A 52,960-nucleotide genomic window follows, 5' to 3' on the forward strand; every position below is an offset into this window, starting at 1 on the left:
AACCAATCCATATTATCCCGCCAAACATTAGTTGCCTGAAATGGAACGGCTATCAAATTAGTATTGGGGGATTTTTCAGTGATAGTTACTTCATGGGAATAAGTCCACTCAGCAATCTTAGCCACGCTCCAGTTGTAGGCGTCCCCCAGATTGCTGATGTTGGACATTGACACCTCACTCTGTCAGGTGAAAACTGATATTTTTATTTATTATCAGATAGATATAACACATTGAGGTGACAACTCATTTTAAAAATTGTCACCTCAATGTCGATATTTACAAATTAAATCAATCGGTTAACTCACCTGCTGCTGACAGCATGAAAAATTGAAAATGAGCCGTTTCCCGCGAGCGCGCCGCCCCGTGGAAAGGGTGCCCCCTCGGGAGTACCTTTTGAATTCCTCACAGAATTAATAATCACAATAAAACAATAATTTCAATTAATTAGCCTTAAATTCGTATAACTAAACTGCACCTTCCATAAAGTTGCATTTTAAATACTTTTTATTATTTAAAAAATATTTTAATATGATAATTCAAATATGAATTTATACACAGGAGATAGCATATGGACCGGATTATCATCCCGACAAACTATATCCATATACGTAGCACACCACTCTGGACAAAAGAAACTGCACCTAAGTCTATCTGGGATAGACACTTAGACAAAGGTACTCGCCAAGGCGTATACCCTAAACTCTCGGTCATGCAAGGAACTATTATTTATTATTCTTATGCCGATGAAATTAGCCCCCTACCAACCGATACAATGACCATCAAAGCTGGTCAATTTGGTGTTTTCCCCCCAGAAACTTGGCATCGAATTGAAGCAGTAACTGATGATACTGTTTTTAATGTCGACTTTTATGTTGCTCCAGAAATTTTAACTGAGGAATAGCGTACAATGAACGAAGACAACAAAGGCTATTTATTAGAAATAAGTAATGATAGTAATGGCCAAAAGGTAGAAAAAATATTCCTTAACCCCAAAAAATTATACATTCCTGATATTGCAGTTGAAGAGATAACATTCTTAATCAAAGAGTTAGAAAGTATTGATGTTATTGGTAATTCATCACTAACTGTCTCGATGACTAACAATAATAATGGCGTCTCCGTCGATAAAAATATAAGCTCTGTAAGCGAACTTTCTGAACCGCTAAACCTTGCGCAAATTATTAAAGATTTAATTAATATCATTCGTGGATATGATATAGATGAAGAGTCTAACGTCTGCGGATGGTAGATAAAACGTAATTTGTTATAAAGCGATTATCTATCTATTTAGAAAGTCGCTTTTTTGTACAATTTCCCGCACTGCTTTCTGTACATACGCTACAAGCTGAGTTTTGGCTTGATATGTTTTGCATGCATCCTTAAATAAGAGCCATTTTTAACGAACTCAATAGCCGCTTAAGCTGCCGATAGTTCACTGTCAACTAATTGGAGTAATCCAACTGCACTTAATTCTGTAATGTAATCGTAATCATTTAATTATCTTATCTGTATATGCCACTTAATTCCCCCCCCCCAATTGTAGACTTCTTGTTCATTTAATCTGCTATCAATTTAAAATACTTAGAAATAATTTTGCATAATTTGAAATATCTACTATGTTTTAAAGTGATATTCAATTGTATGAAGCAACATCTATTCGCCTACCGCTGTGTAGGCTTTTTTTTATTAAAAAGGCCCAGTAATCCAAGGACAGTCGTTCTTTATTACTCTTTGTTACAATAACTCATCATTTTCATCTGTATCATTCGTCATTGTTAACCTAAGTATGTTATTAAAAATTATTTATCCTTTAGCCTACTCGCAAAGTAGGCTTTTTTAACACTTTTTGACTCAGTTTTTCTTATTTTTCTTGATTTTTCATAACTTTCTACATAAATAAAATGTCATCAGTGTTGGCTGATGGCTATGTATATTTTATTAAACTATACTTATATTGCTTCGCAATAAATTTCTTTACTTACTTTTTTCTAATTAATTAAGGGTATCAAAATGCAAAGAAAAATAATTGTTGCTGCATTCGTGGCATTGGTTGCTCCAGTGATTGCAAACGCTTCATGTGATAGTGTTGTGGAAGAAATCACCCAAAAAATCATTAATAATGGTGTGCCTGAAGAGAGCTTTACCATTACTGTCGTTTCAAATGAAGAAGCCGCCTCGCAGCAGGGTGCTGTTGTTGGTAATTGTTCAAACGAAACACAGAAAATTATTTATACAAAAAAATAATTTTAATGAGAGTGGGTTAAAATAAGGCCCACTTTCTTATTCATTTTGTTTATCCTAATAATATATTGAACGTCACTAACTAAGTAAATACATCCAAGATAAAACACTTACCACTTAATTGGTGTTTAAAAATCGATCAAATCGCATTAATATATTTGACTTAAGTAGCACAAAGACACTTTAAAGTATTACGTTTAATAATTTCATCGAGTGAATAAGTAAAATGAATTCTCAACAACAAATTAGTATAATAGACATTCTCGTTAAGCTAACTAATGGCTCAAACAATGAGGTAAAAATAACCGCAATATCAGCACTCGGTGATTACAAGGCAACAATTCACTACGATATCGCTTTAAATAGGCTTATCGATTTATGCAACGAGCCGAATAAAGATGTCGTTACTGCAGCGATAAAATCGCTAAGTAAGCTATCGCCACATTTTCGCTAATTTGAACTCAAGCATTCTGCTCTAACATAACCTTGCAAGCCTAATACCATTTGTGTTAATTCTGCAATTCGGTTTCTGAGTAACCAATAATTTCTGACAGCGGTGTCAGTAGGTCTGGCGGAACCTCCATCATCCAAGCTGGAGGTGGAATTGGTTTCGCCTTTCGGACAACTGGCTCTGATGTACACCCGCTCAGGATTGCGCTCAGCAGCAATGCGCAAATTATCAATTTCACTCTTTGCATTTGCTAGTTCCTGAATATGTTTAGTATCGAGTTTATGAAGGGATTGGATGCGTTCTTGGTAATCTTCATTGATTTTAGCTTGCTCTGTCAGCTCAATGAACAACTCGGCATTTCTGGTATTTAACTCGCCTATCTTCTCGTGTTGTTTCCACATTCCCCATATGGCACCCCATACAGCGATAAATAACAATACCCTTACTGTATTCATAGTTATTACCATACAGATAATTAAAAGTTAACTTGTCTACCTTTGTAGTGTTCAATAGCTTTTTGACCACGTTTTTCTAGACTTATCTTATCAACACTACAGGTATCGTCTCGGAGTACATATACGCCAGCTGCCAAGTAGATGGTGAATCCGATAAAGAATAAGAATAAGCTGAGCCGAACTTTCCAAGGCAAACTGCATTTTCTATCTCTCTGCGTGTTATCAGGCCTTTCCACTCTTTACCCCCCGCATAAGTCCAGCGTTTCAATTCATTGCAAGCACCAGCGATATCACCTGCATTCAGTTTATTCAGCATCGTAGATCGCGCAAAAGCACCCGTACCCACGTTGTAAGCAAAGGAATAAATAGCAGCTCGGGTGTTATCATCAATATCGACTTTGATTAGAGGGTCTACGCCCTTTCTGACTTTGCTGAGGTCTTTTTCAAGCAAAGCTAAACATTCTGATTCTGTATAGGTTTTGGAGGGGATAATGTCAGTGCCCGTATGCCCAAAACAAACCGTGGTGACATTCACGACATCTTTATAAGGCTTAGTTCCCATGCCTTCAAAATAAGCAATCATGCTTACAGTCAATGCAATTAAGCCACCAGCTGCGCCCGTTTTTATTTTATTTGGTATCTTTGCCACTGTTAGCCTCTCTTAACTTGAATTCTTTCCGTTTGTAGTACCAATTCACCAAGAAGGTAGCGACTGTGCATATAATCCCGATGAGTACCGCCCACTGGTCTAGTGATAACGCCCCTGCCGCTGTAGTGATTACTCCTAATGCATAAGAAAAGGGGCTTGAGTATTTTTCGTGCATACGCATATCCACCCCCTGCGGAGTGTTCCGATGTTTAGTTAATAGAAAGCCACCAGCAATAGCAGCCAGATTTAGATTAATGGATTTAATCAGTATTTGAGATAAGTTAGAGATTCAGCCCTATGTGACTTACCGAAGGGATGGCTAATTAACTTCGGTGTGAGAAAATTCAATGGGTGATGAATACGATATTAAAAAAGTTCTAGGTGAAGCACTTAATACTGACCAAAAAATTCTTAAGGGGGATCTTACTAGCCTTGTTATTTTACAAGAAGTTATCAAAATTTTAGACACGATAACGAAAAAAGAAGGGAATGATAAAGTCGCTTCTAATCATATCATTGAGCAGCTTCAACTAAGGCTTGAAGCCCTTCCTGCAATTGGTGCTGGTCATGACCTATCAACAGTTGGGGCGTATGATTCAGCAGTCAGTATAGTTAAATCAACACAGAAAACTAAAGCTTAACTGAAACTGCATCGTTCATTTTAGTCATGTGCTCCAAGATAAATCCCATATGATCCCCATTACAGCTCATTGCCGCTTGCATGTCAGTGAGCTGTTTTTCTAATGCTGTTACTCGTTCTTCTAAACCACGGTCAGCCTTTACCTTAGAAATACGGGGAATTCGTGCTTTTTTGATGTTTCGACTCATAACTACCTATCTTAAATAGGTAGCCGACCGCAACATCATGGCAGTAATTAAACATATTTAGTTTGAATTGTGGCGGCTATATACGAAAAAGGCCACGCATTGCGTGGCCCTTCTATAATTGATAGCTTAATTAAACATTATATCTATTAGGCTCATTATTTTATAAATAAACTATTCTGCGTCCTTTTCTTTTGTTAAGCAGTACCGTAGGTTTTGCCTAATTGCTTCGATGGACCAAATCCAAAATGCTGTACCTACAAACTCAGATATCAGTGCTTGGTAACCAGCAGTCCAGAGCCAGCCAGACAATCCTAATAATGGCACAACTAAACCATGAGCAAAAACAGAAACACCGATACCAAAACATATACCGTGTAATAATTTCACCTTAGGTAAGTATTCAGCGATAACACAATATATAACTGCTATAACTATCGAAAATAATATATGAACACCATTTCCTCCCCAGTTAATACTATATCCCATCCAATGATAAGTCATAGTATCTATATTGATGCCTAGTTTCTCTAATAAAACTACTGGTGGAGGGGTTGTTTCTAGCGTTCTCGGTGGAATCAAGCCTTCAAAGCCGGATTTAACTAAAGCGGAAAATATACCCGCAATAATACCAACATATATCGCTACACAAATATGCCTAGAGTTTTTCTTTGTCAATTTAAATAGATCAATCATTATACATACACGCCTTATGAATAGATATTATGAGTATAGTAGAGAAAAGGGCGATTGTTTATTATTAGTATAATTATTATTTTTAATGTGTTGAGATGCTTGAAGAATAATAACAAAAGACGGTTCATTAAATATAAATAAAAAATCAACGAGAATAAAAAATTTCAATCTACACCCCTGTAATGGACAAGCTCAGGTCCTTGAGTAATTGCCATAGGGTTTAGTCAATCAGCCTTGACATTCTCCATAATGAAAAGACAACTTCCAATTTTGCGGATGGATATCAGGAACGACAACCCTTCCACTCAAAACTATTTTGTCATTGCAGAAAATAAAAAAGCCGCACTTGGCGACTTGTCTTTTGCTTGTAACTTAATGCCTTACACTACTGTTAACGCAACACGGGCATGTTTTCACAATCGTATAACCTGAGTTTTTAGCTGCCTGAATAGCTTGTATAACATTAATAAAGTTACCAAGGTAAAGTCTATTCAAAGCCATAGGCATACTTTTACATCCAACTTTATGTATTTTGTAATCTTCCCGTAGCTTCATTATCGTCTGAATATAATAATTCATATGTCTCCATTACATTTTACAAAGGATTAGTAACTAGCATGAACTGCAATCTAAGCATCTGAGCTCGAAATTTAATTTTGCTGAGATTAATTACTCGTCCAATTAAGACAATGACTGAATAAATTTACATCCAGTAAACCAATGCAACTGTCACCAAAAGCAAGCCTGTAATGGTTAAGGCATTTTGTGCAAACGATAAAATTCGCTGAAAAAGTGTAGGTAGGTTCATAGGTGATCCCTTAGGAAATAACTTCCTTTGGATACCGCATCTATTTTTTAGATAAAATCTAGCGGGTGCAAGATCTGCTATTATTGCAATGAGGTATATGCGAATCCCATCATAACACACAATACAGAACAAATACGTTCCATTAGCTTCAAGTATGACAAAACCCCGCATTGCGAGGTTTTAAGTAATAACCTAATTGGCTATTAACATGCCTGTGCTTTCATCACACTTTTGCAAAAAATACATTTTGCACCATGTGGATTGCTGACCGATATATCAAACTGTGAAGTTCTATATTGGGAACCGCTACAGCAAGGGCATTTAAAATAGAGATAGATTTTTATAATGTTTTTAAAGCGCCACCACGTTGCCAGCAGCAGGACCTTTCATTCCATTCTCAATTGTGAATGAAACTTGTTGTCCTTCAATTAAAGATTTGAAGCTATCGCTCTGAATCGCAGAAAAATGAACAAAGACATCTTTACTGCCATCTGCTGGAGTGATAAATCCGAAACCTTTATTATCGTTAAACCATTTTACTGAACCAGTCATTGTATTAGACATAGAATTTCCTTTAATTTTTTTGATTGCCATAAGGCATAAATGAGGTTTGTTTTTTATTTTTACTTATGGGAATTAATTAGAAGGAATTCGCAATGAAGAGGTATCTGAGATAACGCTAAATGGTGAAAATCTTTAAACTTACTAGCATAAATAGGCCTGTACTTCCAAACCGATGAGCTGATTAAGCCACATAAACTCTAAGATAGCAAATTTTATTTTAAATAATAGCATAAAGCACACGCAACAATACCGATTCATGTATTGTTTATCATCGAACTTGTTACCCAGTGCGATACCATCTGGTAAACGTGACCACGTAACATAGAAACTATGAGGACACATTATCTCAGTAGGCGCATAGTAAGTTCTGGTAAAACAATCCTCTTCATCGACCTGAATGTAGCCTATATGCAAGCCTCACACGGGTTAAGTACAATGACTTCTCTAGCAACTAAATCTTCGGTTGGTAATTCACTAGCAGGTCTGAACAACTAATTCAGCAAATATTTGCATTATTGGGCCTCAGAAAACAAAAAGCCGCACTAGGCGACCTCTTAAAAAATATGCAATTTAATCACCCTGCACTGGTGACACCGTGTATGGGGTACTATTCATCTATATGAAAATATTATTTGAGGTTAATGTTATGCCAAGTTTTCCACAAACAAGACCAGCAATGAAACGACAAAAATCACCACTAAATATTGCATTCCAACCATAAAATCTAAAAAACGATTAACTGCTTTCACAAATCCCGACTCATAAACAAGGTTCCATAAGGTAAATTGTAACTAAAGCAGCATCAAATATCCACATAAAGATAATGTATACATCTAATGTAGCCAACTAGCTCTAATTGTAGAATATTCACCTTATCCAGTGTGGAATAGCGACAAATAGAAGAACTAATACCAGTGCAGCTACCGCTACCTGTAATACATTAAAGATCCCCATAAATACAATCCCTTTATGACTAACAATTGTTTACTACTTGGTTGTTATATAAAGGTAGCAACATTTTACGCATAGTAAAGAATTGTACATATCAAAAGCAAAAAACCCGACATTACTGACGGGTCTATAGCACAATCACGATTAAGGGGGCTATGGAACATTTCCACTTCGGGTAGGCATTCTTTTCAGGACTCACCAAGTAGTATTAATTCAATTTGTACCCATACTCTGCACATTGCTCAATAACACTGCGATACTTATATTCATTATCACCAACCAGAACAACTCGTCGTAAGTCAATGTTACCTATAGGCTCAGGCATTGATGTGATGAAAGGGATTGATTCTTTATTTGATTTAGCGACTGAACCACAGTATGCATCAAACGGATTAGCAATCATTTTACCGAGTTTAAACTTTGCAGATGCTGGTAATTTCAGGTGGTTTTTTATTAAGTTAGTAACCTTAACCTCTTCATCCTTAGTTAGGCTTCTTTCCGCTGCAAAAGTACTGCTCGATATAACCATAATCGAGATAGCCAGTAATACTGAAAATGATTTACTCATTTAATTATCCTCCATTAAATATAAACATCAGATATCTATTTAATTTAGGAGGCTAATATTAATAAAGACTAAATAATGAGGCAATCAAAAACCCCGTATTGCGAGGTTTCATTCTATAAGTTCGGTTACAACGTATTCACTCTTATCACATTAGCACCCAAAATTCGTAACGAAAAGCATTTAGCTATCAATTACTGTTTTATTTGCCCATTCATCCATTTCTAAGACTGCGCCAGCCATAATTAAACAGGCATCAATAAAGGTTTCAGCAATCATGAGCTTTTGTCTAATCTTGCCTTCTGAGCACTTCATTTCCCTTGCTATTGCTGATTTTGATATGTCTTTAATGTAGTGTTTTTCTATCAGGTAATATTCATCTTTTTTACCGGCTTTAATTAACTGCCCAACAGCTGAGTCGATAAGTATTCCATCATCATCACAACAAGAAAGCCGCTCACCGTTAATGTTAGGGAGCAATCCTTTAAACCCTGCTGCAATTGGTGAATAACCAACACGACTTTTACCTTCGGCAGCCCAGCCACCCCAGCGCTCTAAAACCAACTGAATATCTCTCATGCAAAAAGTCTCCTGCGTTCCGCACAACGCATTAACCGAAAACACCTAGTGCCGCTGAACGGTCTAGGAATCGAATTAAAAAAATTAATTGGCTACCGTGCTCCCTTTCCCATCCGTTTGGATCCTTATGCAACTCGCTGTGGTGAATGCGACATAATGGGATAGTGAACAAATCATGAGCCTTAGTGCCCATTCCACCCTGACTATAACCGATTAGGTGATGTGCATCGTGCGCGATAGAGTTACAAACACAACATGGCTGTGATTTAACCCACTGCAGGTAGTTATCATTAATCCAGCGCTGTAATTTAGGCTTCAACATCAAGCTAGCTGGTGGTTCGGGATCGACGGTTAAATTTAACACAGGTTTTGATACCCGCTCACCACTCGCTATGTCGCTGAGGTATTGGTCAGAAAGAGTGATAAGGCCCGATGCTTTGTGCTTTAGCTCTTGTGGCAAAGTCATCAGTAGCATTCTGCCGTTGAATGTATGCATATGTGCACCAGGCTTAAATATTATGGCTCCGATTTCTGGTACCAGTATTGGTGTTAATATCCATTGGTAACTCATTCTATTCCCCCACATTTACGCAACCGTACTTGCGCTTTCATGCATACTGATTGTTATTTCAAAGCGCCCCCCCTTGACTACTTCACACCATTCCATTTCAACTCGCTTAACTTGGTCGTCATCCTTCCAAATGTTGGCATGCGTTAATGCGTCGAATGGTGCTTTTAAATAGTTATCTATGTCCCGCTTGTGGTTTGTTGGCGGGTACATTTTTACTTTTACTGTAACGGGCTCTGTTATCGCTATCGGTTTACGCCTTAATTGCTCATAAATGGCGACAATCGCACTGCCACGAAATTTACGGCCTTTCTCGCTAATTAGCGTTTTGCCATTCACATTACGCCAACATGCATTAACACTTGGTGGAAATGGCAATACAAGTGATATGCTCATGCTCTTACCCCTACCAATAATGCATCAAACTGTCGAACTAAAGCGGACAAAGCTGTCTCAGCAACAATCCCATTTGAACTCGCTGAAGTATCATGAGAACGAAACTTTCCATCCCTTAGCATTTTTTCACAATCATCAGATACGTGATAAAGACCATCTTTGCCTTGATACACTAAGCCATAGTTGATTAAAGATTTGATGATGGTTGTCGCTCCTGAGTGCTTTTTCATATGGAACTCGTTGAACAAACCATCACGACTAAACGGTCTGCCTTTGAAGTGCGTTGTAAACTCGATATACCGACGTTTCTGTGAAGAAATCATACTGTCATCTCCTTTGCTGCTTGTTCTGCTGCTTGCTGCCAAATGCCTGCCCATGCTTTGCGACCAACAAAATCAGTCATACGACGAACACCCAATTTACCTGCCAACTCACTTGCGATTTCCTCGATACGATTTAGAGGTTTTGAGCGAGAACCGATAATTCTGGTGAATGCCTCGTCACGTTCCACAGGGTCAACACTCACCTTCAGCTCACCCGATAAACGCAGTGTCAAATCATCCCATTGGTTGCGAAGTGTTCTTGGGCACTGAACATTTTTCTTCCAGAATTCATCCTGGCTAATGCGTTTGTAGAATTGGCAAATTTCCTTGTGGCTATGTCCATCAACACCGACCATCAAGCGAACTTCGTTTGCCCAGTCAGTAAGATTTGGGGCTTTGGGTTCTTTCAGGCCAAGTTCTTTGAATACCTCACAGCGACGGTCAAATAACCACTCTGCGCATTTGAGGTCATTGGCTGAGCCCCATTTTTGGAAGTTAGCGCTGTATGTGACAGCCTCTGGATAACGATTTAAAAAATCAATTTTTGACTGGTCGCTGGATTCGTTAGAATTCTGCGACGAAGAGTTAGTTATTGATGGATCTTGTTTTGAAGTTACTAACGGATCGCCCCCAGATTCTGGCGGGTCAAAACGGTTATTTTTGCTCGATTCTGACGGGACAGATTTTGATGCGACAGATTCTGACACATCAGGTTTTGAGGGAACAGATTTTGACGGGACAGATTTTGATGCGACAGATTCTGACACATCAGGTTTTGAGGGAACAGATTTTGACGGGTCAGAATCTGCGGGTTGAGGACATGCAATACGTGCTGCTGAAGCTAGCTTTTCAACATTCAGTTGATAGATGTTACTTGCGTTACGGTTGCCTTTACGACGCTTCTCTCTGGATAACCATCCATCGTTTTCTAAGTCTTTAATTGCTGTACGCACAGTACTTTCACCTGCGCCAATTTGACGGGCTATTGTTGGAACTGAAGGCCAACAAACACCTTCATCATTAGAAAAGTCTGCGAGGCGTGCCATGATAGCAACTGAGGTTATCTTCAAACCTGCACTCGCACAGCCATCCCATACATAACTTGATAGTTTTACGCTCATGCTGTTACCTATTCGACTCGTGTATATTCAGCTTTAAATCTGTACAAAGGGGCGAAGCATTCATGTTCATAACCGTCACGCATGAAAATGACCCACTGCTTGACTCGGTCATAACGTATGACACGAACACGAATACCGCGCTTATCCAGATAAATGCGATTGAGATTGTTGGCATCTTCATTGGACATGATCCCCTCTCCCGCAATTGGCATTAAATTCATCTACCAACCACTGCATAAATGGGTAGTTGGTTTCTTGGTAACCATTTGGTAATTTAATCTCATAGACGAAACGGTTATCGCGGATTGAAGCGCGTACTTGTGTTCTACCCCGTAAATTCGTTACACTGCTCATGCTAGTTACTCCACACAAGTTGTTATTAGCACCCGACGCCTCGGACCGCATATCTGGGGCGTCAACCTTTCTTATGTAATTTAATGAGCGCATTGATAGCCCCTCTAGTGCTTGCGATTGCCCTATCCAACATGGTCAGAATTTGTTTTTCTTCATGCTTATCAACAACACCGTCTTCCAATGCTTTACCAATAAATACAACTAACTCACCGCGAGTTGTTGATGCACGAGTTTGTAATTTGAATAATTCGGGTTCGTCTAAATCCTCTGGGCTTATCTTTTCCACCAGCAGCAAATTTCTTCTGTTTGCGTAATACCCAGCAAGAAATGAGGTGTTAGATAAATCCTCCATTGCCTCAAGCTCTTCGCGCTCAAAAAAACGACACCCGTTTTTTTCATACAAGTTGTTATTGAACGTGGTTTCTGTCATACCCAATGCGCCAGCCATCGCTGAACGTCCACCGGGGTACGACTTACACATCTCTTTCACGACTTCTTTTAATGTTTGTTTGCACATATCTACAATTCCGTTGTTTTGTTGGTAGTTAACTCAGCTGCTTTCCTCTGATAAATTCCATAACAACTTTTAATTGTTATGGATATAAATCAGGACGTAATTTGCTTCTAGAAACCCCTGATGCCTGTTCAACAACAAGGACTTTGTCTGCTGGAACCCTTTTGTTTCTATTTAGCCAGTTCCAGATTTGTTGCTGCCTGACAGGCTTATTCAGAAGCTCGCTAATACGTTTTGCTAGCTGTGTTTGCCCACCAGCCGCAACAATTGCTGTTTGTAATCCAGCAACGCATAATTCATTGGTTACATGCCCCATAACTCCCCCGAAGTTGTAAATAACAACTTTATATTAATCCACGCCAACAACTTTGACAACTTTTAGATGTTGGAAATATCAACACTTAAAGTTGTAAAATACAATTTCGAGGGAGGGAAAGGTATGTCGATAGCTAAACGGTTGTTAGAGGCAAGGGTAAAAGCAGGTATGAGCCAAGCTGATCTTGCTGAAAAGGTTGGTGTTAGCCAGCAATCAATACAAAAAATAGAGTCAGGGCAAACCAGTGCTCCTAGAAGAGTTGCTGACATAGCCAAGGCAGTAAATGTTTCAGCCCATTGGCTACAATTTGGCGCCCAGGACGAAAACGGCAAAAAAACCGAATTTGAAGTGAAAGAATGGGAAGATATCCCTGTCTATAATGATACAGACTTTGTGGATATTCCTGTGCTTGATATTGAATTAGCTGCTGGTTGCGGATCGAATGCTGAAGTTATTGAATCAGAAGAGTACACATACCCATTCCGCAGGGATGAACTGCGTAAATATGGTGTCAGTGCAAGCAATGCTAAAATTGTTAAAATAGTTGGTAATAGCCTATTCCCTGTATTGAATGGAGGGGATCTGGTTGCTATTGATGTCAGCAATAAAAAGATAAAAGATGGTGACCTTTACGCGATAAGAGATGGTGTTTTGTTGCGCGTTAAGATTTTGATTTATCGACCTGACGGTGGGCTGATAATACGAAGCTTTAATAGGGATGAGTACCCTGATGAACAGCTGCCAAGAAGCGAAGCAGTCACCAGAGTTCATGTGATTGGCCGAGTCTTTTGGTCATCAAGAAGCTGGTAAAAATTTCATTAAAATATCTTCTGTTGTTATTTTAATACTAGACTTACCACTATCTCTGTCTTCAATCGCCTTCTCTATTTTTCTTCCGTGGCTGGAGTATCTCCAATCACGGGAGGATAGAGCTCCAATAACAAGGTAATCAGCTGACTGAGTTACTCTATCTATAACCTTACCACCAGCGTCCTCTATCATTTTTGAAACTAATGACCTTTTTCCTGTCACAAAATTACCAGTCAAACAGACGCTAACCCCAGATATATCAAAATTATCAATATCATCGCACGGTAAATGACATGACAGCCCATCAACTACACCACTATCCAGATCTGTTCCGGAAAAATCGACCAGCGCCTTATAGAGCATTTCACTTTCATTTTTATCTATAATGCCATCCTCTTTGATGGTTTTGATTAGCTCATACAAGTGTTTACCAGGATAATTCCTTTTTAGCATTCCATTTTGAGTGAGCCACCAATCAAGATAATTAATCTCATCAAAGCCTAGTTGCCTATCTGCAATAATTCCCTTACATAGGCCGTTAAGTAGATTGATATCTGACTCTTTTGAATACAAATCAATATTTGGCATATCCATTATGGAGCGCTGAACTTCTAGTAAAGTATTTTTTAGTTCTTCTCGCTCATCTGCTGTAATCATCCCGTCTTCCAGCACTCTTGCGATCCTTTCTTGTAAAAGCACCACAAACGGATTATCTGAAATTTGTTCTGAGTCCGAAAGCCATGTGGTTATGTAAATAATCTCAGAATCTGATAGTTCATTATCAGATAGAACGCCATCAATAATGGAAATTAGGTTTGCGAATAGCTTATCTCTGTTCTGCTTATAGTTAAAAGCTGGGTTGATTTTCATAGTCTCTCCTATTTTATCTATCCTTAAATTTTCTTTAACTTAAATCAAACAACATAAAGTTGTTGACAGAGGTGTTTTATACAACTAAATTACAACTTAAGGATGTTCACTGAACAGGTTTTGATAACAACTTTCACAACTAAGGGTTAAACAATGCAAACTAATTCAAATGAACCAATCGTTACTTTTAGCATTTCTATGTCGCAAGAAGATGCTGCGGCATGGATTATGGAAAAAGCCGCTGAACTTCAAAAGCTGGCGGCACTTAAAGCTAAGCAAGTCGACCTGCAGCGGCAACTAGAAAAGCTCGATGAGCAAATTTTCGATCAATCTGAACGCTGCCAAGTCATTATTAATGCTTAATTGGGCTTAATGTTTGGAGTGATGGCTATGGATAATGAATGTAAGTGCCAAGAAATTAAACAAGCATTACTTGCTAGAATTGAGCGTTTAGAAAGCTCTGCAAATAGAGGAAAGCAATTTGCTGGGCTGGCAATTGTGCTTTCCGCAAAAGGTAGGTTTATTTCGCAAGAGCACCACGAGATGATGCTAAAAAATTATGCCTCTTTTAGGCTAATTATCCACGAGTGTTTTGGATCATACGAATAGATTGTAATTCAGACATACCAGTACCTTGAACAATTACTGAAACACTTTCACCGGTAGTTTCATTGTAAAAAGTTTCATCACCTTCTATGTCTAAATTGCCGCGGATAATATGGCCTTTTTCTACATCATATCCGCCTTGTAATTCAGCAACAGTATATTCGCCGTCTGAGTTCTGAATAACGATAAATCCTATTCGATGTTCATGGTGGACAACAACGCCCTTAGTTGAATTGCACATATAAAAGATTCTCTTGGTTGTGTAGGGCTTCCAAGAATACCACAGCCGCCTGATGTGGATAAGTTAGTTCAGGCAACCTTATAAACTGTGTGGAGTGCTTAGTATGGGAATGCTTTTTCTTACTCGAAAACCAACCAAAGTTGTGGTTATTGGTGATGATATTAAAGTTACAATTTAGGAGTAAAGGGTAACCAAGTGCGGATTGGTATTGATACCCCAAAAGATATTAGTGTCCATCGTGAAGAAATTTATAAATTAATTTTTGCTAATAATAATAAGTCCGAGTGATAGTTATTTATTGTATTTAAATTAAAGCCAATTCAATAAATAAAAAAATACCGCCAATAAATTCAGCGGTAAATAATTAACACACAGGGATCAGTTCATTCTATAGGAATATAAGTAACTGTAGAATTACTTAAGCTTAGTCCAAAAATATAAAGAAACAAGAAATTAGCAAAAAAAAACCGACATATAATATGCCGGCAAATAATAGCAAGTATCGCGTGTTGCTTAATAAGTATAGTCATAAATTAAAAATCTGTATGCGGCAGAATGTGGAGGTAATTATGCAAATGCTAACTTTGGAGGAATGGGCGAGCGAACGTTATAGAAGTCGCCCTCCTCGCCTGGGAACATTACAACGCTATGCTAGGAATGGCTTGTTCTATCCACCAGCACAAAAAGAAGGTGGTATTTGGCGCGTGAGAGAAGATGCCGACTTAGTCGGTAATTTGACATCACCGGTTATTAATAAGAATGATAACCCAAAATTACAAAGGATTTTAAACGATGGCTGCCCGACCACGTAAAAATAACGTCAACATTCCTAATCTCTACCCGCTATATAGCAGAAAAGCTAATAAGGTTTATTGGCGTTATCGACACCCTATAACTGGAAAATATCACGCTCTCGGTGATAACGAAGCTGAAGCGCGTGAAATTGCTATTGAAGCTAATAATCGACTAGCTGAGCAACGCAGCCGACAAGTTATGGCGATCAGCGATAGAGTAGCAAGAATTAAAGGAAAAGAGATCACCGTAAATACTTGGCTAGATCGCTACTGGGTAATACAAGGGGAACGCCTTGCTGACGGTGATATAAAACAAAATACATATAAGCAAAAAAGAAAACCTGTGGACCTAATGCGCCACTCTCTCGCAATGAAGCCTTTACCCGCTGTTGATGCGAGAGATATCGCATCAATACTTGATGAGTATAAATCTAATGGCCAACATCGTATGGCTCAGGTTATTCGCTCAGTATTAATTGATGTGTTCAAAGAAGCTCAGCATGCTGGTGAAGTTCCACCAGGATATAACCCTGCACTCGCAACTAAACAGCCAAAAAGACGAATTACCCGCCAGCGACTTAATTTAGAGGAGTGGCAAAAAATATTTGAAGTAGCAGATAAGCAACATAAGTATTTAGGCAATGCTATGTTATTAGCTGTGATAACTGGGCAACGGCTTGGTGATATTTCAGCAATGAAATTTAGTGATATTTGGGATGACCATTTGCATGTAACACAAGAAAAAACAGGAAGTAAACTGGCTATTCCACTAGCATTAAGATCTGATGCGTTAAACATGTCGCTAAGGGATGTTGTTTCTAGATGTCGTGACCGTGTTCTCAGTCCGTATCTAGTCCATTACTTTCGCACGACTTCTCAAGCAAATCGTGGTGACCAAGTCACTGCAAATACAATAACAACAAATTTTAAGAAAGCGCGAAATAAAACTGATATTGATTGGGGTGAAGGAACGCCAGCTTCATTTCATGAACAGCGTTCTTTGTCTGAAAGGCTGTATCGCGAGCAAGGGATAAATACTAAAGATTTACTGGGCCATAAATCACAAAAAATGACAGACAAATATAATGATGACCGGGGTAAAGATTGGCTAGTTGTAAACATTAATCATCCTTAACTAGCCAACCTTTATCAAATGATGCTTTTTCAAACTTTTTCATATGGCGAATAATATTAATCATGCATTCCTCAACTGTGTATTCATTAGCAATGATAGCATCCATATAAAATATAATTCTAAGCCATGATTTGAAATTTTGATCATCAAGAGTAGCAACTACAGGAGTTAAACATCTGACAGTTGCTATTTCTCTTTCACAAAAATTTTTTAGCTTATTTTCATCGCTTTTTGATAATTGATTTCCCTTAAAATATTTAATTAATAAATCTAAATATTTTTGATTTCTTTCATAATGTACCCCATATAAAAATTCATCTTTATTGTTTGAATTTTTAGGATATTTTTTATTTATTTTAAGATCTTCTGGTAGATATATATCAATATGCCTTAGAAAAAAAATCAAAATCTCTCTTAGTCTTTTTTCTGAAACAATCTTTCTATTCATGTCCTCTTTTTTTTGTATGTAATCAATAAAATACAATATAACAATAAATTCAAGACATACGCCCATAAGTTCAGGAAGAAGGCCATCAGAGAAAAATGGAAAAAAACTGTCATTAGATATTACATATGAATAAAAATAAAAAAACAGCAGCACAAAAAAAATCACAACAAAACTAGATTTCATCTTATTTTTAGTAAAAATCTTCACGGATTCGCCTATATTTTGATAATTCGTTTTGATAACTTTTTGATAACCGTTTCAAATGTGACAATAAAAAACGGGAACTATTAAGTCCCCGTTCTTAATCACACCACGTAATAAATTACATATGTGCGATCATTGCATCGCCGAATTCGCTACATTTCAGTAATTTAGCGCCTTCTAACTGACGTTCGAAATCGTAAGTTACAGTTTTAGCCGCGATTGCGCCTTCCATACCTTTAACGATTAAGTCAGCTGCTTCAGTCCAACCCATATGGCGTAACAGTATATTCCCAATTAAGCATTATCACATTGATTTTAAAAATATTTCATTTCCATTTTTGATGAATTTAAGCGTTTCAATTATACATATAACTTGTTGATTTATATTGTAGTGATAAATAGTTTTGGGGAATGATTTTTGTCTCAATTAAGATTTGCAATTTGATAATTTACTGTATATAAATACACTGTATAAATTAACAGTTAAATAGGAGGTTACATTATGCCTCGTATTGAAATTCTCTTTGATAAAGAAAATAGTAATAAGCCATCTGAAAAAGTACGCAACGCTCTACGAGAACAAGTGATACACAAGATTGGCGACAAGTACGGCCCGCTAAACGTCAGAGTGGCTTTAAGTTCGTCAACATCATTAGTGGTCACTGGAGCTAAAAGCGAAGATGCGACCAAAGAAATAAATGAAATTATCGAAAATATATGGCTTGATGATTCGTGGGTACCGGCATGAAAATAGACTACAGAGAAAGCAACGTTGATATTGTTCCTAGAATTACAGAGGTGAAGGTAGGTATTAATAGCCCTTATGAGGTTTTAGTGTTGGAAATTACCTTTGCCGATGGTTCGATCAACAAAGAAACGCATAAATGGGAAGATATTGATAGACCCGCACAACGTACCTATTTATCTCGTGATATTGCAGAACATATGTACGCTAAGATCGGAGAGTATTTAGAAAAAACGGATGATGATTATCCAGAACCAATTAAAAAATATTTGATATAAAAACGAGCCGCAGATATTGCGGCTTTGATTTGATAACAACTATATATTCATATTGTCATCTGTTGACGCTTGAGTAAAATCTTCATCTAGCTGTTCAAAAAATTCTCTAACATCAACATTTAATACTTTTAATGCTAGTATCAGTGTGTCTATATCAATTTTATTTATCCCTCTCTCATAGCGGTACAATTGTTGCTCGCTCTTGCAACCTATGAGTTGAGCAAATTGAAAAAGCTTATAACCAGATCCTAGTCTTAACTCTTTAATTTTTTTCCCAACTAATACCGTATATGTATTTTTAGCAATCATTCATGCGACTCCATTCAAATAATGCTCTTGCTGTAAGCAAGATTGGTTTAATGCCCCTTTAATAAGTATATTAAAAGGAGGTTTTTTATTCACTATAGAATGATGCCGTTTTGATATTTGATTTAAGCCGATACTATCTTTTTAACTCCATTGTCAGGTGCTATATAATCAAATGTTGTATTGCTAATTTTACACAGTTTCCCGCCCTATCGTTTATGTCTCCTCTGCAGTACGTTTAGCTTCTTCTTGCACTAATACCATAACCTAAATATCGACATAAACTGGAGCACTCAAGATAATCTGTCTATTGATGGTCTTGGGAAGAATGAGAAGAAAACTTACATTGAAGAAACGCTAGAAGAAATATTTAATGAAGGTGATTGGCTTCCTGAAACCCAAGAAGCCGAAGTGGAATATTTTGATAAGTGATCTAGATACGCCAACTACTCGAGCTCGCGCATTAGTTTTTATTACTGCTCTGTCTATAAATTACTTGCTTAGTCTTGTTTCGTTTGAAGCCTGTATGATTTTTTGTAAAATACCCTCTCACCCTAACTAACTTACTCTGTAACTGGACTGATTGAGAGGGATATGGGAAATAAAGCAATCGGCAGCCTTATAAAAAATAAGCGGTTAGCCAAAAATATTTCAACCAGAGAAATAGCAAAAGGCTTAATAGCCTCTGAAGAAAAATATATACAATATGAAAGTGGTGAGTTATCAATATACATCGATGACTTATTCGTGATAGCCAACATTCTTGATGTTAGTATTCAAGAGCTACTGAATGCGTATAGTAAGTGAAGCCGCAATATGCGGCTTTTTTGTCCTAATTACAGCAATGCGTCATTGTCACCAAGGCCATATTGTTTACGTTCCACAGCCTCCTACTCCGCCCTTTCCACTTCCTCTGCTGCACGTTTAGCTTCTTCTTGCGCTAATCGCTCTGCTTCTATCTTAGCGAGTCTCTCTGCTTCAGCTTGCTTTTGATTGTAGATAGAGTTTGATGGCATGTTTACACGAACATCAACCCAGTGGCCCACAGGAATATCACAAGGCTCACCCGGTGTTAATTCTACCTTTTCCCCGTCGACTTCTTTTAAGAACTCAGGGTAAAGCTTGAATCGCTCATATTGAATGTTCTGAGGTAAATCATGCTTACGATAGGTCGTGTATAGAACGATGTCGCCATCTTCATCAGGTTCAACGATACGGCCATCGAATGGATGTTGTTTACCCTTTTCAAGCACATCATAAAGCGCATACACAAGTGGAAGCTGATTAATACCACATGGAATTGTGATACCACCGTTAATACCGCCCCAGCTCGCATCAGAGTGCAGGCCAAGAACACCATGTAATTGGTAAATACCCGTATGCAGTTTTTTGAGTGTGACGCCTTCCGCTTCTTCATTTGGATCGACATGGTCAGCAAATACTCGAATAATCGGTGATGCTGCTTTTAAGTTACCGTTTGAGTCTTTCGTTGTGTTTGCCTCAGAATATACTTTAGCAATTTTCAACGCCCCAGCATTAGTGTCATCTCTTGATGTATATGTATATAATTCATTGCTTGTTAATTTAACAAAATACCCACATCTTATTGTTGTGCTGTATGCTATAGCAGCCCCAGCGCCATGACTAGTAAAAGCATCATTACCTGCCCCACCACCTTGCCTAAAAAAAGTATTAGTGGTTGTTTTAGTTAGTGCTGTGTTATCTATTACTGGACTAATACTACCCAAGCCAAAATCACCAGACTTTATTATTTCAGCACTTCCAATCAACGCTTTTCCATCCGCGGTCAATTTAAATGTGATGCCAGAGCGCGTATTACTAATAGCAAAATCATCAGTTGTGTTTCCGTAGCCAACAAGCCCTCTTCGATATCCAGAAGCATCTAAGAAACCAATATAGTTTGCTTGGCTTTCTCCTGCCACCTTAATTGCTAGAGCTTGGTCATTTTTTGTTATTTGACCACCAGCTTTATCAAGCTTCCCATCTAGCTGCTTATCCATTTCTGCAACCGTACGAAGCTTAATTTTCTGCCCAGTTGGCAATTCAACATCAATGGTGCCCTGAGCCGTCATCCACTGATTTAAAATTTCTGTGTAGACTTCACTTGCAATAACCTGAGCTGTCGCTTTGTTAACACCATCAGAAATGGAGTCAATCATTGTTGTTAGAATGATATATTTCGCATTAGTCAGCTTTGCTGAAACAGGAAAAGCCAACGTTAAGGCTGTGTTGCTTTCAATGGAATAAATGCTATTGATGAGTAAATTGGAACCATTTTCAATCAGCACAATTTGTCCGACTGAGACAAGTGTGGTGTTATCTTTCCAGCGTGTGCCTGTCCCTGTGATTTTTGGACTATTTGCTGTAGTGGTAACGGTACCGATATTATACATAGGATTGATTCTCCGAAATTTGGACGTAAAAAAACCGCAATTAAGCGGCCTAGTTGTAATTTAATAACTTTTTAGAAATTAAAAGTAATCATCTCGATTTAAAACGATGGTGTCGCACTCAGAATAAAACTCATTGCCTGCCCCTGTTTTGTGCGTTCCACTCAAAAAGTAAGTTCCTCTAGCAATGCTCACTCGACCACCTTGCATTTTTAGCCCGCCATGCCAACATCGAGCATTACCCGTTGACCCTGTGAAAAATACACCATACCGCGCCAGTGGCACTAGTGGCCTTTCGTACACTTTAGATTCATTTCTTCCTATATGAATAGTACCAGGCGCTTTGATTGGTGGGTAATGATTCGTGATGACGGGCTGCCCGAGTTTATTAAATAAAAACAATCCTTTATCACCATTTTTTAAAGGTGGAGTAAACCCGCTCTGAATAATGATAATGTCCATTTGAACAGCATTACCATTTGTTGTCACTCGATTTGTAACATGGTCATACTCAACTACCGCGCTGGAATGATCCCAATACGCAAGAACTAATTGAGAATTACGGTTAGGTAAGTTGCTGGGCAATGTTAGCGCGTTTGTTACCATCCCGCTAAATGACCAGACAATAAACCCGAGCTGGGTATTGCTAGTTATTGCAGTAAAATCAGTTGCCCCCCTAATATAAACTCCCCAGCCTGAATGAGCCCCCTCATTATGCGTTTCAAATACATGCAATCTAGCCGCTGGATCTGTATAACCTCGATAATCATTCTTATAAAAATACGATGTTCTTAAGCCGATATTGACTTTATTATCTGCCACTCGTATGTTTTCAATAACAATATGATTAAACCAATCCATATTATCCCGCCAAACATTAGTTGCCTGAAATGGAACGGCTATCAGATTGGTATTGGGGGATTTTTCAGTGATAGTTACTTCATGGGAATAAGTCCATTCCCCTAGAGGGGCTCTTGGCACATCAATAGTTCTTAGATAATTGAAGCTACGTGTACCCGAAAGCCCATAGGGATTTTTCAAACCAATTTTATTAAACATATAAACGTCATACGCCAAAATTCCCCCCTTTCCAGTTACCAATGAACAATTCCAAATTGCCATCTTTGTCATACATCGAAATTTCATTATTTTTTTGAATCATAGAGCCCTCACCATCTGATCCATATACTTCTGAAATTCCATTGGTTAAATCTATACGTGAACCTGTTCGCTTTACTGGGTCATAGTTTTTAGAGCGCATATCACTTCCAATAACAATTTGTTGAATTGTTGCCTTATTAATAAGCGCATCACTCATTACAACTTGCCCGTTAACCACAACAAATGCAGGCTCTAACTTGCCGTTCGATGGATTGAAAATAACGAATGTATCGGCACTGAAACCTATTTGCGTAACAACTTTTCCATTTTTGACCGTCGCACCCATCATCATTTGTGCTTCATAGTACTGACCATTGAGCATAACCGCTGATTTGATGCTAAATACCGATGATGCATTTCCCTTATGATCAACTGAGGTCTCCGCCCGTTTTTCAATTTCCGCTTTAGTGTCCTTGATTTCGGAATGAATTAGCTCATTAGCGGCTGCTTGAGCCTTTTCATTGTCTGAAATCGCTTTTTCAATTTGAGTCACACGAGCATCGCTTTGTTCATACTGTGCATTCAACTGGGTAAACTTTTCAGCGTGGGCTTTTTCATTAGTCGCAATAAGTTTGTTGGTTTCAATGATGCTAGCCTTAATTACCCTTGCATCATTGCCTTGCTTCATATTTTGCACAGCAAGCTGTAAGAGCGTTTCCGCTTGGGAAGACTCTTTGTCTGTTTCTGTTTTTTGCATATGAGCAATATCAGCTTCATTCCCCTCAAAGCGACTGCTTGTTTTCTCCTCGTTTTCTGCAATGGTTTTATTAGTGTCAGCTATCGCATTAGTGTTTTTAGTTACCGCTGAACTGACGTTAGAAAGATCTTTACCTTGCTTATCAATGACCTTTCCTTGTTCATCGATTTGCTGGCCTTTCTCATCAATGTTTTTCTGTAACTGCGCACGAGTTTGCTCAGTGTGCTGGGTTTGGGCCTTATCTTTCTCAGCTATTGACTCAGTAACACGAACAAATGCGGCTTCCGTTTCTTCATTTAAAGCAGAAACTTTTTCGGATAACTTCGCTTGGGCTTTATCCAGTGTGGCTGTTGCTTCTTCCGTACGCTCAACTTGTGCCTTGATTTTGCGATTATCGTTACGGACTTTACTCACTTCCGCTGTAGTTTGAGATGTCGACTCAGCCTGTGATAATGCCTGATCTGCCTGCGTTTTACGTACCTGTGCAAAGTTAGCATGCATTTCTTCATAGATACTTTGCTGATTTTCTTTCGTTTCTGTTGTCGTTTCTTCCAAATTAGCAATAGCCGTTTTTTGAGAATCAACAACACTACTCACATCCGACAGTTCGCGCCCCTGTTTATCAATATCCTCCTTCAGTTGGTCATCACCCGCTTTAATATCCGCAGTGAGCTGCTCTCGGGTTTGAGCGAGTGCTTTATCTTGTTCAACTTGAACCTTTTTGATTTCAGTGATATTTGCCGCAGTATCATCAATATGCGCTTTAAGCTGAACACCCGTTTCTGCTATTGCTTTGTCAGCCGTCGCTATCGCTTTTTCATTCCGTAAAATGCTGGCTTCAGAGGTTCGCAGACGGTCAGTCATCTTGCTAAAGCTAGCAATGGTCTGCATAGCCGTTTCGGCTTGGGCTATTTCCTTGTTTGTGTTCGCAATTTCCATGCGAGTAATTGCGCCGTAGATGTCACCAAACTCTGCAATTGTTGACTGCTTGAACTCGGCTTGTGCTTTTTCCAGTGTTGCAGTGGTTTTCTCAACCGTTGTGATACGCCCTTTGGCTGCGTCAACTTCCGCTGTTACTTGGTTGATTTTCTCCGCTGTGGCTTCTTCAAGCGTGACTTGGGCATGTTCAACGCGAAGAATCGCAGAAGTGTTGTGATCCACTCTAGCACTGATTTGCTCTTGAAAACGCGCTGCTGCAGCATCTTGCTGTGCATTAACTTCTTCAAGTCGGAATATTTTCCCTTCGGTTCTGACTGTCTCACGCTTGAATTCATATCGTAAGTTCGTTGCATAAATTTGATTTTGCAATGTTGTTTCATTAACGATTGCTAAATCGGTATTAAGGCTTAATACCTTGTTATCGATCTCAATTGTTTTGCTATCGATATCGATAATCTCATGCTTAATTTCAAGCTGTTCGAGTGCAATATCTTCAATTTGAGATTCCATTCGTTTACCAGCTTCAGTACTGAGAAACTTATCGCCAACCGCTTCAAGAATCCCCTCAACATCAGTTGATGATTCACCTAAAACAAGGCTTGTCCATGCTGATTGATTACCGCTTTTATCCACCAGCCTTGCACGGAAATAGAAACGTACGCCCGCTTTAAGACCAGACATGCGATAAGATTTCAGAGGATAAGGTACATCCGCCAGTAACTGCATAGAATCAGCGGTGTTTTCGGGGGAATACTGTAGCTCTGTTTTCAGAGAATCGCTGGTATTTACATCAAAGCCCCAGTCCAATGTGATACCCCAAACCTCTGATGTCGCCCGCAAGTTAAGTGGCGCTGGTGGATTGCCTTCTTTACCGTTGAGTTGGGCTTCTTCCGCACTGGTCCACACGCTGGAAATTTCTGACGCATTAATTGCCCGCACGCGGACCTGATAACGCCCCGCATAAATGCCATTGACTTCAAAACCCAGTGTCGATGTACGTGGGGCATTTATCCAGTTACCGTTATCTCGACGCCATTCGGCTTCATACGCAATCGCACTCTCAGCGGCTTCCCAATCAACACGCAATGTGGTGAATGCAATACCTTGGTCTACTTGAGAATAGGAAGAAATACGCACGTTTATAGGTGCTGGCTGCACATTGGGTGGAATAACCGTAATTGGCCGTTCATCAATACGCGCCCCTGAATCAATGTGGTCATAATTGTCAGGGTTATGAATGGTACCGTTAATAGTGTAAGTATTGTCAGCATTGTCACTGATATTAATCACTCTATACAGTTGTACGGCTAAATCGTCAGAATCCACTACCCAAACGGCTTCTTTTTGTGGTACCTGCGAATATTCAACAGAAACCGTCACCACTTTTTTATTCACCGTCGTGACCGTCCGCCCCTCAGAACCGCCATGGGGTAAATTAACAATTAAACGGTCACCCGCTTTAATTGAGGTCGTTCTGTCGAGGGTAATTTTACGGCCTTCGACTGTTGAAATACGACCACCCGTATTGCGCCCTGCAAGTGATGAATCAGCAACAGCGATGATATGACCAGGAGAAGGTATTGCTCCCTCTAACCCCGTCGCAAAGGAAATCATGCGGTCATTGGCATTGGTTAATAATGCCCAGCGTCCACGGCGATTGGCTTCGCTTCGACGGGTACACCCAATAGCGGATAACTCCACCTTACGCACAGTCTTGTAACGTCGCTGAAGCTTTAAATCGACTACGGGCTCAATATCATCATTGCTGTGGTTATTAATATCCGTAAAAGAAACCAGTGCTTGTGTATAGCGATTCTGAGTACTGCCGCCTGAATAAGAGGGTTTACCGCCCACAATATTCGCATTGGTAAAAGTACGGAAAATACTGGCTGGCATATCAGCAACCGCTTTGACTTTATTGTCCGCCCAGAACGTCATACCACGGAAAATTGCGGCGATATCACGCAGGACGGTATAAGCAGACTCTTGCGATTGAATATACACATCACACAAGAAACGGGGCTCTTTACCGTCACCACCATGTCCATCTGGGACTAATTCGTCACAATATTGTGCAATTTTATACAAATCCCATTTATCAATTTGTGACGCCTTGATACGGTCACCACAGCCGTAACGGTTATTGAGTACCAAGTCATAAAATACCCATGCTGGGTTATTCGTTGCAGCCAGTTTAAACGTTCCATCCCACACACCCGAATAGGTCCGATTAATGGGGTCATAATTTGTTGGTACCTTAATCAACAAGCCCCCTTGTGGGCGCACACTGACTTTAGGAATACGGTTATTAAATTGACGGGCATTAAAGGTAATGAATAACAGAGCCGTATTTGGATACCGCAATTTGGCGTCTATCACTTCCGCAATCGCGGCGATATTAATCCGATCCGCAATGCGTGCATTATTCTGGTTTTTCGTTAAACGGCGAACACGAACTTGCCAACCTGTAGAAGCCTTGGGTAAATCAATACGATGCGTTCTTGGGTACTCGCTGGTGGTCTTACCGTCAAAGGCGGATTTAACCACGTCTTTATAGCCAGCACCATCCGTGGAAAGCTCAATGACATAATCGACACGGTAACCTGTGGTGTCGCCGTTATCGTGCTGTTGGAGAAATTGAGGCGCAGACAAACGAATGCGGATCGCCGATAACTGGGTATTATTAACCGTTCTTACATATGGCTGGTCGTCTTTTAACTCCATCCCCACCGCAATTTCATTATCAACGGAAGGGATACCTTGAATATATTCCTGATGTTCACTACCAGAACGAAATTCCCACGTCACACCGTCAAAGTTTTTAGAGCCATCCGCATTACCGATTGGGGTATCATCAAGAAAAATACACGTATCATCTAACCCACCAGCAATTTCCCCTTCAGAAATAGCAAGCAGTAACTTTGCCGTTGATTCTGCTAATAGACTATCTTTTTGCTCTACGGGTGTCCGAGGTTTGGAACTCCCACCTTTCGCGCCTTGAATTCTCATATTTCACCCATAAAAAAACCACCCGTAGGTGGTTAAGTTGAATTACTGTTGTGTTATTCCCAGTGCTCATCGCCCGCAACTAAATTAAGTGCATAGAATATCGTTTTCTTTTGTTCATCCGTGAATGTGTGCCACATTTGCTGCAATTCAAGTGGTGCATAGTTTCGCCAACAGTGAACTTTTTCTCGCTTATCCCAGTGTGGCTTTTCCCAGTCACAACCTTCAGCAGCGAAATCGACTCGACTGCGAACAATGAATGTCATTGCTGATCCTCCGTGTATATCCCCGCAGAGATAATTGCGCCGCCGATTTCACGGCGACCGAGCCCGTAAAGTAGTGGTACGGGATTGCCTTGGGCTGTGGTATTGACTGCGCCACCAAAAGCATACGATGGTTTATTATCCGCATCTTGACGCATTGATATTCCGCTTGGCTGAGGTGACAACATTTGCATTACGCCACCAATCGCCGTTGCCGCCCCAGCCAGAGCGAGTGCGCCCCCCGCAAAACCGCCAGCACCAAATGCTGCCCAACCAACAGGCCCCATCATCATAGCGGCACCAATCATGGCCACACCTAAAATAGTCTGAAAAAAGCCACCTCGCTTGCTGCCTTTAATTACTGGTGCGATGCGAATATCTTCGCAAGTATCAAGATGTAGCTCATCTTCAGCAATATTGCGCTTACCTTTAAATACGGCAAACTCCAGCCCTTTAAGATGTGCGTTCGCAAGAAATTGCTCAAATCCATCATAAAGTACGGATAATGCTTTTATGGCTTCACGAGGGGAATCAATCGCTAATTTGTGTTCTCGCCCAAACTGGGTACCGAGTTGGCCATAAAGGCGTATCGTTTTAAGTTCAGTCATGCTAGCTCTTTCCTCCGAACAATTTTTACCGTCCGATCCCGCCAATAATCGCTGTAGGGAACACGTCGACTCAGTTGACCATATAGATGATGAAATAACATACCGTCAACTATCACCCCTGCATGGTTGGGAACATCGGCTTGCACTTGCATAATCACCATGTCACCTTCTTTAGGCTCACCAGTGGCGTCGACAAAACCCGCTTTCTGGTAATTATCCATATACAAGTTTTCACCTTCTTCCCACCAGTGCCTATCGACGCTGTAGTTATGCAGCTCAATGCCGTGAGCCTGTCGGTAGTAGTCCATAATTAAAGACCAACAATCCGCATGACCCAGCACAAAGGGACGTCCTTCTAGCTCACGCTCTGCTCGAGGCTGAATGAGTCGAATATCACCTTCTGGCCATGATGCGATAATCCACGGTAACCCCATGGCATCACACTGTAGCTTATCGATTTCAGAGGGTTGAGTCGTCACACCATCACCACAGTGACTATGCACAATCGCTATCAAATCGCCCCAATCTTCGGCAGTGGCATAATCTTCAGGGGAAAGTTCAAAATGTTCGTTAGGGTTATCGGAAAGGTTACTGCAGGGGAAGTATTTTTTGACTCGGCTTTTTTGGCAAATAACACCACAGGCCTCTTTGGGATATTCCGCTTGTACATGCTGAAATATCGCCTCGGTTAATTTCTTTGTGATCATCGTATTAATCCTGCTGCAGGGAACCCTCCAAAGTCCAAAGGCTCATTCTCACCAAAACGTTTTTTACAATCACTGATAAGCCCACCACATTTATCTAACGATGGATCATCGACAGGCTCACCCCGTTCATTGAAGTACTTATTGCCCGTATAGTTACACCCTCGACCGCTCCGATAATCGCCTTTCATACACCAGTAACACAGGTTATGTATCTGGCGAACGGGTATCATCATCCCTTGCAAATCGAATGGGCTCGATAGTTCAAACCCAACGGATCCACCAGCAACTTCACTAATTTTTTGGTCAATGTAATAAACTTGAGAAAAGAACTCATCAGCATTAGCCATGGCGTTCCCGTCTGGAAAGTTTTTAGCATCAAGGTAATGCGAAAAAGTTTCATAAATAGTGACTTTCGCTTGTGCCATATCGTCAAAACGCAAACACAGAGATGAAATTAATCCATCAATATTAGACACTCTCAGTGTTGGTCTTGCGGGGCTTCCATCACTATTTTTTGCCATCCCATCTAATTCATAAGGCCATGCACCATATTCGTTACCTTGCCACCAAATTGGCTTGGGTTTTATGTTATCCCCAGCGGCATCAATTTCTTCTGGTGTATGAGGGATATTGTAGGCATGAAAGCGAAGAATAGGTGCATCAAATTCACTACCATCAACTTCTATTAATTGGACTTTATTACCTGGCTCTAGTTTTTGAATGTCTGAGGTTATATTCATGCGCTAAATGCCTGTTCAAATGTTGCAGTGATAGTGATCATGCTGCCACCAATAGGTTTCAATGTGATGGAGTCGGCCTTTACTCGATACAGCCCTTTTTCCCCGAAAGGGGGCGTCCATATAAATGATTTTGTCGCGTGCTGCCGAATAAAAGCAAAAATGGGCATAACTTCTGTTTTTTGCCCCGTATAAGTAAATGGCCATAACTGAGACTCAGTGTTAATGCCATCGCCAGAAACCTGTTTGTAACCATCACCAAACTCAACTTCTTTTACTCGGTGGCGAAACTCGCCTGTTGGCGTCTCCTGTATTTGAGTGCGCCATTTAAATACTTCAGCCATGGTTTTACCTATAAAAAAGCCACCTGCTGGTGGCTGTTATTTACCGTTTATCTTTCGAGATAAATTTGATGCGGGATTGCGAAGCAGTTTATTAACACCCGTTTCTACCATTTGTTCGAATTCGCGCGCCACGGCACCATTACTAATTTGGCTTGATGAGGCTTGCTGCTGAGAGTTACCAAAATTAAAGTCCCCCATACTAATATGGACTTGAGGTCCGCCAGCAGGTTGCATTCCATACATACGCTGAACAGGTACATTCGCCATAGGATGATTGTTTCCAACGTACCCACCAGAAGCATAACCCTTTTCGGCACTTTTCATTAATGACATTAGCGAGGTAATACCTAAACGACTTGTGGCTTCTTTTGTGAAAACAAACTCACCTTTATGGACAACGCCTGCTGGTTCGTGCTTGTCACCTGACCCCGTAAAACCGCCACGCGCAAAGCCTGGCTTAATACCTAAGAAGTTACCAAAGCTAGTGCCGCCAAATGCAGCTGTCATCGCCTTTAGTGCTGCAGCCTTTATCAGCATATCGGTAACCATCCGAGCAAACGAACGCCCAAAATCACCAAAATTAGCCTTGCCTGTCATAACCCAATCTGTAAGAGAATTAGTCATCCCAACAAAAGCAAACTGCGAGGCTTGAGCGACTTTTCCATAAGTGTTGGTTGCGTCTTCTTCAAACTCCGCAAAACCCTTCTTGATACCGTCACGCCAGTTTCCCCGAAGTTCATCTTCCTCACGGTAAAACTCTTCTAACTTGGCTTTTTGCTCAGGTGAATCCGCCTTTTCTAATGCGATATTACGCTGGTATTGTCTATCGGTTAATCCTGCACTGCCTTTTAAAGCCTGAATACGATTTTCAATCTCTTTAATACGTTTAGCTCTTTCCTCAAGCAGCTTGTTTTCACGGTTTTGCTTTTCTAAAGCATCACCTTTAACTGCAAGTTCTCGCTGGCCAGACAAAATAGACTCACGTCGCATTAGCAGTGATTTTTCATCAGCCGTTAATTGACGCTCACCTTTTTTAACAATCCTATCCAAGATAGTGAATTGTGCCTCAGTAAGCATAAGTTGCTTACGTTCATTACTCACAATGCGGTCACCTGTTTGTGAGAAATCACGAGCCACTTTTGTTTGCGCCTCAAGTGCTAAAAGCTGCTTTTGGAGATCTTCATCGTGGCGGGTGCCATAATCAGGGCGGTATTCCTTACCTTTTGGAACACGCTTATCCTTGAATTGTTCCTCAATACCCTTTCTTGCGGTATCAATATCACTTTGCTTCCAGAGTGTTGCAACACCTTCTTTAGCTAGTTGTTTATTCTGCTGTATTAATTTATTAAGCTCTTTCTCTACTTTAGCTCGCTTTTCTGCTGGGGTTAATCCACTTTCGACAAGCTTATTAAAAGTCTCTTGATTTTTAATAGCTCGTTCTTGATCTGCTTTAGATAACCGCTCTCGCTCAGCTTTGAGTCCTTCTGCAGCCACCGCTTTATCTACAAGCTCGTAGGCTTGTTTTTTGAGTTCAACTTCACGCTCAGCTTCTTTTAAACGCTCTGCATCTCTCCTTATGCTCGGATTATCTCCTTTGTATCCTTCGCTATAGCTTAAATTTTGAGCTCGCCTTTTGTACTCTTTTTGCGCTTCCTGTAATTCAGTAAAAGCGGTCTGCCTTTCGAGTGCAAGACCAGGGTTTCTACCCACACCTAGCATAGCATCCCAGCCTTTAGTCGCTGCGTTCTCAATCCAATTCCACGCACGCTCTAAAGTACCAAGGTTATCCACGATAGACATTGAGCGCTGATTCATTGCCTCGGCATAGGCTTTAGTTGCAAGTTCAGCCGCTTTTTCCGTGCGGCCTTGCGCTTCTGCTGCCGCAATTTGCTCATACTGCTTAGCGGTTAAAAAATGCAACGAGTTATTTAACTCTGTTACCGCTTTAACTGGATCATCTTTAAGACGTTTAAAGTGCTCAATCGTTTTATCGATATCCTGCCCGACTGCTTTTTCCATCTTTGCAGAAATATCAGCAACAATACCGACTTGATTGCCTGAGAATGCACCAGAACCCACCACTTTCGCTAACGCATCGGCCATACGATATTGCGTAATGCCATTACCAGAAAGCTGCTTAGCCAATGAATCAAGTTGCGAAGCTGTTTTTCCTGCATAGCTCCCCGTTAAAATAAGTTGCTTATTGTACTCAGTGAATTCTTGGGATCCTTTATAGGTAGCTATCGCCAGTGCGCCTGCTGTGCCCACCAGCCCAAACATCGCAATGCGCATTGGTGTAATTAATGACAACACCGCTTTGAATGAATTTCCAACGCCACCAAAGGAATCTTTTATTTGCCCACCTTGCTGAACCATGACCAACCAAATAGGCATGCCTGAAGCCAAAGAGGTCACAATATCAGTCATTTGCATTGGCAATTGACGCATAGCATTACGATACTGCCCTAATGTAATAGCACCATTGCGGTAGGCCTGATCTTGCTGCTTTAACTTCGCTAAATACGGTTCTGCCTGTTGGCTCACACCTAATTGAGCCGCTTTCATTTGCAGCAATTCAGATTTTGTTTTACCTATTGCGTCCGCTTCATTTTTTAACGCTTGAATAAAGCTTTCTTTGGCTTGAGCCTCCCTCGCTTCTGTGGCCGCTGCTATTTGTTGCTCTCTGGCTAACTCTCTTGCCGCTTGAGCTGCTTGTTTTTGCTCGGAAGCCAGCCTTGCCGTGCGTTCTTCCTGCTTTTTCATCTGGGTAATGATGGGAGCAGCTTCTTTTGAAATCCCCATCTGAGCAGCTTTGTACGACAACATTTCTGTTTTACTGGCACCATACAGAAAAACTTGCTCATGCATTTTTCGTAGAAAGGAATCCTTTAAAACAGAAAGCTCTTTTTCAGCGACAGATAATCCACTGGTACGATTGGTGATATCTTCAAGTAATGCCTGATACCGCTCGGTATCAATATTGCCTTTTTGGTATACTTGGGTCAGATTCTCTCTGATTGCGGTCAGTTTTGCTGTTGAACCCGATACTTTTTCAATACTTTCAATTTGCCTCGCGAACGAGTCAGCAACTTTTGTATTACCTGATTCCGTCTCTCTTACCGCTTTTTTAATCTGATTTTCCAGTATGGAAAAATGTACGCCGCTAATTCTTCCACTTTCATACTGGCTATTCAGTTTTTTCAGGATTTCTGCAAATTGATTGCTCGCATCACCCGCTTTCTTTATGGATAGAATTTGGTCTCGCAGTGATGAGGCATTTTCCTTGAACTTCGCATTCATGTTATCAACAGAGATAACCGTTTCTCTTTGTATTTTGGTTAACTCAGAAATAGAATGGGCTGCTGCCTTGTGTGCTGGTTCAGACTGTTTAAACGTGCTATTTAACTCATCAACGGATTGATCTGTCCTGCTGGCAGCTTGTTGTAAATCATTTAGCGCTTTAGAACCTTTTTCGAGTTCGCTAGTGCTGACCTTAAATGAAATACTGGCTATTTCTTGTGTCATAACTTTCCTCGGGTACAAAAAAACCACCCGAAGGTGGTTATGTGTGACTGTGGATGATTGTTACATCAACCATTTTAGTTTATTGGGTTCGTACTTAAATTGCATCATGCCTTTGCCAAATACAGGGACTTCTATGTAGATAGTTCGTGAATCGGCTAAATCATTTGCAAATTTAAAAGCGCCAATTATTGAAGCCTCAGATTGTCGAACTTTATCAACTTCGACAAGCAGCTCTTTGATTTTATGATTATTAATCTTTATAAGTCCTGAACACAGCTTACCCAATTTGCAATCAAAGTCACCACCTTCTAGTTCAAAATGGAAATCATACACCTCTTGATTATTTTGGCTTTCAGCTTTAATTATTAACTTCACACCTTCGTTTTCTTTTTCAGGTGCTAAACTTGCAAAGTATTGAGTAGTTCCTCGCATTTCATCAACTTTCTCAGAATACTTCCAGTCAGCAGCAGCCCCAAATCCAACAGAGCAAAGTAAAAGTCCTAATAATAGTTTTCTCATCTATCCATCCCACCTGTTAGTTTCAGTAATGTTAGCTTAGCGAGGATGCAAATTGAAGCAAACAAAAAAACCTGCCGTAGCAGGTTGGATACATTAATAAATTGTTCAGAGTAAATACCTATACCATCAATGGATACTCATCCTCAATCTTCTCGGCTAAACTTTCTTCTTTGTCATTCTTTTTATTATTCACCATTGATAATAGACTTTGTGTTTCTCTGTATTCTTTTGCAATGGCGAATTCGTCAAAACTAGCATCAAACCCTAATTCTCTGACTTTCTTCTCTATTGATGATAACGGAACATTAAAGAATTCTTTTCTATTATTCACCATGTTAACGCGATGATTTATAAACTCTTGGTGTAAGCTAGTTTCTAATGCTGGCGCATCATCAGAGTATATTAACGCATGTATATCGAATTTAAATGGAACTGAAGCCGACCCTAACTCATTTACCCTTTCTTCAGGTTCCAATCTACGAGTTAAGCCAATTTTATAGATATTCTCACCGAAAGCACCAATATTAGATATAACATAAACGTGCCCACTCCTAGTAAGTTGAGCTTGTGATTTTGCTCTTTCTGATAACGCTTGAGCTTCAGCTAACTTACTTTCTAATTCTGCTATTTTAGACTCGATTCTCTCTTTTTCTTCAGCATTAGCTTTTTCGAGTTCTTTTCTCGCTTTCTCCATTGCCTTTTGGAAATCTTTTTCTGCTTTTTGTTCTTCTTTTATAGCTTTTTCATATTCGCGCTGAGCCTTTTCCTCTTCTCGCTGAAGCTCTCTCTCCTCACGTAAAATATCTTTTTCATCTTGAATTTTTTGTTCTTTTTCATGAGTTAACAGAATTTCTTCAAGTCTGACAGCCAGGTATTCACCAGTGATTCTAATTCCAACTGTTTGCCCAAATTTGTTTAATGACTCAAATGCATTTTCAACGCGCTTAATTAATTGCTCAACATTGCCAGCCCTAACCTTTGCCAGCGCTGCATCACATTCACTATTGAAAGCCCTAACTAACAATTTTACATATTGCTTAGTCATTCTCTTACCTTCAGACTCACTTCCATTAACAGTCCAACCAGAAGGCGTGTAGCATGCATCATTACTTCTAATTAATCCTTTTTGTTGTTCTTTATTTATTAATATTGCTTCTTGATAAGCTATAGAGTCATGGTAATCAAAACGAGGCTTATAGATTCCAAAGTCAAGCATTTCAGCACTATCATTAACCAAAGCTAGCTTTTCGGTTAGTGCAATCAATTGCTTACGCTTTTCATTGTAGTTTTCCTTCAAAATCAGTAGTTCTTGTTTTTGGTTATCAATTTCTACTTGTGATTTATGCTCCCTACTTTCTATTTCGTTAATTTTTTCTTTGATCTCTTCATCAATAGCTCTTCTTTTTTCTGCCACCTCAGCATTAATTTCATCTCTAGCTATCAGTTCATCAGTTTTAATTTTTTCTAGCCTTTCTTTTTCTTCTTTTAAGGCAGTGTCTAAAATCTTCCTAGCCTCTTCCTCGGCATCATCTATTGGCTTAAAACGCAATAATTTTAATTCATAATTTCTCTTTTCTTTGTGTTTAAGTGCAATAACAATAATAAGTGCAATAAACAAAAGCACTGCAATACCTATTGGTACTAAATTCATTAGCGCATCCTCCATAATTAGTTATCTACATTTAACCATTTGTTTTAGGGAAGGCGTTACTGATCTTATTTACAGCAAGGAGGGATATAACAACTCAGAGGGTTCATGTGTTCTAAATTGTAACTCGTTACAACCCACCAGCTGGTGGAAAATAAAATTAGAGCAATAAAAAACCCACCGAAGTGGGCTAATCTGATTTAAATCTGAATATCGAACAGTATTCAATGCCTACTCGCTCTTTGCAGAGTTGCCTTGAATCAAAATCTCTTGACCAATTACACAACCAACTGTCCAATTCATCAAGCGAATATTCTTTGGTTGCTAATCCGCGAGCCATTTCTACCACTTCATCCTCTGGGGCTGTTAGCTCATAGCCATTAAGCAATAAAAAAACGTATCCCGCCATCATGGCAGTTCGTTTGTTAGCATTGGCAAAAGGATGATTTTGTATCAGACTTTCAATTAATACCGCAGTAAGAACAAACATGTCATCTGTCTGTTCATAATATTTCACTTGGCTGGGTCTTGATTGGGATGAGCTAAGGTTATTGAAGTTCAATACTTCGATTGGCTCATTGGGAGTTTGCAGCTCTATCAATATTCTATTGATGTTTATTAGATCATCAGTAGATAGATAGTTAATTCCTTCAACAAACTCCCCTGTGATATTTATCACTCACTATACCTTAGCTAATTTTTCCATGGCTTTTTCATAGCGAGTGAAACCAAAGTCAAAAGCATTCTTGACTTGATTATCATGATTTCCTTGCTCGCTCATGGCAGCTCTTGGTGCTGCAATTTTACTTTTGTCACGAGCAGGTATATTTAAGCGATTAGGCTTTTGCAGTGCGTGACCCATATTAACCTCGTTATAAACCAATGAGTTATAAATTGCATCTAGGTATACGATCCGTATTACCTGTGGTTATAATGTAAGTTAAGTTACATTAAGTCAATAGCGTTGCTTGTATTTTACATTGTCATACGTATAATTCGCGCCCCGCGAGATTGCCACGTTCCACTTTGTGCTGCAATAGAAAGCTATTGTTCAATGCAAATCTAAACGTTAAATATCGCTGCACAAACAACTGTATAAATAAACAGATTTGATTATTTAGGGCATTGTAAGCCCTATTTTTTATGGAGCAATTCTAACGCTTTTGATTCCATCAGTTGAATATCTTTAATCACGGTTGCCAGATCACAAATACCGTAAGCACTGGCCAGCATGGGGATAACGTTATAATCAATCCCAGTAGGACCGTCCATACTGACCCGCCATTGTGTTGATAGCGCTTGGAATAGCGTGACTGAAGCTTCAATATCTGGGGTAACCTCAACATCATTGTCATCAAGATCCCCCAGCAAATCTAATTCAATCGCTGACAGTGGCTTACTGTAAAGTGCCTGCGCAACCGCTAGGAGTTTTTTTCCCGAATACCTAAGAGCGCTTGGCGATAGGACGTAAAAATTTCGAAAGCTGCCCCTGGGTAGTTATCGAAAAATTCTGCCACGTTATCTTGGTTAAACTCGCGATCTTTGAATCCCCACCCTTTCGCAATTTGAAGCAAAAATCCTGTATCGGTTAGATCGTCCGCTTTCCCCATCTCATCCAGTTCACTCATTTTTTTGTGAACGAATACAAACGGTAAATCACCTTGCTTACCGTCAGGTGTTGTGATTTTGACGGTATGTTCAAATGTCGGTGTTGGGTTATAGGTTAACTTAGCCATTATTCGCCTTTTCATTAATTGTAATAACTGAATTGACTGTCACACCGTCAACAGTGGCAGTGATAGTCACTTTGCCCGCGGCTTTCAGTGTGACTTTACCTGCGGTATTCACAGTCGCTTTTGCGGTATCAGAGCTTTTCCATGTCGCATTCTGATTAGATGCATTAGCAGGTGTTAAGGTGAGGTTGAGTAAAATCGCCTCTCCCACAACACCTGTGGCAATCGGTTTATCAATTGTGAGCTCAGATACCGGGATTACTTTGCGTGGGCGTAGACAGACTGTTTAGAACGCAAAGAGAAGCGAACGGTCGTTGTTTCAATTTCGTTCACCGCCGTATCAGGGATTTCTTTATACGAGGTCGATGCCAAATAATAGCGATCTTGCTCAGCACGTTTATTATAAAAACGCACAGCCACCAGCGATTTACTCTCATCATAACCCAGTAATAAAGCATGATGTTTAGCATCGGCGTTATAGGCTAATGTGTAAGTAATGATGTACGGGTTCTTAAAGGTGTCAATGCTGATTGCCTGATCATCTTCAAGAAACTGAATGCTGGTGGACTGCTGATCGCCCCCTTCAATACCCACCGTCGTCACACGCTTGATTTGCGTCCAACCCGTGACCTTCTTGATAGTGCCTATTGCTTCTTCTGCTGGATATTTAGATTTATCCGTACTGTCAAAGCCTTCAATGGTGATATTGCTAGCTGCAACCGTTTTAACCCGTTTAGGGCCATTTAAATTACTCCAACTGTCACTGATGATCACAATATCACCCGCTTTAATATCGCCCGCGCTTGCAACAGTAAGAACAACCTCACTGGCATTCGATGCGGCAGTAATCGCGATTGCTTCACCATATCCACTGGAAACCGAAACAGTAGAACCATTAGGAATGCTATATTCCGCCATAATGAACCTCTTTATTTATGCATAAAAAAACCGCCAGCTGGCGGTGTTATCGAACTGAATCACATCGATAGGATGTGCGTATGGGAATGGTGTAGTGAGTATCCCCCACGAGAGGGGGTAATTGATTTGGCTCACTGTTGAGATAAAGGGTTTTGGTCAATGTGAGTCCATTTTCCAGCTGAGTTTTAATGTTATCCGCAATCAGGCTTAAGTGTTCGTCACCGCTCCCCACCTTACCCACAATATTAATTTGAATGACCCCTTTTAAAATCGGCATATCGAGCGCTAGCCCCATATTCTCCGTTGCCGCTGGCAAAATATGCATTTGCAGATAAGGGGAGTTAATCTCATCAAAAGCCATATTAGGCCATGCCACCTTTAACCCCACTTGCTTCGCAATTTGAGCCACCAGCGCACGTATTGACTGATTAATTTCGGATTGCTTCATGATTTCACCTCAGCCATAGCCTCTCTAAAGAACTGACTCACATTCTGTGCAGTGATAGCCACCATGCCATTCGGGGCTTGCTTTGAATGGCCCATTTCTAACGGGTAAGCATAGGGCACATTATTGGTAAAGTAGATAGCACTCATTCCTACCTTGAAGTGCTTAATGACGTAATTTCCCATAGAGACGGTCATTCGGCCTGATTTATCAATTCGTCCTGTCTCACCGTCTGCAGGTGTATCAAACGTCACTTGCCAGTTACCCCGAAACCGCCCACCGGTATAACCCGGAGGGGCTTTGATATCCATGGAATCATTGACACGAACGCGTTTTTTTAGCTGACGTTTCTTCGGGGTAAGGTTATTAGGGTCTTTCCTAAGTTCTTCATTGTGTTCAAATACTGCTTGGTTATAACTGACTGCCGTCTGGTTGACTTCCCAGAGTTCAGGATTACCGACAGGTGACATTTGAACCAGCTGAGCCAAAATTTTAAACCCTGTTTTCTTAACGACCGCTTCCATATCTGCTTGGGCACTATCAACAAACAGGTTAATTGAACGCATAAATGATTGTGACATGTCACGCCCTCAATTGAGATTGATAGCAAATCACGAGTTCAGCAGGTTGAATCGGGTTAGGCTCTTGAACACGTAACCACACGCCGTCAACGAATACCCGATCCCCTTTCTGAATAACCGAGGCGGGTGAAAAGATCATTTTGATATCCGTCGCCAGAATAAGCGTCCCGTCAATATCATGGGGTTTGTATTGCACCTTAACTCCTGTGGCAAGAAACTCGGTTTCAGCCTCGTGGTGCTCTTTTCCCGTCTCATCATCAACCCAATGCTTGCCATCCCGTTTAACTGGGTATGAAGCACCGTATTTCTTCAGCATTCGCAATGCTGTGTGGTGACCACGCTGATAGATATTCATAGCTACCTCATTGCAAACGTATTAATGGCGAACCCCTCAGAGATATCAATCAAGCCCGATAACAAACCTTTCAACCAAGCGAAATTCGGTGCGCCGGTATTGGTGCCTTCCGCGTATTTCAAATCAATTGCACCCTCAATACGTTCCGCAATGATTTCCCCGCCTAAAGTGGGTTGCAGGTCGTTTTCTTGAGATTCAATCGCTAAGCGGCATTGGGCTTGGATAACTTGCTGAGGGATAACCTCACTTGAAACCGCAATACCATCGCGAATTAATCCCGTACGTGGAAAAGAGAGCAGCTGATGAACATCGGTTCGTTTACCTAACCACTTTTGGGATTCGAGATAGTCCATGGCCACAATGAGCAATCCTTCTAATCCCTCATTAGGTAGCGTTAACTGCCTTGCTGAAGCATAGGCTTTTAAATCCGCTACGCTAGCATAGCTGTTAAAGGTCAGGGAGGTTTTATCTGAATCAATCATAAGTCCCTCAAAATAAGAAAGGGGCATTACACCCCTTTAAGTTATTCACCACTTTCAGGTGGCTTAGCCATAAATGTAATTTCATCCGTTGACTGAGTCACTCCATCGACTGTTGCCGTGACAATGAATTGACCTTCGGTATCCGAGGTCAATTTGACTGTCGTGCCACCCGCTTTGCCCGTCTTAGAGGATGTTACGCTCAAATTACCCCCCGTTGTTGACCAATTAACGGTAGCTCCCTCAACTGGCGAGCCCCCCTTGGTGTAATTGAGTGTAACGGTCACAACATCAGCACTGTCAGCGATAGCGGACGTTTTATCCGCTGACAGAGTTACTTTCCCGCTTCGGTGGTCAGTTTGATCATCACCCCAGCCGTCATCTTGTCGCTCTTAAAATGCTTCTTCCAGTTGCCTTCTGTACCGAGTTTGGTTAAATCAGGGTTCTCACCCTTAGTTTCATCCCAGCTATAGCCTAGAACACCCACATTTACTGTGCCCTCACCACGATAGCCAATTTCCAAGTTTTCCTTATCATTAATGTTAAATGAGCGGAAAGTTGGCTCTTGAGATTCGGTGATAGTCACCGCACCAGGAACAAGACCAAAAATAGCATCCACTGGCGCGGTATCTGTCACGAGAACAGGTTTCCCCAGCGTGCCGGGCTGACCACCATAGATAACCACACCCGCTTCTTCATACACTTTGTTATCAATAGCCTGATCAACAATGTCAAAATAGGTCGTTGAGTGCATGACAAACAAATTAACACGGTTGAATTTATCACCGTATTTACGTAACCCTTTGGTCAGTGTTTTCTTACCGTCGGTGGCAATATCTGCCGTGACAACCATTGCTTTATTATTCCCGATAGCTGCTGCCAATGCCGCCAGCGAGTATTTAATGTAACCCTCTAAGGAAGCATCTGCCGCATCGGTACCCACCAGCTCTGAGAACTCAGAGACATCGCGACCACGGCGTTTAAATGCCTCTTCGGTTGTTGCGTAAGGACCGTATTTCCACGGCGCTTTAACATCAACCGATTCACCCGCACCGATCTTTTTACTATCCACTTTTTCCGTAGAGTTAACATCACGGTGCTCAATGGAGCCGCCGATTTGATAGAAAGCACGTTTACGAAAATCACCTTCAATAAACAGGTTATCCAGTACAATGGCCCCATTCGATGCTTGGTTGAATACCGCTAAATTATCTTGGCGACGCTCTAAGAACGCAGTTTGTGCCAAATCGTTATAAATCACTAAATCACTATTCACTGTTGCTGTCATTGCTGCCTTTCCTTACTCTTTTGGAAGTCTTAAATAAGTGTCACGACCATAGCGGCGAATATATTCAGCCTTTTCGCTGGCGGACATTTGAGAACGTTTAAGGTGTGCACCACCTTGCTTATGTTTCCCTGCGTCTGTACCTGATGCGGCTGGGAATAAGTGCGGTGCGCTTTCTTTCAGGGATTCAATCCATTCAATAGGGGATAGCTGTGTTCGGCCATCTTTGCCCATGATTGGATTCCCATCTTCATCAACCGCGACGGCCTGACCTTCGTCATTGATTTGAAAAATGCCTTTGGCACGTAGAATTAAATCTTCTTGCGCACTGCTTAATGCGCCAGCTTTACCCGCCGCTGAACGAATTTCATCGCCCAACACACGTGCGCGGAATTTATTGGCAAAAGCTTCTGCTTTTTCCACGCGGGCATTAGCCTCTTTTAACTGCTTATCTGTATCGCCACGCATACGCTCGGTACGCTTATTGATGACCTCATCAATTTTGCCATCTGCAATGAGTTTGGCTTCTTCGTCATTTTCAAAGCGTTTAAGCATCCCTTTCACCGTGTCGGGATCAATACCATCAAAGCGCTTCAGGTTATCGCCTTGCTCTTTGATTTTGCCGAGTAACTCGGTGTTCTTGGCTTTTAGTCCAGACACTTGCTGGTCGATAAGGGTTTGAATTTCAGGTGTGATTTCGGGTGCGCCACCAGCACCGCCCCCTTTATCCTCTCCACCAGCCTGTGAATAGTATTTGCGTTCGATATTCATAAATAACATGTGATTCCCCTTGGGATTGAATGCGCCTAGCGCGTTGAGTTAGTTCAGCCCTCAGCTGAATTTAGGTATTAAAAAAGGCCACCGAAGTGACCTTTTGTTTTTATGCTACGCAGTTTTAAATCAGCTTGAGTAAAACAACGGGATCCACCGCCATTTCATTGCCTAGCAACTTTGGTTGATGGATATCAATATCACTAAATTGAAGGCCTGTTGATTTATACAGTTCTCTTAATTCCCTACCTATTGCCTCACTTATACGCCTTTCAGCTTCAATTTTCAGTGCTTTTGCATTAGTCATAACCCGCCTCTTTAAATGCGCGTTCATCCAGCGCTTTTAATTCAGATAACAGAATAAACTCGCCTTTATCGGTATAAAACTCAGAAGGAGCCATGCCCCCCTCTTTCATCAACCTAAACCGCACTTCACCAAACACTTGGCGCTGTCGCCATTCGGGTTGCCTTTGGATCCACTCTAAATACGTCGTTTTTGCGGGAACTTGCCCATCCATTGACGCACGAGTCCCATCGTCCATTTCATCCGCATCAATGCCTAAATCACGCCACGATTTAAGAATGAGTGTTTCCGTTGAACGGCATCCCCAATGGATTTTGCCGGGGCCGCGTTTATAGGGAACCTTATGGCCAATCGGATGACCGTTTAAAGTATATTTCAGCCTGTCACGCACAATACAATCATGAGAGGTTTTGTTATCCAGCGTTGAGAGCCACTGTTTGCAATCAATGATGTCTTTATTGGCGTCCACTAAATGTTCACGTGCAGTGACTTGCACATGGTTAATAGCCGTTTTGGCTAGCGTGGTGACATTTGCACGACTCATCTGTAATGCGCCGTCTTTATAATTCTGCTTCACATGACCACGAATTTTTCGCCCGATTTGAACGGCGCTATCCCCATTGAGATAACCATTACGCACGGTATTGCTGATGCGGGTCATACGGTCTTTTTCTAGCCCTGATGCCCACTCAGACAATAACTTCCCTTGGAAAGGTCGAGACATCGCTGAGGCGTATAACATTTCCTCGCTGATCCCCATAAAGGGATAATGGCGTAATATCGCATCAGGCAACAGTGCATTGAACAAGGAAGGATAAAAACTGACTTCATGAAAAGCATACGCCTTCATTTCATCCGATAAAAACGCAAATGCCCGCTCTATTGCTTGACCATTAATCCGTTCGACGCTGGACAATAATGACTCCAACCGCCTAACCGTAAAGCTATTGATATCAATGTCAGCATCATCCAGTACAGTAATTAATGTTGCCGTGAGCTCAGCATCGAACTCATTCAATACCTTGACCATACGTTTAGCGACGCTGGTGGAATATCGACCTGAAAAGAGTGAATGAGCAATTAACTCATCCATTAACTGCGTATTCACGGATATCACGTTTCACCTACCATCGTGGGCTGCTGAGTATTCAGTTCATCCACCACCACTTCAATATCATCTGCAGGATCGATAACATCGTATTTTTGCAAACTACGGACTAAATCAGATTTACGTGTCGCCCCCGATTGCCATGCTGAAACTATTTCGCGGATCATCGCACTGTCTGCGATGTGGTTAACAAGGTCTTTGTTAATCTCAAACGAAATGTCCGTCGTATCTAAACCTAAATATTCAGCACACCACATTAGCGCTTTACTAAATGCATCAGAAACGTTTGAACAGCAAATACTCAAAATGGAAGTTTGGGCATTCTGTTCACCGACAGATTGAATAACCGTTTTGACCTTACTATCCGCAGAAACCAATTGAGCGCCCAACGCAACCATGTAATCACGCTTACTGTCCATCGCCTCTTTGGCTAGCATGTTAGGTTGTGCTTGAGCGTACCCAAAAAAGCCGTCTTTAGGCAGCATAACAGGTGAACGAGAGCCCACAATAACCCCAGTTTTCTCTAAATGATCTCGCCACGTGGTATCTAACCCACCAAGGTATGGCTGAACTTGGCCACAAAAGAAAACAGAGTCCTCATAATCAGCCGAATTTCGATAATGCCCTAGGTTAATCTTTGCCAGCCCCAATAAGGGAGCCTCGTCTATCGTGTGGTCATTATTCTGCGCCCCAATAAACGTAAACGGGATTTCATCCCATGCGCCATTGCCTGCACGCTCAGGCATGTACTCAGAATCGATTTGAAATACGCTTTGCCCTGCTGCCTTGCGATAAACACGGCAAATGAAATGACCGTCTTCAATGGCTAATACACGGTATTGAATCGCATCCTTAAAGCCAAATCCGTCCTCTTCTTCTACCATTTCACGCAATACCACCAGCGTTAACATCGTGCGCCCATTGATGCGCGCGGTACGCCAGTTAATAATGTCTTCAGCACGATATTGAAATATGTACGGGAGTTTCGAATCGCTGTTGTAATCAACGTACAGACCATGCCGACCGACTTCTAATACTGACTCAAGTGAAGACTGAGCCAATTGATAGATACTTGAACCTGCCCCGTCAGCATCGTCTTTTAAACACGACAGCTTTTCGATAACGGCAACTAAGGGGTCTTTTTTAAACGCCATGCCTATCATACCGTTTCGAGTATTGCCCGTTATGGGGTAAAACACGGCCCTGTCTTGATAGTCTTTGTTACGTTTCTTTTTACGGGCATCATCCTGCTCGACAAGTTCTGGCAAATAAGTGTTTATATCCTCGCCACCTCGACATACATCACGGACTAACTTCCATTGAGGCGCAGCCGCTTTGTATTCAGGGCGAGTAAAATCAACGTTGTTTGTACTCATTAGAAGGTTGTTCCTAAATTAATGCCAAAGGCTGGGCGAATCGGTTTATGGAGAACACGATAGCGTGTACTATCCCAGTCATGATCTTCTTGCTCGGTATCTACATCATCAGGGTTTTTAGAGTCTCGAACTAAAACAGGAACTCGACTGATCCAGCCTCGGCAATAGTCAAAGACATAAAATGCCGCTTTTTCTGGTATGCCTGACTCTGTTTTCTTACCTTCAATCACCGCCTCGAGCATATCGGCAAAAAGTGATGCTCCGTTAATACGGGAACCAGGGTTTTTATTCGCTTTCATCCATTCGACACCTTGAGCCTCCATTTTTTGTGCAATGGAGTCCTCGTCATCGTTAGGAGTATAGATAGAATTATCTGCAGGACCTTTAATCACCTTTTTACAGATATTGGGCATAATATTCATTTGCCCCTGTGTAATACCGTCTTGAACTATTTCGCTAGGGATAACGCTATCTAAGCCAGCTAAGCGCTCATCAATCCACTTAATCCCTTTAGCAACATTGGTTGATGACATATTCAGCCCCTTGTTGAGCTCATCAGGCGGGCACCCATACCACTCACCAATCAAAATTAACGTCCCTGCTGGTGGGCAAAACTTACGGCCATCGGGTAAGGTGGCTTCGGTACCATCCGATTGCGCCCACCATAAGTTAGAAAATGGCTTTGACTCCCCCCAGTCATGGGAGCGGTCAACAATCCAACTGTCGGGGATCTGAAATGGCTTAATCACATGGTGTGTTGCATTCCAAAGATGGTCAAAGCGACCCCCGCTTGTCACATCCCAAGAACCTTCCACCCACGCCTTTTTACGGTTTGGATCTTTAATGCTCATGAGCGTAGCGATGTATTGGGGATCTAAGTACGGGTTTTCTTTAAATGAACCGTGGATAGCAACGCGAGTTAATGTGATTTCTTCATCACGCTCAGTTTGTGGGTTAAACACTTTCTGTGTTTCCCGAATAACCGTTCCTCGTGGCTTTGGTTCGATAAAGCGCTTTTTCACCCACGTATGACCAATACCAAACGGGTTGGTCGTACTGAAAACCTCAAGCGGAATAGGCTTTAGTAATGTGCCATTTTCAAGGGGGTAATCTTTTGGCCTAAATGATGAACGTCGACAAGAGAACATCGCTTCATAGAAATCGGCTGATTTTTGCTTGGTTAACTCGTTAAAACCAATAAAGGGAAACTCTTGCCCATGGTAATCCCAATAATCATCCGCTTCTTTACCAAAACGAAATAGTAGCTCTTCACCAGTTGGCCATACCCAACGCAATTCTGATGCTGAAGCAAGAAAGCGAGCGCCATCTTTAAACAACCGATACATACGCTTTGATTGCGTGATGATGTCGGCAAGGTTTTTGTACTCCGTATCAAATATGATACCGCGCCAAAATGAGCCATAGCCAATACCCACATTACGCCTAAAACGGGCAAGTTGTGCCGCTGTTTTACCAGGACCTCGCGTGCCTTCATATAGTATTTCATTGCATGGGCAACTTAAGGATAACGACTGCGAACCAGGCAAAGGCTTCCAAACTACGTTGTAATTCATTCACCTAATACCCCGCCCTGTTGCTGTTGTGCGACTTTCTCCCAATCATCCACGCTGTCACAAGCAGGAACAGGCATAATGTTGTGCGTCGTCTCAACTTTCTGCTCTACCTTGTGTCTGTTGGTATAAACATCCCCACACTCTTTTGCAGCTTGCTCAGCTAATTGTGCAGTTAACGCAAAATTACGCATGCTCTCAGCTTTAACCGCCATTCGGTCTAACATTCTCAAACGGTAGGCTTTATTCGCTATGGGGATGTCTGTTATTTCGGTTTGGAATCGTTCGCGGGTTTCATTAAAAAGCTCTACCCACTTTTTCGCTAATTTACGCCCACTTGACTTTGTTGGGTCATGAGATTCAACTTGCTGGCGGCTCACTTTTAACCCAAATTCATTTTTGACGGACTCAACCACTTGAGAGGGGGTGTCATAGCAGGCAAGGGATTGAATAATATAAATTTTAACCTCTGATTTTAACGCTGCCATAATCAATACCTGTCAAAACTAGTCAAAAATTTAAGCCAGTTTCATTAAACAGGTTCCGCACGCTCTGGATATATTCAACCTAGCCACTTCTGGCTTTTCGCTTGCGGCATCAATGATTGCTTGAACCTCTTCACTAGCGCCATATCGACGAACAACGCCGACAAATTCTTCTACATCATGCCCTCTTAATTTCAGCTTAGGCATACCGTCCTGTGTGAACTTGGGTGCGCCAAATTCATCCATGTCTTGTGCTATATGGTAAAGCTCATGTTCAATCAATGCACAAAACTCGGCATCCGAACATTGAGCGCAGTAATCAGCAGCTAATGTGATAACAAACTTAGGTATGCGACCAAACCATTCATACATTTGTTGTTCCATTCTGGCTTTCTGCCATCCACCAGCACGCATCATGACTTCTTCACATTGACCTAACACATACCGACCTTTCTTACTAAATGAGTTTGAGGCCCACATAAAACAAATATCTGCATCAATTAAGTGCATATGATCAGGATTATGAATATCACCGTCATCATTGAGTAGGTGTTGCTGTACCCACTCATTAACCTCAGGAGCAGGCGTTATTTTTATGTGCGGAGAAAATGATTCGATAAACTCATGAGGTGGATATGGCCTAGCAAATGCTTCATCACTCATAACTTCCTCAATCAGAATATTTAACTGGACAGATCAATATATTTTCGGGACCCGTTGTGAAGCTAAACCATGAGAACCTATATAAAACTCTATCAACGCCACTCAGTGAATGACGTTTGTAGAATTTTATAAATCAAGTTGTTCTTTACGTTGAACCTCAGCGCGAACTTGCTCAATAGCATTCGCACTCGCTATCTCAGAGTTAGCTTGTGTATGCTGAATGGCTGTAATTGAAGAGTGTAATTGACTAAACTCAGACTCAACCTGTTGTTTAAACTTTTCGAATTCTGACTGCTCACGAGAAATAACTTCACTTGTTCTGCTAATTTCAGCGGAGGATTCAAGAATAGCAACAGCAGATTGTTGCTCACGGTTATCATTAACGCCTGTGGTTATTTCAAACCGCGCTTGCTCTGCGCCCTTTTTAGTTTGTTCTTCCGCGGGCTGCAGTACCTTTTTCTCTATAGTGCCATTCTCAATAAACACATCATTAATGAACACTCTGCTAGAAGAAACTGTAAACACAGGTTCTAAACACCCTTTAGGGTTGAATATACCAAAATCCACTGTGAAGCCTTGCTGAGCAGGCTGCTTCAGCCCAGTGCTCACCATTAGGCCTTCAATACGTTTTAATTGTGCTTCCAGCTTATCTAAGTCAGTGCTATCGACTGATATCTTTATAGATAGGGTGGCTATTTCTTTTTTATCTGACATGACTGTCTCCATAAATGAAAAAGCCACCAGTGATTAGCTGATGGCTGTGAACCTTTACAAATATAAGATGGCTATTGTTTGAATAAACACGTACTGTCATTGACCTCATGCAGTACACCCAGAGTCATTGGGAATAACAATAAGATTTATGCTAACTCATTGTTTACTATCCCGTGACAAGGATATAGTGAAATCACTGTGTTGTTTGCTCATCCTTGATGGGCTATTTTTTTATCTTTAGTTCTCTAGCTGCAGAACACCGTGTTCGGTTGAGCCTGAATAAGCCAACAGCCCTTCATAAACAACATCATCACCATCAAAGACTTTGCCCACTTCAATAGTGTAAGACGGTTGCCCTTCTTCTTGTGCAAACTCATAAAGAGACTTAATTTGTTCAGGTGTTAGTACAATTTTACCCATTTGATTGATACTCCGATTTGGATTAAGTAATAAGTAATGATAATATCTTGCCGCTGGTTAAGGATGACTGGTCCTACAACAATAATGATAAAGCTACATTTCCATTAGATATGCCCTTCTATAGAGGGGCTTTTTTATGTCATTTGATAATCACCAATATAATTGCGCATTTGAAATAACCTGCTAGGCTTAACACTGATATTCATCGTAAAGCAACACTTTAGCCTACAGCTGTGTAGGCTTTTTTTATTTGCATACACTTTTTTCAATATTCTTTTCCGTATTTTGTAACAGTTTAAACCTAGATTATTTAACATATACTGATACTATCTGCGCTCCCTATTAGGGATATTCATAAACAAAAAAATTGGTTCAATTAATAGATTACTTCAGCCCCGCCTCGCAAAGGGGCTTTTTTTATTCTTTCGGAATGCTTTTATCCAACTCTTCACGGAATTGAGCTGGTTTATCGCAACCTTGTGTTGCCATGATGTTTCTCCTGTAGGTATAAAAAAGCCCCGCGATTGCGAGGCTGACATACTTAGTTAAAATTTATTACACTTATTTATCAATTAATGTACTATTCTGTAAAAGAAGAGATATATAACAATAAACCTCGCTGTGCATACTGTTAGCTCATCCCCCACCAGGCATGGGCTATTTTTTTACCCTTTCCGCTTCAATCTCTCGAATGGCCTTTTTGTCTAAATTACATTGCTCGATAACTGTTAGTAGCGACTCATTTATCAATAGAGAGTCACCCCAAGGAAATGTCTCAGGGATGTACTCAGGCAAGCAGTCATTGAGCAGATGGGCTGGGATGGGCACTGATGGCGTTTGAACGTATTCTATTCGCGTGGTTGTGCAACTCGATAGTAGCATCACGAGGAGCATCAATAGCAGCACACTTATCATCCACAATAACGGTTTTGATGATAGTTTTAACCGTTTCAGAAGCCACTGCTGCCGCGTCACGTTCCCTGAGGTTATTTTGTGAGATTTCATTAAACGTTACCGAGAGTTCTAAAACGGTGGACAATATGAATTGATTGGCAGCGAGTTCATTTGCTTTTTTATCAAACTTATCACTTAATTTGTCATAGTCATCAGCAACCCACCAAAGCCAAAATAATAAAATGGCACAAGCGGCCATTAATGCTTTAGTTAGTGAACCCATATCACGACTCTTTCACTGACAGCGCAGCATCACCAATTGGCAGCGGTCGGGTATCGATTTCCCCGCCTTCTGGATAGCAGTAACCAGTTACACGATCCGTCTTAAACGCTTTGATGTTAACAGCGTCGGATTGATTACCGCCCAATACCAGTAATGCGCCTGATTCTGTCTTGCCAACAACGAAACCGACATGACCACCACCATCACGAGAGAAAGTTACAACGCACCCATATTTAGGCTCGGATAATTTCACACCGTAATTCAGGTATGAACGAGATGAGTCAGAGCGAGTTGAGCGAATACCAGCGCGCTCTAACATGGCGTTGACGAAGCCAGCACACCAAGGAACTTTGCGCGCAGTACCAACTAATCCACGCAGCTTACTATCAATCCACATTTGATCGACTGCTTTCGACCCTTCAGCGGTATGCTCAGATACACCAATTTCTTTTCTGGCTTCAGTTAGCCATTTAGGTTCAGTCATTTCTTCACCATAAAAGTAAAAGGCCGCTTAATTAGCAGCCAGATTGATTTGATTCGGGACATTAGTTTACTGATGACAACAACCGACATGATGTTGCCACCCGCGGAGAATATGACGACAAACAAAATACCGCTGAATAATACATCGGATGATGCTGCTATTCGGTCTCCCGCCACCGTTTGGTATATTTGATAAACCCAGCAAATAAATAAGGCCGTACCGACAATCGAATCTCGGCGCTTAGCATAACGACACAAAAACACGGTGATTGCCGAGGCTGATTTAAATAAAATATCAGCGGAACCTAGAGGGTTGATATCTATCCAGCGCGTCACGGTGGTAAAAACTGTTAAGAAGGCGTCCATCAGTTACCCCCTTTATTTCGCCAATCTTTAATGGCCTGTACGATACTGCTGAAGTTTCGGTCTATTGATGCGGCAATACGACTAAACAACTTTCTAAGGTTGTCTTTGTTTGCAGCAAGCACCAGAACGGGGATTAACAATGCCGAAATAATAACTGCCATTATTCTAGGGCTAATATCCCAGCTCCATATCTGTGAGATAACATCAGAAGCTTCTTTAGCAATGAGAATCCCCACACCTAGAGCTAAAATAAAATGAAGTATCTTTCGTCGGTTATTATCTTTAGATGCAATGACGGAAACTGAAGCGCCAATAACTGCCCCTAGCACAACACCATAGTCGGCACCAATAAGGAAACCGCCCATCGCGCCACCGCCAGCAGCACCGAGGGTTATCCCTATTGATGTGCTCATAAATGATTTATTCTCTTAACAGTTAATGAGAAGGTGTTTTACCTCTGCAGATAACCCGAACCGTATCACCCGTTACCGTCGTAATGTAAGCATGGTCTGTTCGTTTGATGTCAAATGCAGGAACACCGTCTTTTGTTGTGTATTCCAATCGAGCAGCTATATCGGGATTATCGACTACTGGATAAAACTCCAGTCGATACATTTTTCCCAAATAATGTAACTCTTCAACTTTACGGCCATTACGTTCTGTCATTAATTTAAGTGCGTACATAGTTATGTTCCTTATTTTTAGACAACAAAAAAGGCCACCGAAGTGACCTTTAGTTAATTCACACATTACACTTATGAAGTATGGCAAGTTGGGCAACACCAGTAACAACCATCAGCTGTTCTGTAACCATTGGTCTTAGCCTGCTCAACCGCCTGAGAGCAATTAGCGAACAGCCCTAAATACTGCCTATTCAATACCCCAGGCATATGGTCGCAGCCATCTTTATGTACTTCATAATCGCCGTGATTATCGGTAGTTGTGTGAATGTAATAGTGATGCATGCATATCTCCTTTTGTTGCGTACGCAAGGAGATAATACATAGAATAGGAAAATAATACTTAAGCTAAATTCACATTTTCCATATTTCAAGCCACCAGCTACAGAAGCTAGTGTGGGTTAATGAATTCAGTTGATATTTAGGTTAAGTTAGAGGTTCAGCCCTATGTGACTTACCGAAGGGATGGCTGATTAACTTCGGCGTGAGACTTTAATATGCTAGATAAAAAAATGCGTAACTTCGGCTTTGTAATGGATAAATCAATTCCTGTCCCCACAGTTATGGAATTTATCGCGCTAAAGCAAGTTCTTTTATCCGTTATAGCTAAGTTACCATATGAAACCAGGCAAGAGATTGTTAGTGAACTTGCGCTGGTGGAGTCACCCGTTATGGCGGAAATGGTTAAGAACTTAAAAATGATAGATCAATAGTTGCTCCACCAGCAAAGAGCCATGCTATTGGCTCTTTCTTGTTACCCCTACTTCCATTGATGAATCAAATCTAGACTGAAGCTTATTGAGTGTTTCTCTAAAAGCCTGTTCACTAGCTTCTATAGCTGCCTGAACTTGTAACATGCTCGTATTAGCTACCGACAAATCACAGCTCATTGCCGCTTGCATGTCAGTGAGCTGTTTTTCTAATGCTGTTACTTGTTCTTCTAAACTACGGTCTGCCTTTACCTTAGAAATGCGGGTAATTCGTGCTTTCTTGATATTTCGACTCATAACTACCTCTCTTAAATAGAAAAGGCCACGCAATGCGTAGATGCGTAGCCCTTGGAATAGTTTGTTGTTGAATTACTTCCTATACTTAAAATGATAGTAACTAGTATTTATCGTTTTTTTTCAAAAACGCTATTCTCAGCTTGCATATCACTCATGCATTCAGGGCAACTAACAACAGTGCTCGTGGTCATACTCTTAACTTTCTGTATTGCGCCATATTCACCAAAATAATAACCAACATAAGCAGCATTACTGTGTTGAATAAGTTGCGGGCATGCTTTTTTATGCAATACGACTATTCCATCACGATCACTTCTCGTTAAATAATAATCCATAACGCCATACCTTATTCTTTTCCCTGTTATTTCAACCTAGCAAATAGACAACTTTGTATCAATGAATAGATCTAACGCAGGTAAATAATTGAAAGAATATATGGGTAGGTACTCAGCACTCGCGTTATCCACAATGAAAAGGTAACTCCCAGCTTTACGAGTGGATTTCAAAAGCAGCGGGCCTACCACGTGAAGTTATCTTTTCATTATGAGAAACACGCCAAAGTAATACTAAGCACCCCATACATAAATTATCATCATAAAATCTTCAAATATATCTCATTATATCTCCATACTTTTTAAAAGGTTTTTAAGTAAACTAAAAA

Annotated in this window: 74 protein-coding genes and 4 pseudogenes; 15 read left to right on the forward strand and 63 right to left on the reverse strand. The window is 40.8% G+C overall.

The features are described from left to right. Nucleotides 1-568 precede the first annotated feature (568 nt). From ABWP91_RS12415 to ABWP91_RS12430, 4 genes are all read left to right on the forward strand, one after another. Nucleotides 569-901 carry a TehB family protein gene (locus ABWP91_RS12415; RefSeq protein WP_353243546.1) on the forward strand — a complete coding sequence of 111 codons (333 nt, stop codon included), beginning with the start codon at nt 569-571 and terminating at the stop codon, nt 899-901. A 6-nt stretch (nt 902-907) separates the two neighbouring features. Further along, nucleotides 908-1,249: a DUF1869 domain-containing protein gene (locus ABWP91_RS12420; RefSeq protein ID WP_353243547.1), complete on the forward strand. Its 342-nt coding sequence runs from the start codon at nt 908-910 to the stop codon at nt 1,247-1,249. Nucleotides 1,250-2,010: 761 nt separating this feature from the next. Next, the gene (locus ABWP91_RS12425) at nt 2,011-2,244 is read left to right on the forward strand and encodes a DUF1161 domain-containing protein (RefSeq protein WP_353243548.1); all 234 of its coding nucleotides are present in this window, start codon (nt 2,011-2,013) and stop codon (nt 2,242-2,244) included. Nucleotides 2,245-2,467: 223 nt separating this feature from the next. Then, on the forward strand, nt 2,468-2,695 hold the full coding sequence (locus ABWP91_RS12430; protein WP_353243549.1) for a HEAT repeat domain-containing protein: 228 nt from the start codon (nt 2,468-2,470) through the stop codon (nt 2,693-2,695). Here ABWP91_RS12430 and ABWP91_RS12435 read toward each other — a convergent pair. The 3 genes from ABWP91_RS12435 to ABWP91_RS12445 all read right to left on the reverse strand — a co-directional run bounded on the left by ABWP91_RS12435 (nt 2,692) and on the right by ABWP91_RS12445 (nt 3,977). After that, nucleotides 2,692-3,147, reverse strand: coding sequence for a lysis protein (locus tag ABWP91_RS12435; protein ID WP_353243550.1), 456 nt, complete (start codon nt 3,145-3,147; stop codon nt 2,692-2,694). The genes ABWP91_RS12430 and ABWP91_RS12435 overlap by 4 nt on opposite strands. Nucleotides 3,148-3,229: 82 nt before the next feature. Continuing rightward, nucleotides 3,230-3,796, reverse strand: coding sequence for a lysozyme (locus tag ABWP91_RS12440; protein ID WP_353243551.1), 567 nt, complete (start codon nt 3,794-3,796; stop codon nt 3,230-3,232). Next, a complete protein-coding gene (locus tag ABWP91_RS12445) occupies nt 3,777-3,977 on the reverse strand; it encodes a phage holin family protein (protein ID WP_006658152.1) in 201 nt (66 codons plus the stop codon). Before ABWP91_RS12445 ends, ABWP91_RS12440 begins: the two co-directional genes overlap by 20 nt. A gap of 166 nt (nt 3,978-4,143) precedes the next feature. Here ABWP91_RS12445 and ABWP91_RS12450 point away from each other — a divergent pair, with 166 nt between their 5' ends. After that, nucleotides 4,144-4,437, forward strand: a complete 294-nt coding sequence (locus tag ABWP91_RS12450; protein WP_353243552.1) for a hypothetical protein — start codon at nt 4,144-4,146, stop codon at nt 4,435-4,437. On the opposite strand, the gene ABWP91_RS12455 is transcribed toward ABWP91_RS12450, so the two are convergent. From ABWP91_RS12455 to ABWP91_RS12520, 14 genes and pseudogenes are all read right to left on the reverse strand, one after another. After that, nucleotides 4,427-4,624 carry a hypothetical protein gene (locus ABWP91_RS12455; protein ID WP_353243553.1) on the reverse strand — a complete coding sequence of 66 codons (198 nt, stop codon included), beginning with the start codon at nt 4,622-4,624 and terminating at the stop codon, nt 4,427-4,429. The two genes, ABWP91_RS12450 and ABWP91_RS12455, sit on opposite strands and share 11 nt — an antisense overlap. A 171-nt stretch (nt 4,625-4,795) precedes the next feature. Further along, entirely contained in the window at nt 4,796-5,317 is a 522-nt protein-coding gene (locus ABWP91_RS12460; protein WP_353243554.1) for a YagU family protein, read from the reverse strand. A 1,029-nt stretch (nt 5,318-6,346) separates the two neighbouring features. Continuing rightward, nucleotides 6,347-6,469: pseudogene (gene ymcF / locus ABWP91_RS12465) on the reverse strand (cold shock small protein YmcF); the annotation flags it as partial. 7 nt (nt 6,470-6,476) lie between these two features. Beyond that, entirely contained in the window at nt 6,477-6,689 is a 213-nt protein-coding gene (cspE, locus tag ABWP91_RS12470; RefSeq protein ID WP_123381835.1) for a transcription antiterminator/RNA stability regulator CspE, read from the reverse strand. A gap of 1,159 nt (nt 6,690-7,848) precedes the next feature. Next, nucleotides 7,849-8,208: a hypothetical protein gene (locus ABWP91_RS12475; RefSeq protein WP_353243555.1), complete on the reverse strand. Its 360-nt coding sequence runs from the start codon at nt 8,206-8,208 to the stop codon at nt 7,849-7,851. Nucleotides 8,209-8,388: 180 nt separating this feature from the next. Continuing rightward, entirely contained in the window at nt 8,389-8,784 is a 396-nt protein-coding gene (locus ABWP91_RS12480; protein WP_353243556.1) for an antiterminator Q family protein, read from the reverse strand. Between the two features lie 31 nt (nt 8,785-8,815). Then, a complete protein-coding gene (locus tag ABWP91_RS12485; RefSeq protein ID WP_353243557.1) occupies nt 8,816-9,355 on the reverse strand; it encodes a DUF968 domain-containing protein in 540 nt (179 codons plus the stop codon). A gap of 15 nt (nt 9,356-9,370) precedes the next feature. Continuing rightward, nucleotides 9,371-9,742 (reverse strand): RusA family crossover junction endodeoxyribonuclease, encoded by a 372-nt coding sequence (locus tag ABWP91_RS12490; RefSeq protein WP_353243619.1) that lies wholly within the window; start codon nt 9,740-9,742, stop codon nt 9,371-9,373. Between the two features lie 2 nt (nt 9,743-9,744). Beyond that, nucleotides 9,745-10,071 carry a hypothetical protein gene (locus ABWP91_RS12495; protein ID WP_353243558.1) on the reverse strand — a complete coding sequence of 109 codons (327 nt, stop codon included), beginning with the start codon at nt 10,069-10,071 and terminating at the stop codon, nt 9,745-9,747. Then, entirely contained in the window at nt 10,068-11,192 is a 1,125-nt protein-coding gene (locus ABWP91_RS12500; RefSeq protein WP_353243559.1) for a helix-turn-helix domain-containing protein, read from the reverse strand. The genes ABWP91_RS12495 and ABWP91_RS12500 overlap by 4 nt, the downstream gene beginning before the upstream one ends. An 8-nt stretch (nt 11,193-11,200) precedes the next feature. Then, the gene (locus ABWP91_RS12505) at nt 11,201-11,380 is read right to left on the reverse strand and encodes a DUF4222 domain-containing protein (RefSeq protein ID WP_217008392.1); all 180 of its coding nucleotides are present in this window, start codon (nt 11,378-11,380) and stop codon (nt 11,201-11,203) included. Continuing rightward, complete coding sequence (locus ABWP91_RS12510; protein ID WP_353243560.1) at nt 11,370-11,546, reverse strand: hypothetical protein; 177 nt, start codon at nt 11,544-11,546, stop codon at nt 11,370-11,372. Before ABWP91_RS12510 ends, ABWP91_RS12505 begins: the two co-directional genes overlap by 11 nt. Nucleotides 11,547-11,607: 61 nt before the next feature. Beyond that, nucleotides 11,608-12,063, reverse strand: a complete 456-nt coding sequence (locus tag ABWP91_RS12515; RefSeq protein ID WP_353243561.1) for a YmfL family putative regulatory protein — start codon at nt 12,061-12,063, stop codon at nt 11,608-11,610. Nucleotides 12,064-12,139: 76 nt separating this feature from the next. Beyond that, a complete protein-coding gene (locus ABWP91_RS12520) occupies nt 12,140-12,376 on the reverse strand; it encodes a transcriptional regulator (RefSeq protein ID WP_353243562.1) in 237 nt (78 codons plus the stop codon). Between the two features lie 123 nt (nt 12,377-12,499). Between ABWP91_RS12520 and ABWP91_RS12525 the strand changes: the two genes are divergently transcribed. Further along, a complete protein-coding gene (locus tag ABWP91_RS12525) occupies nt 12,500-13,186 on the forward strand; it encodes an XRE family transcriptional regulator (RefSeq protein WP_353243563.1) in 687 nt (228 codons plus the stop codon). On the opposite strand, the gene ABWP91_RS12530 is transcribed toward ABWP91_RS12525, so the two are convergent. Further along, nucleotides 13,172-14,056, reverse strand: coding sequence for a BRCT domain-containing protein (locus ABWP91_RS12530; RefSeq protein WP_353243564.1), 885 nt, complete (start codon nt 14,054-14,056; stop codon nt 13,172-13,174). The genes ABWP91_RS12525 and ABWP91_RS12530 overlap by 15 nt on opposite strands. A gap of 153 nt (nt 14,057-14,209) precedes the next feature. On the opposite strand from ABWP91_RS12530, the gene ABWP91_RS12535 reads away from it, so the two are divergent. Continuing rightward, the gene (locus ABWP91_RS12535) at nt 14,210-14,419 is read left to right on the forward strand and encodes a hypothetical protein (protein WP_353243565.1); all 210 of its coding nucleotides are present in this window, start codon (nt 14,210-14,212) and stop codon (nt 14,417-14,419) included. A 214-nt stretch (nt 14,420-14,633) separates the two neighbouring features. On the opposite strand, the gene ABWP91_RS12540 is transcribed toward ABWP91_RS12535, so the two are convergent. Then, nucleotides 14,634-14,903, reverse strand: coding sequence for a hypothetical protein (locus ABWP91_RS12540; protein ID WP_353243566.1), 270 nt, complete (start codon nt 14,901-14,903; stop codon nt 14,634-14,636). A gap of 109 nt (nt 14,904-15,012) precedes the next feature. Between ABWP91_RS12540 and csrA the strand changes: the two are divergent. From csrA to ABWP91_RS12555, 3 genes and pseudogenes are all read left to right on the forward strand, one after another. Next, nucleotides 15,013-15,191 (forward strand): annotated as a pseudogene (csrA, locus tag ABWP91_RS12545) (carbon storage regulator CsrA). A 281-nt stretch (nt 15,192-15,472) separates the two neighbouring features. Next, on the forward strand, nt 15,473-15,715 hold the full coding sequence (locus tag ABWP91_RS12550) for an excisionase (protein WP_181937041.1): 243 nt from the start codon (nt 15,473-15,475) through the stop codon (nt 15,713-15,715). After that, nucleotides 15,696-16,832, forward strand: a complete 1,137-nt coding sequence (locus ABWP91_RS12555; RefSeq protein WP_353243567.1) for a site-specific integrase — start codon at nt 15,696-15,698, stop codon at nt 16,830-16,832. Before ABWP91_RS12550 ends, ABWP91_RS12555 begins: the two co-directional genes overlap by 20 nt. On the opposite strand, the gene ABWP91_RS12560 is transcribed toward ABWP91_RS12555, so the two are convergent. Together ABWP91_RS12560 and ABWP91_RS12565 are read right to left on the reverse strand one after the other, a co-directional pair. Further along, nucleotides 16,819-17,487 (reverse strand): hypothetical protein, encoded by a 669-nt coding sequence (locus ABWP91_RS12560; RefSeq protein ID WP_353243568.1) that lies wholly within the window; start codon nt 17,485-17,487, stop codon nt 16,819-16,821. The two genes, ABWP91_RS12555 and ABWP91_RS12560, sit on opposite strands and share 14 nt — an antisense overlap. Nucleotides 17,488-17,602: 115 nt before the next feature. Then, nucleotides 17,603-17,767 (reverse strand): annotated as a pseudogene (locus ABWP91_RS12565) (NADP-dependent isocitrate dehydrogenase); the annotation flags it as partial. 219 nt (nt 17,768-17,986) lie between these two features. Here ABWP91_RS12565 and ABWP91_RS12570 point away from each other — a divergent pair. Both ABWP91_RS12570 and ABWP91_RS12575 read left to right on the forward strand, forming a co-directional pair. Then, a complete protein-coding gene (locus ABWP91_RS12570) occupies nt 17,987-18,232 on the forward strand; it encodes a DinI-like family protein (protein WP_154629396.1) in 246 nt (81 codons plus the stop codon). Beyond that, nucleotides 18,229-18,507, forward strand: coding sequence for a hypothetical protein (locus ABWP91_RS12575; protein ID WP_275075896.1), 279 nt, complete (start codon nt 18,229-18,231; stop codon nt 18,505-18,507). The genes ABWP91_RS12570 and ABWP91_RS12575 overlap by 4 nt, the downstream gene beginning before the upstream one ends. Nucleotides 18,508-18,546: 39 nt before the next feature. On the opposite strand, the gene ABWP91_RS12580 is transcribed toward ABWP91_RS12575, so the two are convergent. Beyond that, entirely contained in the window at nt 18,547-18,816 is a 270-nt protein-coding gene (locus tag ABWP91_RS12580) for a helix-turn-helix domain-containing protein (RefSeq protein WP_275075897.1), read from the reverse strand. Between the two features lie 267 nt (nt 18,817-19,083). Here ABWP91_RS12580 and ABWP91_RS12585 point away from each other — a divergent pair. Together ABWP91_RS12585 and ABWP91_RS12590 are read left to right on the forward strand one after the other, a co-directional pair. After that, nucleotides 19,084-19,245, forward strand: a pseudogene (locus tag ABWP91_RS12585) (DinI-like family protein); the annotation flags it as partial. Nucleotides 19,246-19,407: 162 nt separating this feature from the next. Further along, nucleotides 19,408-19,620 (forward strand): helix-turn-helix domain-containing protein, encoded by a 213-nt coding sequence (locus ABWP91_RS12590; RefSeq protein WP_275075335.1) that lies wholly within the window; start codon nt 19,408-19,410, stop codon nt 19,618-19,620. An 83-nt stretch (nt 19,621-19,703) separates the two neighbouring features. Here the strand turns inward: ABWP91_RS12590 and ABWP91_RS12595 are convergent, their stop codons facing one another. The 39 genes from ABWP91_RS12595 to ABWP91_RS12780 form a co-directional block, all read right to left on the reverse strand. Further along, entirely contained in the window at nt 19,704-21,227 is a 1,524-nt protein-coding gene (locus ABWP91_RS12595) for a phage tail fiber protein (protein ID WP_353243569.1), read from the reverse strand. Between the two features lie 78 nt (nt 21,228-21,305). After that, a complete protein-coding gene (locus ABWP91_RS12600) occupies nt 21,306-22,283 on the reverse strand; it encodes a DUF6453 family protein (RefSeq protein WP_353243570.1) in 978 nt (325 codons plus the stop codon). Between the two features lie 7 nt (nt 22,284-22,290). Continuing rightward, nucleotides 22,291-27,030 carry a TipJ family phage tail tip protein gene (gene gpJ / locus ABWP91_RS12605; protein ID WP_353243571.1) on the reverse strand — a complete coding sequence of 1,580 codons (4,740 nt, stop codon included), beginning with the start codon at nt 27,028-27,030 and terminating at the stop codon, nt 22,291-22,293. A gap of 53 nt (nt 27,031-27,083) precedes the next feature. Beyond that, entirely contained in the window at nt 27,084-27,293 is a 210-nt protein-coding gene (locus ABWP91_RS12610; protein ID WP_219248165.1) for a recombinase RecA, read from the reverse strand. Next, a complete protein-coding gene (locus ABWP91_RS12615; RefSeq protein WP_272538535.1) occupies nt 27,290-27,898 on the reverse strand; it encodes a tail assembly protein in 609 nt (202 codons plus the stop codon). The genes ABWP91_RS12610 and ABWP91_RS12615 overlap by 4 nt, the downstream gene beginning before the upstream one ends. Next, nucleotides 27,895-28,605, reverse strand: a complete 711-nt coding sequence (locus ABWP91_RS12620) for an NlpC/P60 family protein (protein ID WP_353243572.1) — start codon at nt 28,603-28,605, stop codon at nt 27,895-27,897. The genes ABWP91_RS12615 and ABWP91_RS12620 overlap by 4 nt, the downstream gene beginning before the upstream one ends. Then, nucleotides 28,602-29,345, reverse strand: coding sequence for a phage minor tail protein L (locus tag ABWP91_RS12625; protein WP_353243573.1), 744 nt, complete (start codon nt 29,343-29,345; stop codon nt 28,602-28,604). Before ABWP91_RS12625 ends, ABWP91_RS12620 begins: the two co-directional genes overlap by 4 nt. Next, nucleotides 29,342-29,686 carry a phage tail protein gene (locus ABWP91_RS12630; protein ID WP_353243574.1) on the reverse strand — a complete coding sequence of 115 codons (345 nt, stop codon included), beginning with the start codon at nt 29,684-29,686 and terminating at the stop codon, nt 29,342-29,344. Before ABWP91_RS12630 ends, ABWP91_RS12625 begins: the two co-directional genes overlap by 4 nt. Nucleotides 29,687-29,722: 36 nt before the next feature. Next, nucleotides 29,723-33,211 (reverse strand): phage tail tape measure protein, encoded by a 3,489-nt coding sequence (locus ABWP91_RS12635; protein ID WP_353243575.1) that lies wholly within the window; start codon nt 33,209-33,211, stop codon nt 29,723-29,725. 60 nt (nt 33,212-33,271) lie between these two features. Further along, nucleotides 33,272-33,730 carry a hypothetical protein gene (locus tag ABWP91_RS12640; protein ID WP_353243576.1) on the reverse strand — a complete coding sequence of 153 codons (459 nt, stop codon included), beginning with the start codon at nt 33,728-33,730 and terminating at the stop codon, nt 33,272-33,274. A 118-nt stretch (nt 33,731-33,848) separates the two neighbouring features. Beyond that, nucleotides 33,849-35,381, reverse strand: a complete 1,533-nt coding sequence (locus ABWP91_RS12645; RefSeq protein ID WP_273827098.1) for an SNIPE associated domain-containing protein — start codon at nt 35,379-35,381, stop codon at nt 33,849-33,851. 187 nt (nt 35,382-35,568) lie between these two features. Next, nucleotides 35,569-36,048, reverse strand: coding sequence for a type II toxin-antitoxin system death-on-curing family toxin (locus tag ABWP91_RS12650; protein ID WP_272573259.1), 480 nt, complete (start codon nt 36,046-36,048; stop codon nt 35,569-35,571). Between the two features lie 12 nt (nt 36,049-36,060). Continuing rightward, complete coding sequence (locus tag ABWP91_RS12655; RefSeq protein ID WP_006657771.1) at nt 36,061-36,240, reverse strand: hypothetical protein; 180 nt, start codon at nt 36,238-36,240, stop codon at nt 36,061-36,063. A 272-nt stretch (nt 36,241-36,512) separates the two neighbouring features. Then, on the reverse strand, nt 36,513-36,749 hold the full coding sequence (locus tag ABWP91_RS12660; RefSeq protein ID WP_273827097.1) for a DUF1799 domain-containing protein: 237 nt from the start codon (nt 36,747-36,749) through the stop codon (nt 36,513-36,515). Nucleotides 36,750-36,799: 50 nt separating this feature from the next. Then, complete coding sequence (locus ABWP91_RS12665; protein WP_211889258.1) at nt 36,800-37,114, reverse strand: phage tail assembly chaperone; 315 nt, start codon at nt 37,112-37,114, stop codon at nt 36,800-36,802. Beyond that, nucleotides 37,107-37,370 (reverse strand): Ig-like domain-containing protein, encoded by a 264-nt coding sequence (locus ABWP91_RS12670; RefSeq protein WP_272573260.1) that lies wholly within the window; start codon nt 37,368-37,370, stop codon nt 37,107-37,109. Before ABWP91_RS12670 ends, ABWP91_RS12665 begins: the two co-directional genes overlap by 8 nt. Continuing rightward, nucleotides 37,370-38,029 carry a phage tail tube protein gene (locus tag ABWP91_RS12675; protein WP_353243577.1) on the reverse strand — a complete coding sequence of 220 codons (660 nt, stop codon included), beginning with the start codon at nt 38,027-38,029 and terminating at the stop codon, nt 37,370-37,372. Before ABWP91_RS12675 ends, ABWP91_RS12670 begins: the two co-directional genes overlap by 1 nt. A 46-nt stretch (nt 38,030-38,075) precedes the next feature. Further along, a complete protein-coding gene (locus ABWP91_RS12680; RefSeq protein ID WP_353243578.1) occupies nt 38,076-38,477 on the reverse strand; it encodes a phage tail terminator-like protein in 402 nt (133 codons plus the stop codon). Then, nucleotides 38,474-39,055: a hypothetical protein gene (locus tag ABWP91_RS12685; RefSeq protein ID WP_353243579.1), complete on the reverse strand. Its 582-nt coding sequence runs from the start codon at nt 39,053-39,055 to the stop codon at nt 38,474-38,476. The genes ABWP91_RS12680 and ABWP91_RS12685 overlap by 4 nt, the downstream gene beginning before the upstream one ends. 1 nt (nt 39,056) lies before the next feature. Next, entirely contained in the window at nt 39,057-39,410 is a 354-nt protein-coding gene (locus ABWP91_RS12690; RefSeq protein WP_349479836.1) for a hypothetical protein, read from the reverse strand. A gap of 2 nt (nt 39,411-39,412) precedes the next feature. Then, nucleotides 39,413-39,892, reverse strand: a complete 480-nt coding sequence (locus tag ABWP91_RS12695) for a DnaT-like ssDNA-binding protein (protein WP_349479837.1) — start codon at nt 39,890-39,892, stop codon at nt 39,413-39,415. Between the two features lie 41 nt (nt 39,893-39,933). After that, entirely contained in the window at nt 39,934-40,176 is a 243-nt protein-coding gene (locus ABWP91_RS12700) for an Ig-like domain-containing protein (RefSeq protein WP_432652533.1), read from the reverse strand. 47 nt (nt 40,177-40,223) lie between these two features. Continuing rightward, nucleotides 40,224-41,177 (reverse strand): major capsid protein, encoded by a 954-nt coding sequence (locus ABWP91_RS12705; protein WP_349479838.1) that lies wholly within the window; start codon nt 41,175-41,177, stop codon nt 40,224-40,226. Nucleotides 41,178-41,189: 12 nt separating this feature from the next. Further along, nucleotides 41,190-41,954, reverse strand: a complete 765-nt coding sequence (locus tag ABWP91_RS12710; RefSeq protein WP_196718798.1) for a hypothetical protein — start codon at nt 41,952-41,954, stop codon at nt 41,190-41,192. Between the two features lie 115 nt (nt 41,955-42,069). Then, complete coding sequence (locus ABWP91_RS12715) at nt 42,070-42,252, reverse strand: hypothetical protein (protein ID WP_349479839.1); 183 nt, start codon at nt 42,250-42,252, stop codon at nt 42,070-42,072. Further along, nucleotides 42,245-43,366, reverse strand: coding sequence for a structural protein (locus tag ABWP91_RS12720; RefSeq protein WP_349479840.1), 1,122 nt, complete (start codon nt 43,364-43,366; stop codon nt 42,245-42,247). Before ABWP91_RS12720 ends, ABWP91_RS12715 begins: the two co-directional genes overlap by 8 nt. Further along, nucleotides 43,363-44,733: a DUF4055 domain-containing protein gene (locus ABWP91_RS12725; protein WP_353243580.1), complete on the reverse strand. Its 1,371-nt coding sequence runs from the start codon at nt 44,731-44,733 to the stop codon at nt 43,363-43,365. The genes ABWP91_RS12720 and ABWP91_RS12725 overlap by 4 nt, the downstream gene beginning before the upstream one ends. Beyond that, a complete protein-coding gene (locus ABWP91_RS12730) occupies nt 44,733-46,307 on the reverse strand; it encodes a terminase large subunit domain-containing protein (protein WP_353243581.1) in 1,575 nt (524 codons plus the stop codon). The genes ABWP91_RS12725 and ABWP91_RS12730 overlap by 1 nt, the downstream gene beginning before the upstream one ends. After that, nucleotides 46,304-46,792: a DUF2280 domain-containing protein gene (locus ABWP91_RS12735; protein ID WP_110592012.1), complete on the reverse strand. Its 489-nt coding sequence runs from the start codon at nt 46,790-46,792 to the stop codon at nt 46,304-46,306. Before ABWP91_RS12735 ends, ABWP91_RS12730 begins: the two co-directional genes overlap by 4 nt. 30 nt (nt 46,793-46,822) lie before the next feature. After that, nucleotides 46,823-47,452, reverse strand: coding sequence for a putative metallopeptidase (locus ABWP91_RS12740; protein ID WP_353243582.1), 630 nt, complete (start codon nt 47,450-47,452; stop codon nt 46,823-46,825). Between the two features lie 126 nt (nt 47,453-47,578). Continuing rightward, complete coding sequence (locus tag ABWP91_RS12745) at nt 47,579-48,166, reverse strand: hypothetical protein (protein ID WP_353243583.1); 588 nt, start codon at nt 48,164-48,166, stop codon at nt 47,579-47,581. 237 nt (nt 48,167-48,403) lie between these two features. Next, the gene (locus ABWP91_RS12750; RefSeq protein ID WP_273839260.1) at nt 48,404-48,586 is read right to left on the reverse strand and encodes a hypothetical protein; all 183 of its coding nucleotides are present in this window, start codon (nt 48,584-48,586) and stop codon (nt 48,404-48,406) included. Nucleotides 48,587-49,243: 657 nt separating this feature from the next. Beyond that, nucleotides 49,244-49,501 (reverse strand): Rz1-like lysis system protein LysC, encoded by a 258-nt coding sequence (gene lysC, locus ABWP91_RS19830; protein ID WP_425031277.1) that lies wholly within the window; start codon nt 49,499-49,501, stop codon nt 49,244-49,246. Continuing rightward, on the reverse strand, nt 49,386-49,763 hold the full coding sequence (locus ABWP91_RS12755) for a hypothetical protein (RefSeq protein WP_273827885.1): 378 nt from the start codon (nt 49,761-49,763) through the stop codon (nt 49,386-49,388). Before ABWP91_RS12755 ends, lysC begins: the two co-directional genes overlap by 116 nt. A 1-nt stretch (nt 49,764) precedes the next feature. Next, nucleotides 49,765-50,247: a TIGR02594 family protein gene (locus tag ABWP91_RS12760; protein ID WP_273803539.1), complete on the reverse strand. Its 483-nt coding sequence runs from the start codon at nt 50,245-50,247 to the stop codon at nt 49,765-49,767. Then, entirely contained in the window at nt 50,244-50,612 is a 369-nt protein-coding gene (locus ABWP91_RS12765) for a hypothetical protein (RefSeq protein WP_349479846.1), read from the reverse strand. Before ABWP91_RS12765 ends, ABWP91_RS12760 begins: the two co-directional genes overlap by 4 nt. Beyond that, entirely contained in the window at nt 50,612-51,025 is a 414-nt protein-coding gene (locus ABWP91_RS12770) for a putative holin (RefSeq protein ID WP_110592017.1), read from the reverse strand. Before ABWP91_RS12770 ends, ABWP91_RS12765 begins: the two co-directional genes overlap by 1 nt. Nucleotides 51,026-51,047: 22 nt before the next feature. Then, on the reverse strand, nt 51,048-51,296 hold the full coding sequence (locus ABWP91_RS12775; protein ID WP_349479847.1) for a hypothetical protein: 249 nt from the start codon (nt 51,294-51,296) through the stop codon (nt 51,048-51,050). Between the two features lie 71 nt (nt 51,297-51,367). Beyond that, nucleotides 51,368-51,577 (reverse strand): hypothetical protein, encoded by a 210-nt coding sequence (locus ABWP91_RS12780; RefSeq protein ID WP_210814728.1) that lies wholly within the window; start codon nt 51,575-51,577, stop codon nt 51,368-51,370. A gap of 212 nt (nt 51,578-51,789) precedes the next feature. Here ABWP91_RS12780 and ABWP91_RS12785 point away from each other — a divergent pair, with 212 nt between their 5' ends. Continuing rightward, nucleotides 51,790-52,005 (forward strand): hypothetical protein, encoded by a 216-nt coding sequence (locus ABWP91_RS12785; RefSeq protein ID WP_217008387.1) that lies wholly within the window; start codon nt 51,790-51,792, stop codon nt 52,003-52,005. A gap of 24 nt (nt 52,006-52,029) precedes the next feature. On the opposite strand, the gene ABWP91_RS12790 is transcribed toward ABWP91_RS12785, so the two are convergent. Then, a complete protein-coding gene (locus ABWP91_RS12790; protein WP_349479848.1) occupies nt 52,030-52,299 on the reverse strand; it encodes a hypothetical protein in 270 nt (89 codons plus the stop codon). A 107-nt stretch (nt 52,300-52,406) separates the two neighbouring features. Continuing rightward, the gene (locus ABWP91_RS12795; protein WP_349479849.1) at nt 52,407-52,634 is read right to left on the reverse strand and encodes a hypothetical protein; all 228 of its coding nucleotides are present in this window, start codon (nt 52,632-52,634) and stop codon (nt 52,407-52,409) included. Nucleotides 52,635-52,960: the final 326 nt, after the last annotated feature.

This window comes from Providencia sp., assembly GCF_040396775.1.
GTDB lineage: Bacteria > Pseudomonadota > Gammaproteobacteria > Enterobacterales > Enterobacteriaceae > Providencia.

Excerpts from the sequence above, each read along its gene's own strand:
- ABWP91_RS12420 (WP_353243547.1), top strand. The coding sequence starts at position 908 with ATGAACGAAGACAACAAAGGCTATTTATTAGAAATAAGTAATGATAGT.
- ABWP91_RS12695 (WP_349479837.1), bottom strand. The coding sequence starts at position 39,892 with ATGATTGATTCAGATAAAACCTCCCTGACCTTTAACAGCTATGCTAGC.
- ABWP91_RS12595 (WP_353243569.1), bottom strand. The coding sequence starts at position 21,227 with ATGTATAATATCGGTACCGTTACCACTACAGCAAATAGTCCAAAAATC.
- ABWP91_RS12535 (WP_353243565.1), top strand. The coding sequence starts at position 14,210 with ATGCAAACTAATTCAAATGAACCAATCGTTACTTTTAGCATTTCTATG.
- ABWP91_RS12645 (WP_273827098.1), bottom strand. The coding sequence starts at position 35,381 with ATGAATTTAGTACCAATAGGTATTGCAGTGCTTTTGTTTATTGCACTT.
- ABWP91_RS12685 (WP_353243579.1), bottom strand. The coding sequence starts at position 39,055 with ATGTCACAATCATTTATGCGTTCAATTAACCTGTTTGTTGATAGTGCC.
- ABWP91_RS12495 (WP_353243558.1), bottom strand. The coding sequence starts at position 10,071 with ATGATTTCTTCACAGAAACGTCGGTATATCGAGTTTACAACGCACTTC.
- ABWP91_RS12725 (WP_353243580.1), bottom strand. The coding sequence starts at position 44,733 with ATGAGTACAAACAACGTTGATTTTACTCGCCCTGAATACAAAGCGGCT.
- ABWP91_RS12555 (WP_353243567.1), top strand. The coding sequence starts at position 15,696 with ATGGCTGCCCGACCACGTAAAAATAACGTCAACATTCCTAATCTCTAC.
- ABWP91_RS12460 (WP_353243554.1), bottom strand. The coding sequence starts at position 5,317 with ATGATTGATCTATTTAAATTGACAAAGAAAAACTCTAGGCATATTTGT.
- ABWP91_RS12625 (WP_353243573.1), bottom strand. The coding sequence starts at position 29,345 with ATGAATATAACCTCAGACATTCAAAAACTAGAGCCAGGTAATAAAGTC.
- ABWP91_RS12790 (WP_349479848.1), bottom strand. The coding sequence starts at position 52,299 with ATGAGTCGAAATATCAAGAAAGCACGAATTACCCGCATTTCTAAGGTA.
- ABWP91_RS12485 (WP_353243557.1), bottom strand. The coding sequence starts at position 9,355 with ATGAGTTACCAATGGATATTAACACCAATACTGGTACCAGAAATCGGA.
- ABWP91_RS12785 (WP_217008387.1), top strand. The coding sequence starts at position 51,790 with ATGCTAGATAAAAAAATGCGTAACTTCGGCTTTGTAATGGATAAATCA.
- ABWP91_RS12505 (WP_217008392.1), bottom strand. The coding sequence starts at position 11,380 with ATGTCCAATGAAGATGCCAACAATCTCAATCGCATTTATCTGGATAAG.
- ABWP91_RS12550 (WP_181937041.1), top strand. The coding sequence starts at position 15,473 with ATGCAAATGCTAACTTTGGAGGAATGGGCGAGCGAACGTTATAGAAGT.
- ABWP91_RS12780 (WP_210814728.1), bottom strand. The coding sequence starts at position 51,577 with ATGCATCACTATTACATTCACACAACTACCGATAATCACGGCGATTAT.
- gpJ (WP_353243571.1), bottom strand. The coding sequence starts at position 27,030 with ATGAGAATTCAAGGCGCGAAAGGTGGGAGTTCCAAACCTCGGACACCC.
- ABWP91_RS12520 (WP_353243562.1), bottom strand. The coding sequence starts at position 12,376 with ATGGGGCATGTAACCAATGAATTATGCGTTGCTGGATTACAAACAGCA.
- ABWP91_RS12705 (WP_349479838.1), bottom strand. The coding sequence starts at position 41,177 with ATGACAGCAACAGTGAATAGTGATTTAGTGATTTATAACGATTTGGCA.
- ABWP91_RS12620 (WP_353243572.1), bottom strand. The coding sequence starts at position 28,605 with ATGATCACAAAGAAATTAACCGAGGCGATATTTCAGCATGTACAAGCG.
- ABWP91_RS12680 (WP_353243578.1), bottom strand. The coding sequence starts at position 38,477 with ATGAAGCAATCCGAAATTAATCAGTCAATACGTGCGCTGGTGGCTCAA.
- ABWP91_RS12665 (WP_211889258.1), bottom strand. The coding sequence starts at position 37,114 with ATGGCTAAGTTAACCTATAACCCAACACCGACATTTGAACATACCGTC.
- ABWP91_RS12475 (WP_353243555.1), bottom strand. The coding sequence starts at position 8,208 with ATGAGTAAATCATTTTCAGTATTACTGGCTATCTCGATTATGGTTATA.
- ABWP91_RS12425 (WP_353243548.1), top strand. The coding sequence starts at position 2,011 with ATGCAAAGAAAAATAATTGTTGCTGCATTCGTGGCATTGGTTGCTCCA.
- ABWP91_RS12710 (WP_196718798.1), bottom strand. The coding sequence starts at position 41,954 with ATGTTATTTATGAATATCGAACGCAAATACTATTCACAGGCTGGTGGA.
- ABWP91_RS12795 (WP_349479849.1), bottom strand. The coding sequence starts at position 52,634 with ATGGATTATTATTTAACGAGAAGTGATCGTGATGGAATAGTCGTATTG.
- ABWP91_RS12615 (WP_272538535.1), bottom strand. The coding sequence starts at position 27,898 with ATGACTGAACTTAAAACGATACGCCTTTATGGCCAACTCGGTACCCAG.
- ABWP91_RS12775 (WP_349479847.1), bottom strand. The coding sequence starts at position 51,296 with ATGTACGCACTTAAATTAATGACAGAACGTAATGGCCGTAAAGTTGAA.
- ABWP91_RS12415 (WP_353243546.1), top strand. The coding sequence starts at position 569 with ATGGACCGGATTATCATCCCGACAAACTATATCCATATACGTAGCACA.
- ABWP91_RS12745 (WP_353243583.1), bottom strand. The coding sequence starts at position 48,166 with ATGTCAGATAAAAAAGAAATAGCCACCCTATCTATAAAGATATCAGTC.
- ABWP91_RS12430 (WP_353243549.1), top strand. The coding sequence starts at position 2,468 with ATGAATTCTCAACAACAAATTAGTATAATAGACATTCTCGTTAAGCTA.
- ABWP91_RS12510 (WP_353243560.1), bottom strand. The coding sequence starts at position 11,546 with ATGAGCAGTGTAACGAATTTACGGGGTAGAACACAAGTACGCGCTTCA.
- lysC (WP_425031277.1), bottom strand. The coding sequence starts at position 49,501 with ATGATAAGTGTGCTGCTATTGATGCTCCTCGTGATGCTACTATCGAGT.
- ABWP91_RS12675 (WP_353243577.1), bottom strand. The coding sequence starts at position 38,029 with ATGGCGGAATATAGCATTCCTAATGGTTCTACTGTTTCGGTTTCCAGT.
- ABWP91_RS12445 (WP_006658152.1), bottom strand. The coding sequence starts at position 3,977 with ATGCGTATGCACGAAAAATACTCAAGCCCCTTTTCTTATGCATTAGGA.
- ABWP91_RS12480 (WP_353243556.1), bottom strand. The coding sequence starts at position 8,784 with ATGAGAGATATTCAGTTGGTTTTAGAGCGCTGGGGTGGCTGGGCTGCC.
- ABWP91_RS12690 (WP_349479836.1), bottom strand. The coding sequence starts at position 39,410 with ATGAATATCTATCAGCGTGGTCACCACACAGCATTGCGAATGCTGAAG.
- ABWP91_RS12760 (WP_273803539.1), bottom strand. The coding sequence starts at position 50,247 with ATGACTGAACCTAAATGGCTAACTGAAGCCAGAAAAGAAATTGGTGTA.
- ABWP91_RS12635 (WP_353243575.1), bottom strand. The coding sequence starts at position 33,211 with ATGACACAAGAAATAGCCAGTATTTCATTTAAGGTCAGCACTAGCGAA.
- ABWP91_RS12610 (WP_219248165.1), bottom strand. The coding sequence starts at position 27,293 with ATGACATTCATTGTTCGCAGTCGAGTCGATTTCGCTGCTGAAGGTTGT.
- ABWP91_RS12500 (WP_353243559.1), bottom strand. The coding sequence starts at position 11,192 with ATGAGCGTAAAACTATCAAGTTATGTATGGGATGGCTGTGCGAGTGCA.
- ABWP91_RS12765 (WP_349479846.1), bottom strand. The coding sequence starts at position 50,612 with ATGGACGCCTTCTTAACAGTTTTTACCACCGTGACGCGCTGGATAGAT.
- ABWP91_RS12590 (WP_275075335.1), top strand. The coding sequence starts at position 19,408 with ATGGGAAATAAAGCAATCGGCAGCCTTATAAAAAATAAGCGGTTAGCC.
- ABWP91_RS12580 (WP_275075897.1), bottom strand. The coding sequence starts at position 18,816 with ATGATTGCTAAAAATACATATACGGTATTAGTTGGGAAAAAAATTAAA.
- ABWP91_RS12750 (WP_273839260.1), bottom strand. The coding sequence starts at position 48,586 with ATGGGTAAAATTGTACTAACACCTGAACAAATTAAGTCTCTTTATGAG.
- ABWP91_RS12455 (WP_353243553.1), bottom strand. The coding sequence starts at position 4,624 with ATGAGTCGAAACATCAAAAAAGCACGAATTCCCCGTATTTCTAAGGTA.
- ABWP91_RS12515 (WP_353243561.1), bottom strand. The coding sequence starts at position 12,063 with ATGTGCAAACAAACATTAAAAGAAGTCGTGAAAGAGATGTGTAAGTCG.
- ABWP91_RS12525 (WP_353243563.1), top strand. The coding sequence starts at position 12,500 with ATGTCGATAGCTAAACGGTTGTTAGAGGCAAGGGTAAAAGCAGGTATG.
- ABWP91_RS12570 (WP_154629396.1), top strand. The coding sequence starts at position 17,987 with ATGCCTCGTATTGAAATTCTCTTTGATAAAGAAAATAGTAATAAGCCA.
- ABWP91_RS12655 (WP_006657771.1), bottom strand. The coding sequence starts at position 36,240 with ATGGGTCACGCACTGCAAAAGCCTAATCGCTTAAATATACCTGCTCGT.
- ABWP91_RS12755 (WP_273827885.1), bottom strand. The coding sequence starts at position 49,763 with ATGGGTTCACTAACTAAAGCATTAATGGCCGCTTGTGCCATTTTATTA.
- cspE (WP_123381835.1), bottom strand. The coding sequence starts at position 6,689 with ATGTCTAATACAATGACTGGTTCAGTAAAATGGTTTAACGATAATAAA.
- ABWP91_RS12435 (WP_353243550.1), bottom strand. The coding sequence starts at position 3,147 with ATGAATACAGTAAGGGTATTGTTATTTATCGCTGTATGGGGTGCCATA.
- ABWP91_RS12600 (WP_353243570.1), bottom strand. The coding sequence starts at position 22,283 with ATGTTTAATAAAATTGGTTTGAAAAATCCCTATGGGCTTTCGGGTACA.
- ABWP91_RS12640 (WP_353243576.1), bottom strand. The coding sequence starts at position 33,730 with ATGAGAAAACTATTATTAGGACTTTTACTTTGCTCTGTTGGATTTGGG.
- ABWP91_RS12530 (WP_353243564.1), bottom strand. The coding sequence starts at position 14,056 with ATGAAAATCAACCCAGCTTTTAACTATAAGCAGAACAGAGATAAGCTA.
- ABWP91_RS12630 (WP_353243574.1), bottom strand. The coding sequence starts at position 29,686 with ATGGCTGAAGTATTTAAATGGCGCACTCAAATACAGGAGACGCCAACA.
- ABWP91_RS12715 (WP_349479839.1), bottom strand. The coding sequence starts at position 42,252 with ATGACTAATGCAAAAGCACTGAAAATTGAAGCTGAAAGGCGTATAAGT.
- ABWP91_RS12540 (WP_353243566.1), bottom strand. The coding sequence starts at position 14,903 with ATGTGCAATTCAACTAAGGGCGTTGTTGTCCACCATGAACATCGAATA.
- ABWP91_RS12770 (WP_110592017.1), bottom strand. The coding sequence starts at position 51,025 with ATGAGCACATCAATAGGGATAACCCTCGGTGCTGCTGGCGGTGGCGCG.
- ABWP91_RS12450 (WP_353243552.1), top strand. The coding sequence starts at position 4,144 with ATGGGTGATGAATACGATATTAAAAAAGTTCTAGGTGAAGCACTTAAT.
- ABWP91_RS12735 (WP_110592012.1), bottom strand. The coding sequence starts at position 46,792 with ATGGCAGCGTTAAAATCAGAGGTTAAAATTTATATTATTCAATCCCTT.
- ABWP91_RS12575 (WP_275075896.1), top strand. The coding sequence starts at position 18,229 with ATGAAAATAGACTACAGAGAAAGCAACGTTGATATTGTTCCTAGAATT.
- ABWP91_RS12730 (WP_353243581.1), bottom strand. The coding sequence starts at position 46,307 with ATGAATTACAACGTAGTTTGGAAGCCTTTGCCTGGTTCGCAGTCGTTA.
- ABWP91_RS12740 (WP_353243582.1), bottom strand. The coding sequence starts at position 47,452 with ATGAGTGATGAAGCATTTGCTAGGCCATATCCACCTCATGAGTTTATC.